This window comes from Nocardia lijiangensis NBRC 108240, from assembly GCF_001613045.1.
GTDB classification, from domain to species: domain Bacteria; phylum Actinomycetota; class Actinomycetes; order Mycobacteriales; family Mycobacteriaceae; genus Nocardia; species Nocardia lijiangensis.
On sequence record NZ_BDBP01000068.1, the window covers coordinates 1 to 57,410 of the forward strand.

Sequence of the window (57,410 nt, forward strand, 5' to 3'; positions counted from 1 at the left end):
GCGCGGACGGCCTCGCGCGCGCAGGGCCGCGGGCTGCTGCGCCTGGCCAAACAGGTATGGCCACACCATGATTGGGCCGAGTTGGCGACGCGCCCGCATCTGTCCACCGTGTTCGGCGCGGTGGGGCGCGCCTGCGCGGTGACCCCGCGCGAGACGGCCGATGTCGTCGTCTACACCACCCTCACTGGCGCCGCCACCGCCGCCCAGCGGTTGCTCGCGCTCGATCCCGCCGCCGTCGCCGCCTGCACCTTCCGGCTTGCCGAGCTCTGCGACCGCACCGCGGCCGAGGCCGCCGCCGGTCTCGCCGCGCTGTCGGACCCGCTGCAGGACGTGCTCACCGAGCGGCACCGGCATCGCGACATGCCGCTGTTCGCCAGCTGACCGACGTTGTCGAGAGAGGAGAGGCCGCATGCCACCGCACCTGATCGATGGTGAGCCGCACGATCATTCGCACGACCGGCCGAAACGGGAACGGACGCCGGGGGAGCCGCTGCGCATCGGCATCGGCGGTCCCGTCGGCTCGGGAAAGACCGCGCTCGTCGCCGCGCTGTGCAGGCAGCTGCGTGGGGAGTTGTCGCTGGCCGTGCTGACCAATGACATCTACACCACCGAGGACGCGGACTTCCTGCGCCGCCACGCGGTGCTGCCGGACGAGCGGATCACCGCCGTGCAGACCGGCGGCTGCCCGCACACCGCCATCCGCGACGACATCACCGCCAACCTGGACGCCATCGACGACCTGATCGCGGCCAACCCGCCGCTGGATCTGATCCTGGTGGAATCCGGCGGCGACAATCTCACCGCGACGTTCTCCTCCGGCCTGATCGACGTGCAGATCTTCGTCGTCGACGTGGCGGGCGGCGACAAGGTGCCGCGCAAGGGCGGTCCCGGCGTCACGTTCTCGGACCTGTTGGTGGTCAACAAGACCGATCTCGCCCCGCTGGTCGGCGCCGACCTGGGGGTGATGGAGCGCGATGCCGCCAAGGTCCGCGAGGGCAGGCCGACCGCGATGCTCTCCCTGACGGAGGACCCCGCGGCCACTCCCGTGCTGGCGTGGGTGCGTGAACAACTCGCCGCGTCGGCTCGACAGGACGCCGCGCCGGCGCACCATGCTCCGCTGGACCAGGATCGCAGCGCGGGCGGCGCGGCGGCGGTCGCGCACTGAGCCGTTGCGCACCGAGCTGAGAATTGCCGCCACGGCGGGCACACTCCCGGAGATCCACGCGTCCGGCGGCCTGGCCGCCCGCCGGACCGGTCCGCACACGGTCCACCTGATCGGCACCGCCGCCACTCCGCTGGGCGGCGACGAACTCGACATCTCGATCGTGGTCGGCCCGGGCGCCCGGCTCGCACTGCGTTCGGTCGCGGCGACCATCGCGGTTCCTGGTGCCGCGACTCGAGTATCGGTCGCGCGCTGGCGTTTCGAGATCGCCGAAGGCGGCGAACTGGACGTGGAGACCGAGCCGACCATCGTGGCGGGCGGTGCGGACCACCGCGCGGTCACCACTGTGCTGCTCGCGGACGGCGCCCGTCTGCGTCTGCGCGAACGCGTGCAGATCGGGCGTGCGGGCGAGAAGTGCGGTGCGTGGCGCGGTGACCTGATCGCCGACCTGCCGGATCTTCCACTACTGCGCCATCGCCTGGAGCTGGGCGCGCACACCGCCACCGACGACGCGCTCTCGGCCCCGCGTGCCCTCGACAGCGAACTCGTCTACCCCGACGATCGGCCCGTCGAGACCTTCGGGCTGACCGCGGCACGACTGCCGCTCGCCGCGGGCGGGAGTCTGTTCACCGCCGTGGGGCCGCGGCTGAGCGCGACGGCGAGCCCGCGAACACTCGGCGGCACAGCGGTTTCGGTATCGGCCGGTGTTCAGCCGCCCGGCTGAGGGGCGGCGGCCACGACTTCCTGTCGACGCCGAAAGGGCGGGGTTTCGACAGGAGTGTCGAAACCCCGCCCCGCTCTCTGCCTTCCGGCGCACCCTTTCCAGCCGGAGGTGCGTACCGCGCGTTCAGTCGCCGAGAACCCGTGCGGGGGCGATGAAGCCGCTGGCCGCGCCGACTGCCGCACCGGCGGCCGCACCCACGATGGCCGCGGGGACGGTGACCGCCGCGGCGGCTACCGCGGCGCCGAGCACCGGTCCAGCGACGAGGCCGATCGGCGCGAAGACCAGACCGGTCAGCAGACCGACCGTCGCGCCCATCATCCCCGCGGTGATCGCGATCGGCACCGCCGTGGCGGCGCCCGACACGGCACCCATGGCGGCGGTGCCGAGGGTCTGCGCGGCGATGCGGTCGGACCGGCTGCGCTCCATACCGACCGAGTCGAGGAACGTCGCGAGATTCGCCTCGGCCACGGCGGCATTGTCGTTGATCTGGACCGCCTGTTCATGGGTGATCCAGTCCGGAGTGGGCACCGTGACGTCACCGAAGCGGAACTGGCCCGGCGGCGGCGCGATCGGCGGTACCGGGACCACCGGGACCGGCGAGTGCAGGACACCGACCGGCGCGAGGTAGCTCTGGTCCGGCGCGGGTCGCGCCCACTGCAGCGAGCTGTGGACGTTGTCCGGAATGTCGAGGCCCTCGTACGGAATAACGTTGGGCGCGTCGGCCGCAGGCCACTGCTTCGCTTCCTCGACCGAATTCGACTGCGCGGGCTCGGCATTGGCGACCCCGGTGCCGACGAGCGCCAACACCAGCGGAACCGCGCCCGCCGCGACCATCGAGCCCACCTTCTGCCGCTGCGGGTTGGGAGCTCTGTGCTTGCCTGTGCCCATACTCACCTTTCGTCGTGGATGAGATTGCTCGACGTCCCACATTCGGACCCGAGCGCCATGCGGATTGGTGGAAATCCGCAGCACGACAAGTGAGTCGCGGCCGGTTGACTCGGCCGAAGCGCGCGAAAGCTCGCCACCCGGCGGAACCGGGTGGCGAGGAAAGGCGATCGGAGAGTTAGGAGACCGCGCGGTCGGTCACTGTTTTTCCTGGCGCGCGGCCGTTGCTCGCGGGCGGTGCGCCGAGGGCGGCCGCGAGTTCGTCGGCCTCCTCCTGATCCTCGTTGACCTGTTCCAAGGCGAGCCGCGCGAACACCCACTGCTCGGTGGCGGCCATCTGACCGCGCGTGCGTCCGAGGAACGTGACGAACCACTGGATCACCGTGATGATCCGGCTGCGGTAGCCGACCAGGTAGTACAGGTGCAGCCCCAGCCAGGCCAGCCAGGCGATGAAGCCGCCGAACTCCAGCTTGCCGACCTGGCAGACGGCGCTGAACCGCGACACGGTGGCCATGCTGCCTTTGTTGAAGTACTTGAACGGCTTTCGGTCCGCGGACGGCTGTCCTTTGAGCCCGGCCTTGATCTGCTTGGCGGCGTAGGTGGCGCCCTGGATCGCGCCCTGTGCCTGGCCGGGGACGCCCGGCACGGCCATCAGGTCGCCGACGACGAAGACGTTGGGGTGGCCCTTGATGGTGAGGTCGGGCTCCACGATGACGCGCCCGGCCCGGTCCACCTCGGTGCCCTCGGAGCGCTCGGCGAGCATCGTGCCCAGCGGGCTCGCCTGCACGCCCGCCGACCAGACCTTGCACGAGGACTCGATCCGGCGAATCGTGCCGTCGGAGTCCTTCACCGTGACGCCGTGCGCGTCGATGTCGGTGACCATGGCGTTGAGCTGGATCTCCACGCCCATCTTCTCGAGCCTGCGCTGCGCCTTGCCGCCCAGCTTGGGACCCATCGGGCCGAGCACCGCGCCCGCGCCCTCGATCAGGATGACCCGGGCGTCGCGCGGATCGATGTTGTGGAAGGTGCCCTCGAGCGTGCGGTCGGAGAGTTCGGCGATCTGCCCGGCCAATTCGACGCCCGTCGGGCCGGCGCCGATCACGACGAAGGTGAGCAGCCGGTCGCGCAGTTCCTGGGTGGTCGCCAGCTCCGCGCCCTCGAACGCGCCGAGGATGCGGCCGCGCAGTTCCAGTGCGTCGTCGATGGTCTTCATGCCGGGGGCGTAGGTGGCGAACTGGTCGTTGCCGAAGTACGACTGCTGGGCGCCGGTGGCGACGATCAGGCTGTCGAACGGGGTGACCGTGTCCTGGTTGAGCAGCCGCGAGGTGACGGTCTTGTTCTCTAGGTCGATGTCGTCGACATCGCCTAGGAGCACCTGGCAGTTGCGCTGCTTGCGCAGCACCAGCCGGGTGGCGGGCGCGATCTCGCCGACCGAGAGGATGCCGGTGGCGACCTGGTAGAGCAGCGGCTGGAACAGATGGGTCGAGGTCTTGGAGATCAGGGTGATGTCCACGTCGGCGCGCTTGAGGTGCTTGGCGCCGAACAGGCCGCCGAAGCCCGAGCCGATCACCACCACCCTGTGACGACGGTTCTCCACAGACTGAGTGCTCATCGTCCTGCTCCTCGACAGTCGGGGGGCTCGTTCCCCGCGAACGGTTACCGACAAGCCTCAACCGTAGTCGGCCCGCCCTGGGCCGTCACGACGAGATCCCTGTTCCGGGTGCGCGGTGGTGCGAAGCCTCACCGTCGCCGCGACGGAGAAGTGAAGCCGCCGCCACCGATCCTGCTGAACGATTGCGAAGAAGAGAATACGATGAATCCTGTCGTTCAGGGAGGTGTGCGATGGTCGCCGAAGACCGGGTCGCCGTCCGAAAGCGCAGCGTGCGCGCCGTGTCGGAGAACGCGGATCTCATCGACATTCCCGAGACGAGCATCGTCGATCGAATGCTGCGCAGGCTGCCCGAACGCCAGCGCGTGCTGGCCGCTCCGCCGCGCGGCAGCACGACCATCCCGGTGCGCGGCGATATCGGGCTGCCCTATCTGGGGCGCGCCCTCCACTACATGCGCTGGGGCCCGGCCGAGATGATGGAGCGCCACCGCCGCTACGGACCGGTGTCACTGAACTCCTCGCTGGGCGTCGACCGGGTGCTGGTGTCCGGACCGGAGGCGATCGACGAGGTGCTCGGCAAGCGACGCCGGGATTTCGGCCAGGGCTGGGACTATTTCATCGGCCCGTTCTTCCGTCGCGGGCTGCTGCTGCTCGAATTCGACGAGCACATGTTCCACCGCAGGATCATGCAGCAGGCCTTCACCAGGGACCGCCTCGCGGCGCACCTGGCGGTGCTGACGCCGGTGGCCCGGACCGCGGTCGCCCGCTGGGTGCCGCCGGGGCAGGACCGTGCCACCGTTCGGCTGTATCCGACTGTCAAGGAGCTGACACTCGAGATCGCCGGGGAAACGTTCATGGCGGTCGACGTCGGCGCGCGGCGGCGCGAGCTCGTCGACGCGTTCGTCGACTGCACGCACGCGGGCCTGTCGATCGTGCGGCACCCGGTGCCGGGCGGGCACTGGCGCGCAGGCCTGCGCGGCAGACGGGTACTGGAGCAGTACTTCACCGAGATGCTGCCCGCCAAGCGCCGCTCGCAGGAGCACGACTTCTTCTCCGGGCTGTGCCACGCCCGCAGCGAGGACGGCGCGGTGTTCTCCGACGCCGACGTGGTGAACCACATGATCTTCCTGATCATGGCCGCCCACGACACCACCACGACCACCGCCACCGCGGTCGCCTACTACCTGGGCAAACATCCGGAATGGCAGCGCAGGGTGCGCGACGAGGTGCTGGCGGTGGATGCCGAAACCGGCGACGCCGCAACGAGCATCGCGGACCTGGACCGCCTCGGCGACTTGGACCTGGTGGTCAAGGAGTCGCTGCGGCTGATGCCGCCGGTGCCGGGTCTGGTGCGCCGCGCCGTGCGCGACACGGAGATCCTCGGTCACTACATTCCGGCGGGCACCGCTGTCGACCTGGCCTACCAGGTCAATCACCTGCTGCCCGAGCTGTGGACGCGACCCGAGGTGTTCGACCCGCTCCGATTCGCCGAGCCGCGCCGCGAGGACCACTCGCACCGGCTCGCGTGGCTGCCCTTCGGCGCGGGGGCGCACAAGTGCATCGGCATGCACTTCGGCACCTTCGAGGTGAAGACCCTGATCGCGGCGATGGTGCGCGATTACGAGTGGGAGATCCCCGACGACTATCGAATGCCGTGGGGATTCACCACGATTCCGTTCCCGCGCGACGGCGCCCCCATGACGCTGCGCCGTCGGCGGTAAGGCCAGGTCAGCGACCGGCGAGCAGCATCTCCGCGACCTTGGTGTCGGTGTCGGCGCCCTCGGTGTAACCACCGGCGTCGCCCAGCGAGCTCATGATCGCCAGGGTGTACCGCTCGTTCGGGCCCGCGAAGCCGACCGAGTTGACCACCCAGCCGCCCTGCTCGGCCGACCAGCCGTTCTTGAGTCCCGGCCGCATGCGGGCGCCCGCGCCCCAGACGCCCCAGTGCTGGTTGTAGTCGACCGAACGCATTCGGTCGAGCAGGTAGTTGCGGTCGTCGGGGTGCATCACGGTGAGCACGTGATCCATCAGCCGGTCCAGGTCGGCGGCGGTGCACTTCTGGAACGACCAGTCGGGGAAGAGCGCGGTGCTGGTGGGCTGGGGGACGAGCGAGACCATGCCGTTGGCGCGGAAGGCGTTGTTGTAGGCCATCCGGTCGGCGCCCGCATACTTGTTCCAGAGCAGATCGGCGGCCGCGTCGTTGGAGGTGGCGAGCATCGCCTCGAGCAGGCCGCGGTCTTCCGGCGGGAGCCCGATGGCGCCGACGCGGGCCCGGTTCAGCAGGTCGGCGGCGATCGCCAGCTTGATGGTGGACGCGGTCCACACGGAGTTCTCGGCGTGCTCGTTCGCGTACACCCCGCCGGTCACCCGGTCGCGGATGACGTAACCCGTGACGCCGGGCCGCGTCTTCAGGTAGGCGTCGACCGCGGAGATCCGACTGCTCATATCGCAATCGAAGCCGGCGAGGCACGCGGCGGAGGCGCGCGGCGCAACAGCGTCGGGAAGGAGGGCGGGCGCGGTCGGGATCAGGATCGCCGCTGCGGCCAGGACACAGGCGGATGCGGCCACGCGGGGAACTGTCCGGGTGGGGGCCATGGGGTAACGCACGAGGGATCACGATCGCACATCCGCGCCGCGTACGCACGTCTTGAGCTCGGCAGTCAGGTGTGTTACAGCGGCAGCGCGCTTGTACCGCAGCGGGTTTCGCCGAACCGCGAGTCAGCGGAAGGCGGCGCGCAGATCCTCGACGGTGCGGCCGTTGAGCCGGTAGCAGTGCTCGAACGCTTCGGTGTGGCGGTCGCGAGGCCAGGCGTGCAGGACGACGGTGCGGCCGTAATGGCGCGAGTTGACCAATTCCCATCGTTCACCGACGCGGCGGACCGTGAACCCGCCTCTCGGCAGCAGGGGAATCACCATCGCATCCATGAATGCGAACCAGCCTTTCGATGCAGCTCTCCCGTTCCTCCCCGGATGAGAACTGTTGCACACCGGTCCGACCGATTCGACGTGACCCGTCCGAGGATTGCGTTCCCGTGTGGCTCAATTCACTTGCGCCAGGGCGGGGCGGCGCGGTTGCGCGCCGGTCGCTGGCGTATAAACGTGCAATGCCGCTGCACATCCACCGGGCCGAGCGCGCCGACGCCCTGGCGGACGCGCTCGCCGAGTTGTTGGCGACCCCGCAGCCGGACCCGTTCGCGGCGGAGATCGTCGCGGTGCCCGCCAAGGGCGTGGAGCGCTGGCTGACCCAGCGGTTGTCCGCGGTGCTCGGCGTCTCGGCGGGTGGCCGGGACGGTGTCGCGGCGAACATCCGATTCCCCTCTCCGGCGGCGCTGGTCGCCGAGGTGCTCGCGGCGAGCACCGGGATAGCGCAGGACGACGATCCGTGGTCGCCGCAGCGCACCGTGTGGACGTTGCTGCGGGTGATCGACGCCGCGCTCGGTGAGCCGTGGTGCGCGGTGCTGGCCCGCCACCTCGGTGGCGTCGACCAGTCCGGCCGCGAGCACCGGATCGGCAGGCGCTACGCCACCGCGTCGCACCTGATCGGACTGTTCGACGGGTACGGCGCCCAGCGCCCCGCCCTGATCACCGAGTGGGCGGCGGGCGCCGACACCGACGGCGCGGGCCGTCGGGTGCCGGACGATCTGCTGTGGCAGCCGACGCTGTGGCGGCGGCTGCGCGCCGAAATCGGCACACCGAGCCCCGCCGAACGGCTGGACGCGGCGTGCGCGCTGCTGCGCGCCGAACCAGGAATCATCGAACTGCCGCAACGAATTTCGCTGTTCGGAGCGACCCGATTGCCCGCCGATCAGCTGGCCGTCCTCGCGGCGTTGGGGCACTCGAGGGACGTGCACCTGTGGCTCGCGCACCCGAGCCCGGCCATGTGGTCGGAGATTGCGCGACTGCCACCCGCGGCGTCGCGCGCCGCCGACGGATCGGGGCGGGTGGTGCGTCATCCGCTGCTCGCCGGTCTGGGGCGCGACGTGCGCGAGCTGCAACAACGGTTGACAGGGAGCGGATCGGATACGCATCTTCCCGGAGCGGCGCGGGACGCATCCGAGTCGCATCGGCGGGTGTCCGAGTCCTCCTCGGCGACGCGGACCGGATCGGAAGCCGAATCGTCTGTCGAGGCGAACGATGTTGCGCCGGTGCGTAGTTCGGGTTCCGTCCCGTGGGAGCGCGGTGTGCGGGAAGCAGCGCCTCGTTCGCTGCTCGCCGCGGTGCAGGCGGGCATCCGCGACGACGTGTGGCCGCCGACCGAGCTCGTCCCGGCCGACGACAGCGTGCGGGTGCACGCCTGCCACGGACCTGCCAGGCAGGTGGAGGTGCTGCGTGAATGTCTGCTCGGCTTGTTCGCGGCCGATCCCACGCTGGAACCGCGCGACGTGCTGATCATGTGCCCCGAGGTCGAGGCGTACGCGCCGCTGGTGCGCGCCGCGTTCGGCTCGCGTGCGGGCACGGGGGAAACCGCGCCGGACGCGACCCATCCCGCGCACCTGCTGCGGGTGCGGCTGGCCGACCGCGGCCGCGGCGTCACCAATCCGATGCTCGCGGTGATCGAGGTGCTGCTGGAACTCGCCGACGGGCGCGTCACCGTCACCCAGGTGCTCGATCTCGCCGCCTCCGAAACCGTCCGTCGCCGTTGCGGATTCGACGACGACGCGATCGAACGGCTGCGCGGGTGGGCGGCCGAATCGGGCGCGCGCTGGGGGATCGGGCAGCGGCAGCGCCAAGCGTTCGGGCTGGCCGATTTCGCGCAGAACACGCTGAACGGCGCGGTCGACCGGATCCTGCTCGGGGTCACCGCCGACGAATCCGCCGACGACTGGCTGGATCTCGCGCTGCCGCTGGACGACGTGGACAGCAACGACGTCGACCTGGCAGGCCGGTTCGCGGAGTTCGTCGATCGCCTCGCGGTGTGCCTGCGCGATCTGCGCGGTCCGCGTCCGGCGCGCGAATGGGCCGTCGTGCTCGGCCGTGCACTCGATCTGCTCACCGATGTCCCCGACAGCCAGGCCTGGGTGCGCACCGAGGCGCGCAGGGAGATCGCCGCGGCCACCGACCACGCGGGCGAGGTGCCGCTGCGGCTGGCCGACGTGGCGGTGCTGCTGTCGAGCAGGCTGGCCGCCCAGCCCACCCGCGCCAACTTCCGCACCGGCGAACTCACCGTCTGCACCATGGTCCCGATGCGGTCGGTGCCGCACCGCGTCGTGGTGCTGCTCGGCCTCGACGACGACGTGTTCCCGCGCGCGGGCGGAGTCGACGGCGACGACGTGCTCGCCCGCAATCCCCTGCTCGGCGAACGGGATCCGCGCAGCGAGGATCGGCAGCTGCTGCTGGACGCCGTGTTGGCGGCGCGCGAGAAGCTGCTGCTGTTCCACACCGGCGCCGACCCGGTCAGCGGCGCGCACCGCCCGCCCGCGATTCCGGTCGCCGAACTGCTCGACGCACTGCGCGCCCACGTCGGCGCGGCGGGAATGGACGCGGTGCTCGTCCGCCACCCGCTGCAAGGCTTCGACCGCCGCAACTTCCACGCCGAGCGCCCGTTCAGCTTCGACACGGTCGCGCTGGCGGGCGCGCTGGCCGCGGGCCGTCCGCCCGTGCCGCACCCGGTCTTCCTGCCGGAACCGCTGCCCGCGCCGGAACCGTCGGACGTGGCGCTGGCCGATCTGATGTCCTTCGCCGAACACCCGGTGCGCGCCTTCCTGTGGCAGCGGCTCGGATTGCGGGTCCCCGAACACGAGGAGGACATCGCCGACCGGCTGCCCATCGAACTCGACGGCCTCGCCAAATGGGAACTGGGCGAACGGATGCTCACCGCCCGCCTCACCGGCGTGGACGCGAACGGGCTGCGCGCCGCGGAATGGCGGCGCGGCACACTGCCGCCGTTCGGGCTCGGCGGCGCGGTGCTCGACGAGATCGAGCACACCGTCGACAAACTGGTGCGCGCCTCGCTGCCGGACTACGAGGGACAGGCCAGGGCCGTCGACGTGGCCATCGATCTCGGCAACGGCCGCAGGCTCACCGGCACGGTGCCCGAGGTGCGCGGAGAAACCCTGGTGCGTACCACCTTTTCGCGCTTGGCCCCCAAGCACCGCATCGCCGCGTGGGTCGCGCTGCTCGCGCTGGCGGCCACCGAGGACCGCTCCTGGCGCGCGGTGACCACCGGCCGCGGTCAATTCGGCCGTCCCGCATGGCGATCCGTGCTCACCGCGCCGGATGCGCCTGCCGCCGTGGCGATCCTGCGCGAACTGGTGCGACTGCGCGACGCGGGCATGTCCGAACCGCTCCCGATCGCTCCGGCCGCGACCGCGGCCTACGCCGAGCGACGTTTCCGCGGCGCCACCGCGGAGGAGGCCTTCGCGGCCGCCGAACGCGAATTCAACGGCGGACCCAACGGCCCCGGCGCGTTCGGTGATCACACCGACCGCCACCTGCGCTACGTGTGGGGCGCGGCGCCACGGCTCGAGCACCTGATGGACGCGCCCGCCCCGGCGGGGGAGCCGGGGGAGACCACCCGGTTCGGCGCGGTGGCGCGTCGTCTGTGGGTGCCGCTGCTCGGCGCGGAAAGTCAGGGGCAGCCGTGATCCCCGTGTCGTTCCCTGGATTTCGCGCGCGTCCCGGCGTGTCTGCGAACCTTCCCGCGCGGGCGTGGTCCGATTTCTCCGGGCGACCATGCGACGCCCGTATTCGCGATCCGCGGGTGCAGGACGAAAGGCGGTGCGTGGCATGACAGTTCAAGACACCATCCTCACCCCGGCGGTGGACCCGGTCGCGCCGTTCGACCCGTACGGCCCACTGCCCACCGGCACCACGGTGCTGGAGGCCAGCGCGGGCACCGGCAAGACCCACGCCATCGTCGGGCTCGCGGTGCGCTATGTGGCCGAGGCGGGGGTCGACATCGCCCGGCTGCTGCTGGTGACCTTCAGCCGGGCCGCGACGCAAGAACTCCGCGAACGAGCCCGCGATCGTTTCGTGGCGGTGGCGGCCGCGCTGGCCGATCCCGTGGCGGCGCGGGCGCACGCGGACGACCTGGTCCGGCATCTGGCGGACGCCGACGCCGCGGAGGTCGGGCGCAGGCGGGCCAGGCTGCTCGTCGCGCTCTCGGATTTCGACGCGGGCACCATCGCCACCACGCACAGCTTCTGCCAGCGCATGCTCGACGAACTCGGGTTGGCGGGCGAACACGATCCGGGCGCCCGCCTCGTCGAATCGGTCGACGAGCTGGTCGGCACCGTCGCCGACGATCTCTACCTGCACCGCTACGCGCGCGACACGCCGCCGTTCTCGCTGAAGGACGCGCACAACCTCGCGCTGGCGGCGGTCCGCGACCGGCACGCCCGCCTGGTTCCCCGCGCCGAAGGTCTCGCGGGCGAGCGGGTGGCCTTCGCCGAGGCCGCGCGGATCGAGACCGAGCGGCGCAAACGCCTTGCGGGACTGCGTGATTTCGACGATCTGCTGGTGTTGCTGCACGACGTGCTCGCCGATCCCGAGCACGGTCCCCTGGCCTGCCAGCGCATACGCGAGCGCTACCGGGTCGCGCTCGTCGACGAGTTCCAGGACACCGACCCGCTGCAATGGGACATTCTGCGCCGCTCCTTCCACGGCGAGACGACCCTCGTCCTGGTCGGGGATCCCAAGCAAGCCATCTACGCCTTCCGCGGCGCCGAGGTGCTCAGCTACCTGGACGCGGTCGGGCACGCCGACCGCCGCAGCGAGCTCACCACGAACTGGCGCAGCGACGCCGGACTGCTGGCCGCGCTGGAGCGCGTCCAGGGCGGGGCGGCGCTCGGGCACCCCGAGATCACCGTCTACCCGGTCGCCGCGACGCGCCCGTGGTCGCGACTGGCCGGGCCCGCCGAACTCGTCACCCCGATGCGGGTGCGGTGCCTGCCGCGCACCGGCGCGGGCCCGCTGAACAAGTCGGGCTTTCCGTCCGTGGGCCGCCAGCGGGCGAAGGTCGCCGACGACCTCGCCGCCGATATCGTGCGGTTGCTCGAATCCGGTGTGCGGGTGACCGTTCGGGCACCGAAGGTGCGCGCGGAATCGGAACCGCAGCCGCGGGACGAGGCGCCGGACGCCGACAGCGACGGCGTCGTCCGTCGTCCGGTCGGGCCCGGCGATATCGCCGTGCTCGTCCGCACGCGATCCCAGATCGACGTGGTGCGCGCGGCGCTGGACCGGGTGGGCGTCGCCTCCGTGCTGGCGGGCGGCACCAGTGTCTTCGGCACGCCGAGCGCCACCGACTGGTTGTGGGTGCTGCGCGCGCTGGAACAGCCGCACCGCTCGGACCGCGTCCGCTTGGCCGCGTGCACGCCGATCCTCGGCTGCACCGCCGCCGACATCGACAGCGGCGGAGCCGATCTCGTCGGACGGGTCAGCGCTCAGCTGCGCGAAGCGGCTCGGTTGTTCGCCCGCGCCGGATTCGCCGCGGTCTTCGAAAAGCTCTCCGCCGAGGCGGGTCTCGCGCCGCGGCTGCTCTCGATCGAGAACGGCGAACGCCGGCTCACCGATCTGCGGCACATCGCCCAGCTCCTGGACCAGGTCGCATTGTCCGAGGGGCTCGGCCTGACCGCGCTGACCCGCTGGCTGGCCGACCAGGTGCGCGACCCCGCGGCGGGCGCCGTCGCCGACCGCTCCCGCAGGCTGGACCGCGACGCGGCGGCCGTGCAGATCGCCACCGTGCACGCCAGCAAGGGCCTCGAATTCCCCATCGTGTACCTGCCTTTCGCGTGGGACAGCGCCAAGAATCCGTACCCGGCCACGCTGCTGTTCCACGACGACGACGACGGCGCGCGCGTGCTCGACGTGGGCGGGCAGGACGCCGGGGGATACGCCGAGCGCAAGCTGCGCAGCGAAGCCGAGGAGGCGGGCGAGGAACTGCGGCTGCTCTACGTCGCGCTGACGCGCGCCATGTGCCAGATCGTGGCGTGGTGGGCACCCGCCATCACCACCGCGGCCGCGCCGCTGCACCGCATGATTCTCGGTCGGCCCGACAGCGGCGAGACGGTGCCGGGACGGGCCGCGGTGCCTGCCGATCAGCAGGTGGTGCCGATGCTCGCGGCGTGGGCGGCCGCTGCGCCCGAGGCGATTTCGGTGTCAGCGGTCGAACCTGCCGAGGAGGTCGAACCGCGCCGGGCGCGCACCGAACCGGTCACCGGCGATCTCGCGGCGGCCCGCTTCGACCGCGCCATGGATCAGCACTGGCGGCGCACCTCCTACTCCGCGCTCACCGCGGGCGCGCACGAGAGCGCGGTGGAGGCCGAGCCGGAGGACGACCACGGGCCCGAGGACGAGCCGTCCGCGCCGCCGCCCGCCGCCGCCGAACCGGCCACCGCGGCCGCGCCGTCGCTGATGAATGCCCTGCCCTACGGCGCGGAGTTCGGCACCCTGGTGCACGGCGTGCTCGAGCAGATCGACACCGACGCGGCGGATCTCGACACCGAGGTGCACGCGCGGTGCCGTGCTGCGGTCGAGGAGCTGATGGCGGAGATCGATCCCGCCGTGCTCGGCACGGCGTTGCTCGCCGTGTTGCGCACCCCGCTCGGATTCGGTTGCCTGGCAGGCATATCCCGTCGCGATCAGCTCGCCGAGCTGGAGTTCGAGCTGCCGCTGGCCGGTGGCGACACGCCTGGCGCGCGGGCGGCGACACTGCGCGGCATCGCGGATCTGCTGCGCGAGCACCTGCCGCTGGACGACGACCTGGCGCTTTATGCCGATCTGCTGGCGGGCTTGGACGATATCGAGCTGCGGGGCTACCTCACCGGCAGCATCGACGCCGTGCTGCGCGTTGCCGATTCCTCCAGCGCACCGCGTTTCGTCGTCGTCGATTACAAGACCAACCGCCTGGGCACCGGCGACCTGACCGTCGATCACTACACCAGGGAGCGCATGGCCGCCGAGATGCTGCGCTCGCACTACCCGCTCCAGGCACTGCTGTATTCCGTTGCCCTGCATCGGTATCTGCGCTGGCGGTTGTCCGGCTACGACCCCTCGCGTCACCTCGGCGGCTGCCGCTACCTGTTCGTTCGCGGCATGGTTGGGCCCGAAACACCGTCCGGCCGGGGGGTTTTCGACTGGACGCCGCCGGTCGCGCTGATCATCGCCCTGTCGGATCTGCTGGCAGGTGAGGCCCGATGAGGTCGGTCCCGTTGGCCGCGCCGGCGTCCACACCGGCCGCGCAAGATGAGCGCGGCAGCGCAGGTGTCGCGGCGCGGGGTGGTCCGATGATGTCGGTTCGGTTGGCGCAGGCTGGGTGTCGCGGCGCGGGGGAGGTTCGATGACGTCGATTCAGTTGGCGCAGCGCGGCACCGGGCTGCTGCGCATCTTCAACGAGGCCGGGGTGCTGTCGGCGGCCGACGTGCACGTGGCGGTGCGGCTCGGGCGGCTCGGGCGCGAGGACTCGGAGCAGGTGCTCTTCGCGGCGGCCCTCGCCGTGCGGGCGGTGCGCTCGGGCTCGGTGTGCCTCGAGCTGAACCGGATGCGCGAGATCGGCGTCGACGCGGACGAGGACTGGGACGCGGGCGCGGGCGTCGACCCGGCGACCTTGCCGTGGCCGGACCTCGACGCGGTGACGGCCGCGCTGAAGGTCAGCCCGCTGGTGTGCGGCGGACCGGCGGGACCGCTGCGCCCGCTGCGGCTCGTGCCGCCCGAGCGCGGCGACGACTCCGGCCCCTTGCTCTACCTCGACCGCTACTACCAGCAGGAACAGACCATCCGGCGGGTGCTCACCGAACGCGCGGCCACCCACCCCAAGGTCGACGTCGCGGTCGTGCGCCGGGAACTGGACCGGCTCTTCGACAGCCCGCTCGGCGCGGGACCGGACCGCCAGCGCCTCGCCGCGGCGCTGGCGGCCACGCACTGGACCACCGTGGTCGCCGGTGGTCCCGGCACCGGAAAGACCCACACCATCGCTCGCGTTCTCGCGCTGCTCGAGGCGCATCGCAGGGCCGATCCCAAGGCCGCCGCGCTGCGCATCGCGCTCGCCGCGCCGACCGGCAAGGCGGCCGCGCGACTGCAGGAGGCCGTCCGCGAACAGGCGGGCGATCTCGGCCTGCCCGAGCTGACGGCCGCCACCCTGCACCGCCTGCTCGGCTGGCAGCGCGGCCGCCGCACCCGGTTCAAGTACCACGAGTTCAACCGCCTGCCCTACGACGTGATCGTGGTCGACGAGACCTCCATGGTCTCGCTCACCATGATGAGCAGCTTGCTGGCCGCCCTGCGCCACGACACGCGCCTGGTCCTGGTGGGCGACCCCGACCAGCTCGCCTCGGTGGACGCGGGCGCCGTGCTCGCCGATCTGGTCGCCGGACCCGTTGTCGGCGTGCCGAATCCGGTGCTCGACGAGGTCATCGGCACGGGTTCGTCTGCGCAGGACCGGGATTCGGAGTCGCTCACGCCCTTGGAGCGAAAGAGGCTGCGCGGCGGCATCGTCCGGCTCACCAGGGGACGCCGTTTCGGCGGACGGATCGCCGACCTGGCCGTCGCGGTGCGCGCGGGGGACGCCGACGCGGCCCTGGATCTGCTGCGCGCGGGCGGTACGGAGCTGTCGTTGTGCGCACCGGAGGACACGGCCTCGGTCCGCGCCGACGTGGTGCGCGCGGCGCGCGCGGTCACCGATGCCGCGGTCGGCGGCGATGCGGCCGGTGCGCTGCTCGCGTTGGAATCGCACCGGCTGCTGTGCGCGCACCGGCAGGGTCCGTTCGGTGTGGAGCGCTGGGATCGGATGGCCGCGGACTGGGCGGCAGCCGCGGGCGCGGGGCCCGACACCCACTACGCGGCCTGGTATCCGGGGCAGCCGCTGCTGGTCACCGCCAACGACCACGAGGCCCGCATCTACAACGGCGACACCGGCGTCATCGTCCGGTTGCCGGACGGATCGCTGCGCGCCGTGCTACAGCGCGGCAGCGAACCGTATCTGGTGCATCCCACCCAATTCCCCGCCGTGGTCACGGTTTTCGCCATGACCATCCACCGCAGCCAGGGCAGTCAGTACGACACCGTGTCCGTGGTGCTGCCCGAACCCGAATCCACGCTGCTCACCAGGGAATTGCTCTACACCGCCATCACCAGGGCGCGCAAGCACGTGCGCATCATCGGCACCGACGAGGCCATCCGCGCGGCCGTGGCCCGCCGGGTGCTGCGGGCCAGCGGGCTCTCCCGGCGAGAGACTCGCTGACCGGATCAGCCGAGCTCGAAGAGTTCGGCGGCGTTGCGGTAGCAGACTTGCCGCAGCCAGTCGTCGCCCAGCTCCAGGCGCTCCAAGGCATGGATGGCGTGGCCGTAGCTGTAGGGGATGTTCGGGAAATCGCTGCCGAACAGGATGCGCTCGCCGAATTCGCGCAGGCGGTCGTGCTCGGCGACGGGGAACGGCGCGTCGGCTTCGCTGAAATCGGTCCACACCATGGTGGTGTCGAGGTAGACGCCCGCGTACCGCTGCGCCAGGTCGAGGAACTCCGAGTACTCCGGGGTGCCCATGTGGGCGACGATCAGCCGCAGGCGCGGAAAGCGGTGCAGGAGTTCGGCGATCGGCTCGGGACCGGTGAACCGGCCCGGAGCGGGACCGGAGCCACAGTGGACGAGCGCGGGAACCCCGGCGTCCTCGAGCAGTCCCCAGACCGGGGCCAGCAGCGGGTCGCCGGGCGAGAAATCGCCGACCTGGATGTGCACCTTGAAGACTCGCGCGCCGCGGTCGAGCGCGGTCGCGACGTAGCCTGCCGCGCCGGATTCGGGGTAGAAGGTGGCGGTGTGCAGGCAGTCTGGGGTGCGCGCGGCGAACTCGGCGGTCCAGTCGTTCAACCACGCGGCCATCTCCGGCTTGTGCGGGTACACCAGCGAGGTGAACGCGCGGACGCCGAAGTCGCGCAACGTCTTCAGTCGCACCTGCTCGTCCTCGCGGTACGCGATCGGCCAGCTCCGCCCGGTCATCGGGCCCACCGAATCGAAGTACGACCACACCTTGCTCAGCACGCGTTCCGGCATGAAATGGGTGTGCACGTCGATGATTCCGGGCAAGTCGAGGCGCGCGCGGAAGTCGGCGAGGTAGGCGTTGTCGTCGTCGATCACCAAGAGTCCTTCGTCAGCCGGGGCGCAACGGGAAGAGCGTGCCTCATGCGCGGCTCGCCCCGGGGGGATAGAGGTCTCGCGCGAAATCGCCGACACGAGCGATGAGCCGTTCGAAGAACAGCTCAGGGTCGGTGTCGACGACGATGTCCGCGTTGGGTTCCCGCCCCCACATGCCCGCCCAGTCGGCCACCGTCGTCGCGCGGGTCAGCGTGCCGGTCAGCTCGACGTCGACCGTCGCGGGCCTGGTCCGGGCCAAGGACGGGTCGAGGGCGACCGCCGCGGCGAAGGGGTCGTGCATGTGGGCGAGATAGCCCTGATCGTAGGCGCGGTGGAATTCGAAGTAGAACCGCACGGCGTCCGACACATGGCGCACAACGGGATTCGCGGCCGCGGACCTGGATCCCGGAGAGTCGTCCTCGGACACCGTCTCGGCGGGGTGGCTGAGCGCGCGCTCGGCCAGCAGCGCCAGGTGTTTCGGATGCATCTCGATGGACTCGGTGATGTCGAGCGCGCACACCAGCGGGCGGCGATCCGGCGGGGCCGCGGAGAAGGCGTCGAACACCTCTTTGGCGGCCTCGGGATCGACGTGCACATTCCACTCGTTGGTCGGCGTGGTGTTGCCGGGATGGTTGAACGCACCGCCCATGATCACCACTCGGCGCAGCAGGCGCGGCAGTTCGGGTTCGATGCGCAGCGCCAGCGCGAGGTTGGTGAGCGGACCGGTGCACAGGCCCACGATCTCCCCGGGATGCTCGCGCGCCAGCGCCACCCACATCTGCGCGGCCGTCCGGTCGGAACACCTGCGCCGGGTCTCGGGCAGCTCGGCGTACCCGATGCCCTGCGGACCGTGCGTGTCCTCGGTGGTGCGCAACGGGATGGCGAGCGGTTCGGCCGCGCCGAGGGCGACCTCGATCTCCGGCGCCCGGCACACATCCAGCCACGCGAGATTGTTGACGGCGACCTGGGCCGCGGGGACGTTGCCCGCGGTGGCGGCGATCCCCAAGATCTGGGCCTCGGGGGAGGCGAGCAGGTACAGCAGAGCCAGCGAATCGTCGATTCCGGTGTCGACGTCCACGATCATCTTCTGCCGCACGATTCGACAGTAATCCACGGTGCGGGGCGCTCCGTGCGGAGCCCCCGCACACCCCAGCGAAGGCGGAGCTACGCCCGAGATGTCGTTAGAACACATGTCTTGGACATTCGTCTGAGACGTGCGGTAGCCTGCCTCGCATGGGAAACCGTGAAGACCTCCTGGCCGGAGCCCGCAAGGCGATCATGGAGCGCGGCGTCGCCAAGACCACCGCGCGCGACATCGCGAACGCGGCCGGGGTCAGCCTGGCCGCCATCGGCTACCACTTCGGTTCGAAGGACAGGCTGGTCACCGAGGCGCTGGCCGAAGCGCTCGGCACCGGCATCGGCGACAGCATGGCCGAGCTGATCGAGGCGACCGAGGGGCGTCCGATGACGGAAGCGTTCGCGTCGATGATCGATGGCCTGCCCGCGGTGTTCGCCGCCAATCGCGAAGGCATGCTGGCCAGCTTGGAGAACCTGCTGCGGATGGCCCGCTCGCCGGAATCGCAGCAGTTCATGTCCGAAAGCCTCCCGCAGGTGAACGCCGACCTCGCCGCCACTCTCCGCGAAACCCACCCGCACCTGACCCAGCGGCAGGCCGAAGCGATCGGCGAACTCTACTTCGCGCTCACCCAGGGCCTGTCGGTGCTCTGGATGATGAGCCCCGACGCCGCGCTGCCGGACGGCGCCACCCTGTCGACCGCCTGCGCAGCGCTGAACGATTCGCCCGAAACCACCGGGTGACTACACGCCGTGGCTCTGAGCCCGGCCCATGCTCGAGGGGTTCGCCGAGTACCTGCCATTGCCCGCGGAAGATTTTCTCGCGCCGCATGTGTGCACGCTGGGCAAGAATGTCGCGCACGCGGTATTCATCCGCCAAGGCAACTCGACCAACTGGTTGGCCCAGGTGGTGTTTCGGCGTCGATGCGCGCTGTCAGTCCTCGTGGGTCAGCGGGCCCGCGGGAATATCGCGCAGCTTGCGGATCGAGACCACCGCGATGGCCAGAGAGGCGACACCGGCGATGCCCGCGGTGATGTGCACCCCGTGCAGGAATGCCTCGCGTGCCGCCGCGAGCACGGATTCGCCGAGAGCCGCGGGCACCTGCGTCGACACCTGCACCGCCGCGCCCAAGGTGTCGCGGACGGAACCGGCGTCGGCCTCGGAGAGCCCGGCGGGCAGTGCGGACGACAGATCGCCGCGGTAGATCGCGATGCTGATGCTGCCGAGGATCGAGATGCCCAGTGCGCCGCCGAATTCCGCGCCGGTTTCCGAGACGCCCGAGGCGGCGCCCGCCTGTTCGGGTGGCGCGGCGCCGACGATGAGTTCGGTGGTGATCCCGAAGACCGGGGCCAATCCCAGCGCGGAGATCACCGAAGCGGCGAGCGCCAGACCGTAGCCGCCCGAAGCGCTGAGCTGAGTCATCATGAGCAGCCCGACACCGGCCAGCGCGAGTCCGCCGCCGATCAGGTAGGCGGGCCGCATTAGTTGGACCAGCCGGGGCGCCAGCTGCGATCCGACGATGAACCCGAGGCCGGAGGGCACCATCACCAGACCGGCATGCAGCGGCGACATCCCGAGCACCAGCTGGAAGTACTGCGCGACGAACAGGAAATAGCCGAAGGCGACGAAGATGCCGACGATGTTGACCAACAGGGCGACACGGAAGCGGCTCAACCGGAACAGCCGCAGGTCGAGCATCGGATCGGCGCTGGTGAGCTGACGCCGCACGAACAGCACGCCGAGCGCCGCGCCGCCGAACAGACCCGAGAGCGCCGCCGCGCCGACACCGTCCTGGGCGATCTTCTTCATGCCGAACACCACGGCGATCATGGTCCCCACGCAGAGCACGGCGCTGATCGGATCGAGCCGCCCCGCCTCCGGATCGCGGAACTCGGGAAGCACCTTCGGGCCGAGCGCGAGCAGCAGCACCATCACCGGCACCGCGAGCAGGAACACCGAACCCCACCAGAAGTTCTCCAGCAGTACGCCACCGAAGATCGGCCCGACCGCGCCGCCCGCCGAGAACGCGCCGACCCACACGCCCACCGCCACCGAACGTTGCCGGGGATCGCGGAACATATTGAAGATCAACGACAGCGTGGACGGCGCCAGCGTGGCGCCCGCGATGCCGAGCAGTGCGCGGCAGACGATCAGCGCCTCCGCGGTGGGCGCGAACGCCGCGACCACCGAGACCACCGTGAATAGTGCCGCGCCGATCATGAGCATGCGGCGCCTGCCGATCCGGTCGCCGAGGGTGCCCATGGTGATCAGCAGCCCGGCCACCATGAAGCCGTAGACGTCGATGATCCAGAGCAGCTGCGAGCTGGTCGGATGCAGGTCGGCGCTGATCATCGGCACCGCCAGGTGCAGGACCGTGAGGTCCATCGCGTAGACCAGGCAGGCGAGCGCCAGCACCAGAAGACCCACCCACTCGGTACGTCCGGCGAGCGTAGCGACGTCCTTGTGCACGCTCTGGTCGACGGTGTCCACGGTGCGAGTTCCTTCCGCCGTGCCGATGTCGATTGCTGTCATGTGTGTGCAGACGATCTGCCAACTCACATTTCATCGCTCGCGCCCGGTCCAGCGCAAAGGATTTTCCGGCGGCTCACCGCCGCCGGTAATTCGGTGGCGCCCGCCACGAATCCTGACGCGTCCGGCTACCGGGTACGCACCGGCCAGGCAGGCGCCCCTGCCCCGTACTGCGGCGCGGGCCAGGCGTAATCCGGGTATTCGACCAGGGCGGGGGCAGCCGTCACGAGGCCGCCGTGGCTCACGGTCATTTCCGGGTTGGGGGCCGTGGCGGGGCCGCGCTGCATGCCGCGGTCGGGGTTGGTCAGGAGCCAGGAAGCCGTGCGCGCCAAGGAGACTCGCACGTCGCGGCCGACGCCGTCGTAGGTGCGCGCGGCGAGGGCATCGATCACACCCGCGGCGAGCAGGTAGCCGGAGGCGTGGTCGAGGGCCTGGGCGGGCAGCGCGCCGGGCACCGACGGCGCGCCTTCCAGGATGGAGATACCGGTGGCGGCCTGCACGATGCTGTCGAAGCCCCGGCGGCCGCCCCACGGACCGGACTCGCCCCAGGCGCTGACCCGGCCGTGCACCAGGCCGGGGCGCACGGCGGTGGTGAGCCCAGCGTGCTCCAGCGAGCCGGGACGATACCCGCTGACGAGCACGTCGGCCGAGGAGAGCAGGTCGTGGAAGAAGCCCGAGTGGGCGCGCAGATCGACCATCGCGGAATGCTTGCCCTGGCAGGTGTCGGCGTACTGCCACGGGATCTCGGGCAGCCACGGTGGATCGACCCGCAGCACTTCCGCGCCGAGCAACGCCAGCGTCCTTGTCGCGACCGGGCCTGCGATCACCCGCGTCATGTCGAGCACTCGCACCCCGCGCAACGGCTGGAACGGGGTTGCTTCGGAACGGAATTGGCCGCCGGCGCGGTCCTGGCGCGGTTCCATGGCGACCACCGGGCCGGACGCGGCGTCCGCCGCCTGCGGGGTGGCGGCCCACTCCTCCTCGGTGCGTACCTGGACCGCGATCGCGCCCGCCATGGCGGCGTTGTCCTCGATATCGGACGCACGGCTCATCGCGATGTGGGCGACCGCCAGATCGAGGGGCGCGTCCTCCGGTAGGCCGAGCGCGGCGAGTAGGCGGGTCCGGTGGTGCGGATAGTTGGCGTGGGTGCGCACCCACCCGTCGAAGGTGGGGAAGAATCCGGAGAGATCGGCGAACATCGACACCTGACGTCCGTCCGCGCGCAGCAGGCGGTCGCTCGAGAACGCGGCTGTGATCCGCTCCGGGTCGATCCGGTGCGGCACCGGAGCGAGTCCGTGCGCGTCGCGCAACCGGTTCGCCGCGGCCGTCACGGCGGCCACCGAGCCCGCGGCCAGCGCCCAGACCGGCAGGGTCGCAGCGAGATTGCTGCCAGGATCGGGGGAGTGCGTAATGACAGAACCGGGTACACCGATTCCGGCTTCGTAATCGTGGACCAGCCGTGCGTGCGCGTTCACCAGATCGAGACTAGCGGCACCGGACGAGTAAGGAGATGGACGTGCACAAGGCGATCACCGCCACCGACTGGCTGCGGGTACTGCGTACCGACCCGGCGCCGCGCCACTACCTGGTGTGTTTCCCGCCCGGCGGTGGTTCGGCGACGGCCTACCGAGATCTCGCGCTCGAATGCGGCTCCGGCGTGGCGGTACTGGCCGTGCAGTATCCGGGCCGGCAGGATCGGCTCGCCGAATCGGCGGTCCCGGATCTGCACGAGCTCGCCGAGCTGATCGCCGGAGAATTGCTGGGGCAAGGCCCGCTGTCCGGTCTCGCGCTGTTCGGGCACAGCATGGGCGCCACCCTGGCCTATGAGACGGCGCGCAGGCTCGAGGACGGCGGGCAAGAACTCACCACCCTGTTCGTATCGGGCCGTCCCGCACCGTCGTTCGCCGAAACCGGCCGCCTGCACCTCGCGTCCGACGAGGAGCTCATCACGGATCTGGAGCGTCTCGCCGCCGACCCCGCGCCGATCGCACTGCTGCGCACCGAACCCGGCCTCGCCGATCTGGTGCTGCCCGCGGTGCGCAGCGACTACCGGGCCGTGGAAACCTACGCGCACCGGCACGGCCTGCCACTCGCGTGCGATCTCGCCGCACTGGTCAGCACCGGCGACCCGACCACCACACCCCAGCAGGCCGACGAATGGCGGGCCTTCACCTCGGGCTCGTTCGCGCGCGCGACCTTCCCTGGAGGCCATTTCTACGTCGACGAACACGTCGGCGCGGTAGCGGATTTCGTCGTTCGGCACCTGGACGATCCCGCCCGTCGCAACGAATAGCCTGCGCTGCCGGACCGCTCGGATCGCCGCACCTCGCCGACGATCCAGGGTCAGCCCAGGTACTCCGATTCGAGGACGAGATCGTGCAGCAGGGATTGATATTCGACGTGCGTGCGATGCTCCACCGTGCGCCAGGTCGTGCCCTCGTGCGCACGCATGTAGCGCAGATAGCGTGGTGCTCCCGGGATCCGCACGTTGTCGGCGACCACGATGGCGCCGGGACGCAGCCAGTTCACGGTGAGCAGGGTGAGCAGGTCGGGCAGATACGCGGTCTTCAGGTGATCCAGGAAGACGAAATCGACCGCGCCCGCGGCGAATCCGTGGTCCACGGCGAGCCTGCGCATGGTCACCCCGCCGTCGCCGATCTTGCCGGCCACCACCACGACCCGATCGGACAGTCCGGCGTGCGCGATCACCTCGGTCGCGATCGCCGCGTTGGCGATGCTGGACTCCACCGACACCAGCCGTCCCCGCGGCGGCAGCAGCCGTCCCGTTCGTACCGCGCTGTACCCGCAGTAGGCGCCCAGCTCCAGCGCGAGCAGCGGATTCGCGCGCCGGACCGCGGCGTCCAGCAACAGACCCTTCTCGTCGCCGACGTTCATCAGGATGCTGCGGGTGCGCGCGAAATCATCGATCGCGGCGAGCACACTGTCCGGATCGCCCGCCGTCGCGGTGTTCAGCACGTGCCGCCGCACGGCCTCCTCGCGGCCGTCGCCCACCTGCCCGGTGCGCAGCACGGTGCGGCCGCCGAGTGCGAAACGGATCGTCGACCAGCGCAGAAACGGCGCCTTGTCGCGCAGCAGCGCGCCGAGTCCGGCCCGGTGCGATCCCGTCCCTTCCGCCATGCGCCCTCCGAGTCGTGGTAGTGGTGTCACCACGATTCTGCTCGCCCGACCCGGCGCGGCGGCGCAGACTCACCAGGGCGAGGGTTGATAGTCCTTCAGGAAGCAGCCGTAGAGGTCGGTGCCGTCCTCGCCCTGCACGATCGGGTCGTAGACGCGGGCGGCGCCGTCCACCAGATCGAGCGGGGCGTGGAAGCCTTCCTCGGCGAGGCGGATCTTGGTGTAGTGCGGGCGCTCGTCGGTGATCCAGCCGGTGTCCACGGCGGTCATCAGGATCGAGTCGCTCTCGTACATCTCCTTGGCGCTGGTGCGGGTCAGCATGTTCAGCGCGGCCTTGGCCATGTTGGTGTGCGGGTGCCCGGGGCCCTTGTATCCGCGGGCGAACTGGCCCTCCATGGCGGAGACGTTCACGATGTACTTGCGGCGCGCGGGGGCGGCGGCCATGGCCGGGCGCAGCCGCGACACCAGGATGAACGGCGCCACCGAATTGCACAGCTGGACTTCGAGCAGTTCGGTCGGATCGACCTCGGCGACGGTCTGCACCCAGCTGTTGGTGTGCGCGAGATCGGGCACCAGGCCGCCCGCGTCGATCGCCACGCCGCGCGAAATCCGTTCGGGGGTAGCCGATCCCGCGACCAACGCGAGCTCGGCGACATCCGCGGCGGTGAGCGTCGGCGCCAGCGAGGCGGTGAGCGCGGTCGGATGCGCCTGCATGGTCTTGCCGAAGGTCACCACGTCGGGCAGCGCGCCCGCGGGTAGCGGTCCGGACTCGGCCTCCACCAGCGCGCTGTACGCGCCGGGGGAGCGGCGCACGGTCTGGGCCGCGTTGTTGATCAGGATGTCCAGCGGGCCCTGCGCGGCGATATCGTCGGCGAGGGCCACCACCTGCGCCGGATCGCGCAGGTCGATGCCGACGATGCGCAGCCGGTGCAGCCAGTCGGCGCTGTCGTCCATGGCGGCGAAGCGGCGGATGGCGTCGTTGGGGAAACGGGTGGTGATGGTGGTGTGCGCGCCGTCGCGCAGCAGCCGCAGCGCGATGTACATGCCGATCTTGGCGCGGCCGCCGGTGAGCAGCGCGCGGCGGCCGGACAGATCGGTGCGCGCGTCGCGCTTGGCGTGGCTGCTGGCGGCGCACTCCGGGCACAGCTGGTGGTAGAAGGCGTCGACGCGGGTGTAGCGCTGCTTGCAGATGTAACAGGGCCGCGCGCGGAGCAGGGTGCCCGCGCTGGCGCCCTTGGTCGTCGAGGTCAGCGGAATGCCCGCGGTCTCGTCGTCGATGCGATTCGGCGAGCCCGTGGCGGTGGACGCGACCACCGCGCGGTCCGCGGTGGAGATCTTGTCGCGTGCCTCGACGCGGCGGCGCTGCTTGAGCTTCTTGAACATGTGCCCGACCGCGCGCTGCACGGTCAGCGAGTCGGGGTCGTCCTTGTCCAGCTGTCCGGCTTGGTCGAGTACCCGAAGACAGGTCGCGAGCTCGTCGGGATCGATACTGCTGTCGGCCATCGGGTCTGCGGGGGTCCTTCGTGAGCTGGGCAATCGAAGTCACCATTGTCGCAAACCCTCGTGTCCGGTCGCGGTCCGGCCGTGCCGAGCGGGGGTCTGTTCGTCTCGGTCGCCCATGGCCGCGGCGACCTCGACGTTCGGCCGGGCGCTGTTTGCGTGTGGGGACAGCGGGTAGTTTGCCGCTGTGTAACCGACTGATCGTGCAGGTCCGCGGTGTCCTGCTGATTGTTCGCTCGGCTGGTCGCCGCGGTCGCCCCTGGGTAAGGATCGAGGAGGAGACCATGAGTAATCTGCTGGATTCGGTACTCGGCAGCACCGTGTACGACCGTGACGGGGACAGGGTCGGCAAGGTCAAGAAGATCTACGTGGACAACGCCAGCGGCTTCCCGACCTGGGTGGCCGTCTCCACGGGGTTGTTCGGCCGCGATGCGCTGGTGCCGCTGGCCGGCGCCGAACATCGGCGCGACCGCGCAGCGCTGCAAGTGCGGGTCGGCAAGAACCAGGTCAAGTCCGCGCCGTACGTCGTCGACGACGGCAACATCAGTCAGCGCAGCGAGCGAGAGCTGCTCGAGCACTACGACATCGACCCCGCCTTGTCCGCGTGGAAGACCTACGGCAGGCCTTACGGCGAGGTTCCGGTGCGCACGCGAGGCACGAGCCTCGACAGGACCGCCGAAGGCGACGGCCGGAACGACGCCGAGCTGCGCTTCGACCCTTCCCCGGACCGCCAGTGAGGCTTTCGCCCCGCGGGTTCACCGTCATCCGCGGGGCGAGGAGCAGTCGGCCGCGGTGAGGCTGCGCGGCCAGGGCATCGTCGCCGACCCGGACACGCCGATCTTCACCACTCTGGCCGCCGTGGCGTCCGCACGCACCACGGGCTGACCCGACCGGCTTTCGATCGCCAGGGACGAACCCGGCCGCAAGTTGTTGACAATATGCCAATAGTGCTGGAATCTGATGACGATGGACCGGCATCGGGGCCGGTCCGAGGTGGAGCAAAGGATCGGGATCATGGCACGGGCCGCGTGGAGTGACGACGAGGTGGAGGCCGTACGCGACCTCGCACGGACGTTCTTCGAGAAGGAAGTCGTCCCGCACGAGGAGAAGTTCGTCGCGCAGGGCCACCCCGACCGCAATCTGTACAACCGGGCGGGCGAACTCGGTCTGCTGTGCGCCGCGATCCCGGCCGAATACGGCGGTGGCGGCGGCACATTCGCACACGAAGCGGCGATCATCGAGGAGCAGGCCTTCGCGGGCGACGGCTCGCTCGGCATGGCGGTGCACAGCTCGATCATCGCGCCATACCTCCTGGAATTCGGTTCCGGGGAACTCAAGCGGCGGGTGCTGCCCAAGGCGGCCAGCGGCGAGATGGTGCTGTCCATCGGCATGACCGAACCGAGCACCGGTTCGGACCTGCAGAACATCAAGACCCGCGCGGTGCGCGAAGGCGACGAGTACGTCATCACCGGCTCGAAGATCTTCATCACCAACGGCTGGCTCTGCGACGGCATCATCATCGCCGCGAAGACCGATCCGTCGAAGGGCGCGGCGGGAGTCTCGTTGATCTTCGCCGAGGTCGGCGACGACGCACCCGGCTTCACCCGCGGCCGCATCCTGAACAAGATCGGCGGCAAGGCCCAGGACACCGCCGAACTGTTCTTCGACGGACTCCGGGTGCCCGCGTCCAACCTGCTCGGTGAGGCCGAGGGCCAGGGCTTCTATCAGATGATGCAGCTGCTGGCCCAGGAACGACTGGTCACCGCCATCCTCGCGACCGCCATGATGGAGAAGGCCGTCGAACTGACCGTCGACTACACCAAGGGACGCGAGGCGTTCGGCAAGCCGCTGTTCGCGATGCAGAACACCAAGTTCGAACTGGCCGAGTGCGCGACGCTGGCCCGGGTCTGCCGCACCTTCCTCGACGACGCGATCGTCAAGCATCTGCGCGGCGAACTCGACATCCCGACCGCGGCGATGTCGAAGTATTGGATCACCGACCAACTCGGTATCGTGGTCGATCGCTGCCTGCAACTGTTCGGCGGCTACGGCTACATGACGGAGTATCCGATTTCCCAGCTCTACACCGGCGCCCGCGTTCTGCGCATCCTGGCGGGTAGCAACGAAGTGATGAAGGATCTCATTGCGCGGTCTCTCTGAAACCCGAAGCGACGGGTCGCCGCGCCGGCGCAGGCTCGAACCCGACGAGCGGCGCGCGCAGATCCTCGCCTGTGCGATCGACATGTTCGGTGAGCGGCCGTACGCCGCGGTGTCCACCGCGGAGCTGGCGCAGCGCGCCGGGGTGGCCCGAGGGCTGATCAACCACTACTTCGGCAACAAGCGGGACCTCTATCTCGCCGTGGTGCGCCGGATGGTGACCCTGCCCAAGCTGGACGCGATGGTCGCGCCCGTGGGGACCGATCGTGAGCGCGTCGACGCCAGTGTGCACTGGCTGCTGGACACCATCGGCGAGCACGGCAGCACCTGGGTCAAGGTCACCAGCCACGAAGGCGTCGGCGACGACCCCGAGGTGCAGCAGATCCTCGACGAGGCCGACGACGCCGCCGCCGAGCGCACGCTGGTGATGGTCGGGCTGGCCGATTCGGCGCACAGCGCGGAACTGCGCGCGATGGTGCGGGCCTACGGCGGCCTGGTGAAGGTCGCGGGCCGCGAGTGGATCACCCGCGGCAACCTGACCCGCGAACAGGTGCACGAATTGCTCGCCGATCTGTTGCTGACCCTGGTCACCGAGACGATGCCGAAGGTCGACAAACGGCGCTGATCCCGGAACGTTCCGGTCTGGGCAATGCCTGATTTGCCTGAATTTTTCGTTCGGACCGGGCATTTGGCCGGAGAAGATTGCTTGCATATTTCCCTGCACCTATTTTCTCTTTTGGTAGCCGGAAGTAAGCTGTCCTGGACGCCTTTCCTGCGGTGATCGAGGGTGGGCAATCGTCGCGCACCGCCGCGACGTTCCACTCGTTTGCTCGACTCTGCGGATCGCTGTTACCTGATGATCAGGCACCGGCCAGTTGCCGGTCGGCGTGCCGATCCGCCTGGCGTCGACTCATCTCTCCGCCACCGGCAGATCCGGGCTACCAGGGCCGTGATAGACCACGACCTTGCGAATCCTCGGCGTGCGCTCACGGGGAAATCCTCCGGCGACCGGCAGATCACGCCCGCCCACCAGGGTCGGCACGGCAGCCCGCCAGCAGAACTGCACCGGGTTACCAGCGAGGCGCCCACGGCCCGTTACGGCCGTACGGGCGTTTGTGAACTACTCGATCGAATCAAGGGATTGCACAATGTCTACCAAAATCATCAAAACCGCCGCTGCGACCGCACTAGCCCTTCCGCTGTGTTTCCTCGCGGCTCCCGCGGCTTCGGCGAATCCGGCTCCCGCGCAAGCAACCCCGGTTTCCACCTCCGCCGCCACGCCCGCCGGTGGGTCTGTCGCGCTCTGCTTCCCCCTCGGCAGCGTTGTGTGGTGCATCTGAGAATTGCCGAACTCGCCGCGTGCCACGCGGGGCGCCGGAGCCGGCCACCGTCGGCTCGGGCGTCGGGCGTGTGCGCGACGCCGTAGCGCACCGGGCGAATGCCGCCCGGTGTCGCCGCGACCCCGGTGCGCACAGCACGATGCCGGGCACGTTGTAGTTATCGCCGAGCAGATCACCGGCTTGGGCGTGCCATGACCGATTGTGGGTCCCTCCTGAGTGCGTTCGCGCATTGTCAGCGATGTCACCGCTATTCAGCATGAGCCTCGGACGCCGCAACGGCGAGCGTTGTGCCGAGTGCGCTATTGCGTAAATCGATCGGACAATTCGGTCTTATTGCGCCATTTCGTCCGTATTCTGTCTGCGTATCGGGCGGGGCCGGACAGCCCGGATTCCTGCGCGAGAGTTGGATGCGAGAGGGATCTGGATGGCACGCACGCAACAGTGGCAGGAGCGCGAGCGCTGGCCGGAGGCTTGGCCGGACGAGCGGGACCCGGAGGATCCGTTTCCGTCCGAGCCGCGGCCGATCGTCAATCCCTACGCGATCATCGCGCTGGTGGCCGCACTGCTCGCCTTGTTCCCCATCGCGATCGTCTTCGGGTTCATCGCCTTCAGTCATCCGCGCGGGCGCGTGATGGCCTGTGTCGCGCTCTTGCTCGGCGCCGCCGAGGTGGCGGCGGTGGCGGCGTTCTTCGTGCTGGCCGGAAACGTGTTGCCCGACACCATGTCCCGCGCCAATCAAGCGACCGCGAGCACCACCGCCCAGGTGACGACGGTCGCCACCACCTCGGCGCCGACCCCGGTCGCCCCGCCGCCGACCGCGCCACCCGCGACCACCACCCAGCCCGCGGCGCACAAGGGCGGCACCTGCACCGAAACGCAAGCCGGTCTGATCGGCGCCGCGGCCGACGGCGGAACGCTGCTGTGCCTGGCCAACGCCGCCGCCGACAGCGGCTACCAGTGGTCGGGCCCGTACAACGTCGGCACCGGTGTCTTCGAAGCGGGCACGAAGTGCGACCCCTCGGTCGCCAAGACCGGTCGCACCTCCGACGGCCGCGCCCTGGTGTGCGAGACCCAGGGGCGCAGCGCAGCCTGGGTGCTCTGGACGGAATAGCCGGGCCTCAGTCCGCCTTCTTCGCCCGGCTGGGCTGCACGCGGGGCGGCTCGTTGGGCATCTTCGGATACTGGGGCGGCCACGGCGCGTCCATCAGACCCGCGGCCATGTCGCGGTCGGACATCTCGAGCAGCGGCTCGATGGACTGCGGCGCTCGATCCGCCCAGGGGTCGCCGCATTCGGCGAGCCGGGCCGGGACGGTCGCGATGGTCAGCTCGTCCGGCACGACGGTGCTCAGATCGTCCCAGGAGATCGGCGTCGACACCTGTGCGCCCACCTTCGGCCGCACGCACCAGGCGCCGAATACCGTTTTGTGCGGAGCGTTCTGGTTGAAGTCGATGAACACCCGGTGGCCGCGTTCTTCCTTCCACCACTGCGCGGTGATCAGCTCGGGGTGCCTGCGCTCGAGCTCCCTGGCCAGCGCGACCGCGGCCGCGCGCACCTGGTAGCCGTCCCATTTCTCCTGCAGCGCGGCATAGATGTGCAGGCCGCGTGAGCCGGAGGTCTTGATCCGGCATTCGATGCCGAGTTCGGCGAACAGGTCCCTGGTGAGCACGGCGGCATGCCGCAGGTCGTCGAAGGTGATGCCGGGGGAGGGATCGAGATCGATGCGCAGTTCGTCGGCGATGCGTAGATCGGCGACGTGGTTGGGCCAGACGTGGAAGCCGAGGCAGCCCTGGTTGACCGCCCACAGAATGTGCGCGAGGTCGTGGGCCACCAGCGCGTCGCTGGTGGTGCCGTTGGGAGTGGACACCTCCACGGTGTGCAGCCAGTCGGGCGCGGATTTGGGTACCCGCTTCTGGAACCACGACTTGCCCGACGCCCCGTCCGGATAGCGTTCCAGCAGCAGCGGCCGGTCCCGCACCACGCCGAGGAACGGCTCGGCCACCGCTTGGTAATAACGCACCAGGTCCAGCTTGGTCTCGCCGCGCTTGGTGAAGTAGACCTTGTCGGGATTGCTGATCGTGACGGTTCTGCCGTCGGTCTCGATGTCCACCGATGCGTTCATCGGGACGCCTCCGCCTCGGCGAAGATGGCGCTCAGCTCGGCGGGCGCCACCTCGTCCAGCTGGGCATAGGTACACGAATCCGGTGTGCGATCGGACCGGAAGCGCACCAGCCTGCCGCCGTGGCGCAGCCGGCCGGACTGCACGTGCTCGTAGCGGACCTCGGCCACCAGCTCCGGCCGCAGCGCCTCCCAGGACAGGTCCTTGCCCCCGGTCCAGCGGCTCACCCCGCCGGGCATCTTGCCGTCCGCCTTGGCCTGTGCGGCGGCGTCGGCCCAGTCCCGCCACGGATGGTTCGCCAGCGCGTTCTCCCGCAACGGTTTCAGCTCCTCGACCAGCGCTTTGCGCTTGGCCGCTGTGAAACTGCTCGCCACCCCGACGTGGTGCAGTTGGCCCTCGTCGTCGAACAGCCCGAGCAGCAGCGAGCCGACGCCCTCGCCGTCCTTGTGCCAGCGGAACCCCGCGACGACGCAGTCGGCGGTGCGTTCGTGTTTGACCTTCAGCATCACCCGCTTGTCCTGCTGATAGGGCTGGGCGTCTGCCTTGACCATGACCCCGTCGAAACCGGCGCCCTCGAACCGGGTGAACCAGTCCTCGGCGACGTCCGGATCGCGGGTGAGCGGAGTCAGGTGAACGCGGGCGAGCGCCGTGTCCAGGATCGTCTCCAGCAGCCGCCTGCGTTCGGCGAACGGTTCGCCGGTGAGATCCTTGTCGTCGAGGGCGAGCAGGTCGAAGGCGACGAAACTGGCCGGGGTCTCCACGGCCAGTTTGTTCACCCGGGACGCGGCGGGATGCAGCCGATTCTGCAGGGTGTCGAAATCCAGGCCGTGCTCGGTGACCACGACGATCTCGCCGTCCACCACGCATTTGCCGGGCAGCGCCTGTTTCAGCAGTTCGGCGACCTCGGGAAAATACCGGGTCAGCGGACGGTCGTTGCGGGAGCCGAGCTCGACCTCGTCGCCGTCGCGGAACACCACGCAACGGAAACCGTCCCATTTGGGCTCGTAGCTCAGGCCCGGCTCGCGCGGCACGGACGGCGCGGTCTTGGCCAGCATCGGCCGGACGGGTGGCATCACCGGTAGGTCCACACGTTCCTCCTCGGGTCTGGTCCTCACCCGTGTCGACGTCGTGGCCGACGCGAATTCATCGGTGCGGAGCGGGTCGTCCTGGTCGATCGTAAAGGCCGGGTACGACACGGAGGCGGACTTCGGGGTCCGGGCGCGCGCTGTTCACCAGCAATTCTTCGGCGGGGACCGTCAGCTGGGAATCGTCGGCGCGGAGGGGAGTGTGGCTACTGCCGGGCGGCGGGTCAGTCCAGCCAACCGTGCTGATCCGCGAAGGCGGTGAGGCGGTCGCGGATGGTGAGGATCTCGCCCGCGGTCAGCGCGGGGCTGGCGTCCAGCAGCAGTTCGGTGATCAGGCGCTTGTGCTCGGTGGCGGTGAGCTGGCCGGTCGACGATCTGTCCTTCTTGTGGCGGGGCGCGGCGGCGGCCTGCCCGCCCACCGCGCTGAGATTGATCGCCTTGGGACCCCTGTCGCCCTCGGTGACATCGAATTCGAAGACCCGCCCCTGGCGCAGTTCGTCCTCGTCCAGCCCGATGTCGTTCACGTGCACGAACACATCGGGCCCGCCGTCCTCCGGTCGAATGAACCCGAACCCCCGAGAGCTGTCGAACGACACCAATTTCCCGATGGACACCAACACCCGCTCCTCGCCGCCGTCGCTACCCGGCCACTTTAGCTCCCATTATCCGCTTCGTTGTTCGAAAGCGCCTTTTGCAGAGAGTTGAACACGGTGAGGCCTTGGCCGACCATTCCATTGACCAATTCGCCGACGCCGTCCGGTCCGTTGAGGACGGTGAGATTGGCGTTGGCCAGACCATGGGAGGCCTGTTTGACGATTTCCGGCAGCTGTTCGATGAGCAGCTGGTCGAGTGCGATCCGGTTGTTCGAGGCCGCCGCCTCGGCCTGGATCCTGGTGCGGTCGGCCTCCGCCTCGGCCAGAATGCGCACCCGATCCGCCTCGGCCTGAGCGGGTTTCACCACTTCGGTCTGCAACTGCTGCTCGCGCAGGTGTGCCTCCTTGCGCGCCTGTTCGGCCTGTGCGGTGAGCACCTCCTGCAGTGCGATGGCCTCGGCCAGCGGGCCCGCCTGCGCCGCCTCGGCATTGGCCTTGTCGATGTCGCGCTGGTATTGGGCCTTCAGGACGGCGGTCTCGCGCTGGTATTCGGCTTGCCTGCGCAGCGATTCCTGTTCGGCTTCCGCGGCCCGCTGCGCGGCCTGCGCCTGGGCGATCTGCGCGTCGCGCTGCACCGCGGCATTGTGCGGCGCGGCGAGGGCATTGATGTAGCCCAGATTGCCGTCGTCGATGGACTGGATCTGGAAGGAATCGACCCAGAGCCCGATATTGCTCATCTCCACTTTCGAGGCGACCAGCACCTCGTCGGCCAGCTTCTGGCGCTCCCGGATGATCTCCTCGACCGTCATGGAACCGACGATCGAGCGCAGGTGGCCGGAGAAGATCCGGCCGGTGAGCACCGACATCTCCCTTTCCTGCTCGGAAAGGAAGCGCTGCGCGGCGTTCACGATCGATTGGGTGTCGTTGGCGACCTTGAACGCGATCACCGCCCGCACATCCAGTTGGATGGCCTGCTTGGTGACGCAGCGTTCCTTGATCTCGGACTCGAACATGGCCAGCGACAAATAACTGACCTTCCGGAACAACGGAATCACCCAGGCCCCGCGGCCGATGATCACCTTGAACGGCGCGTTGTCCTTGCTCTTGGCGCCGCTGACCAGCATCGCCTCGTCCGGATCCGGCACATGGTAGCCCAGCACGTCTGTCTCCCTTGTTCTTTCATCTCTGTTCCGGCTGCTCGGATACCAGCGGGATCCAGGGAACGACGTCGACGATGCGTCCGGGATGCGCCTCGACGATCAGCACGGTGGCGCCCGTCCCGATCGGCTCGGCGGCCCGCGCGATATACAACTCCGTCCCCCCGCGTATCGCGACCAGCACCTCTCCCAATGTCCCGGCGCCGCGGATCGGCGTGGTGATCGTTCCCGTCAGTCCCTGCACGGGATCGGTCATGCCTCGCACTCCTGCCCTCGACACCAGAACACGTCAGCCTACGTGCGCCCGGCCACTTTTCGGTATCGGCTTTCGGAACGTCGCGTGCTGAAAACGACGCCGGGAATAGTTCGCTGGAACAGCCTTGTGATGAATACAGGTCTGTTCGACAATGGAGTATGGCCATGAGCAGCCGGCGATATCGCTCCACGCTGCGCCAGGCAAAGGCCGACGAGACCCGGGCGGCGGTGCTCGCCGCGGCCGCCGAACTGTTCGTCGCGCGCGGCTGGGCGGGTACGTCGATGCGCGACATCGCCACTCGCGCGGGCTGCGCGGTCGAAACGGTGTACAGCAGCGTCGGCAACAAGCGCGAGATTCTGAAAGTGGTGCTCGACGTGGCCGTCGTCGGGGACGACGAGCCGGTGCCCCTGCTCGAGCGGCCGGAATTCCATGCCATCGCGGCGGGTGTCGTTCGCGAGCGCGCCGCCAAACTGGCGAGCCTGCTCGAGACCGTGAACCGGAGGTCGGCGGCACTGCACCGGGTGCTGGTGCAGGCCGCGTCCGCCGATGCGGAATTGGCGGCGCTCGCGGCCCGCGACCGCACCGATCGCTGGACGTCGATGCGGGCGGGGCTCGAGGCGGTGACGGGGCGGCCCGTCACCGACGCCGAGGCCGATTCGCTGCGCGCCGTCCTCGGGGGCGAGGTCTACCTCGCGCTCACCGAGGAGTCGGAGTGGACGCCTGCCAAATACCGAAACTGGGCGGCCGACACCGTGATTCGGCTGCTCGACCTCGCCGAGGAGTAACCGATATGACTGCCTCTGCCGACCTCGAACGGCCCGCCGATACCCGCGTGATGGGTATCGTGCACACGGCGATGCGCCGCGACCTGCGCCGGGCCAGGAACGCGCTCAACGCTTGGCCCTACCCGTTCGACGAGCAACGCGTCGCGATCGCCGAGCATCTGCTCTGGATCATGCATTTCCTGCGCCATCACCTCGAGTCCGAAGACGAGCATCTCTACCCGATGGTCCGCGACCACAACCCGGCGGCGGCGGAGCTGCTCGACCGGATGAACGCCGACCACCGTGCCACCGCACCCGCGATGGATCGGCTGGTCGACGCCGCGGTGGCCTACCGGGCCGACGCCGCGGCGCGCACCGAGGTTCTGGCGGCCCTCGATGAGCTGGAGTCCGTGCTGTTACCCCATTTCGAACGCGAAGAGCGCGAGACGATGCCGGTGGTCTCGGCCGCCATCACCGAAGGGGAATGGCGGCACTGGGCCGACGAGTACAACATCAAACCGCTCGGGCCCCTCGAGTCGTTCGACGAGGGATTGTTCATCGTGGACGGCGCCTCGCCCGACGACACCGCCGCGGTCGGCGAGATGGTTCCGGCTGTGCCGCGCTGGCTGATGCTGCACGTCATGATCAAGCGGTATCGCAAGGCCGCGTTCCGGCGCTGGCACACCGCCGAATTCTCACCACTGCGTGTGCCTTTGGGCGGGAGGCACTCGGTGTTCTGTGCCGAGTCGCCGGACGCGGTGTGGGCGGTGCTCGCCGATGTCACCCGGGTCGGCGAATGGAGTCACGAATGCCGGGGCGCTCGCTGGCTCGGCGACAGCACCCGCGCCGAGATCGGCGCCCGCTTCCGCGGCAGCAACAAGTCGGGTCTCTGGCGCTGGCGGCGCCTCTGCACCTGTACGGTCGCCGACAAGCCGCGGGAACTGGTCTGGGTCACCGACGGCGGCGTCTTTCACGACAACTCAGAATGGCGCTTCCGGCTACGTCCCACACCCGACGGGACCTGGATCGAGCAGACGTTCCGGGTGCTCTCCCTTCCGGTCTGGCTCGACCGAGTGATCTACCGCTTCGTCCCCGCGCACCGCGATCGGTCCCGCGCGCTCGAGGGCGATCTCGACCGGCTCGCTCAGCTCGTCGAGCGCGAGTCGTCCTGACCGGTCAGGCCTGCGCACCGCCCGGCTGCTCCTCGACCGTAGGGCTGGCAAACGACTTGTGAGCGGCATCGCAGTGCGGACGGTGCTGCTCGCCGGGGCCGTGGCCGGACCGACGAGCAGCAGGCGCGCGCGAGAGTTACGGGTTCATCCGGTACGCGCCCGCGTGGCTCAGCACTTCCGCGTACACGCGGTCGGCCCGCGCGTCGTCGGCGATCGGCTTGCGCAATGAGCCGAGAGCCCATTCCTGTTGCGCCGCAGTGGACGACGACTTGCCGAACACCCCGAGGGCGTAGGCCGAGAAGTCGCGGACGAACAGCTCGAAGATGGCGTCCACGAGGTCGTCGGGGGTGTCCGCGATCGTCGCCTGCTCCAGAATCAGCTGGCCGTAGGGCAGCAGGGTGAACTGCTCGCCGACGGCCAGCTGGTAGTCCAGATCCGTCAGCTGCGCGTCGGTCGCGGGGGCCTGCACCGGGAATTGGACGAATCGCTCCGCCTGTTCCAGGAACAGCGCGACATTCGGCAGGTGGCGATAGCCGGCGAACGCCGCCCGCCAGTCGGCGAAGCGCACCTTGCCGAGCCCGGCCGCGCCGGGCTGGCGGAACAGCGCCTCGTCGTCGCCCGCGTCGCGGCGCACCGGCACCGGCGGCAGGTCGGCGGCGTTGTAGAGGAAGCTCGGCATGAATTTCAGTGTGAGCGCCATGTTCACGTGCGCGGTGCCTTCGAGGCGCGGCATGGAGTCGATGGTGCCGCGCGCCACCGCAAAGTAGGTGTCCTTCTCGAAACCCTTGGCGGAGATGACATCCGAGAGCTCACGGAAGACGCGCTCGCCCTCGCGGGTCACCTTCATCTTGCCGATCGAGTTGAACATGACGAAACGCCGGTCCTCCGGGGTCGATTCGCGCATGTAGTCGATGGCTCGCTCGTGGTAGAGCTTCATGGCGGTGATGCGAATGTAGTTGTCGGACAGAATCTGTCGCACCTGATCGAAATCGGTGACCGGGTGTCCGAACAGGATCTTGTTCGCGGCCTGATCGACGGTCTCGTAGAAACAGTGCTGCACGATGCCGAGGGTGACCATGCCGATGTTGAACTTGCCGCAGTTGATCGCGGCCAGCGCGACGTCGAAGGCCTTGCGGCCGGTGTGCAGCACGTCGTCGGCGGCGACCGGGTAGTCGGTCAGATCGTAGGCGCTCACGTAGTTCTGGCCGTGGATGACGTTCTTGACCAGCGCGTAGCGAGGGTGGTTGCTGTCGGCGAGGAACCAGACGTAGGCGTCGGGGCCCTCGATGTCGGTGCGGCGCCCGATGGTCGGCACCAGCCGCGCGACATTGCCGTTGCCGATGTAGTACTTGCTCCCGCTAGCGGTGAAACCGCCCGCGCCGTCGGGGGTGAGCAGCATGTCGGTGGAGTAGATGTCGGCGCCGTGATCCTTTTCGGACAGGCCGAAGGCGACGATGCCGCCGCGGTCCAGTTCCTCGGCGGCGCGGGCGTGCGCCTTGTCGTTGGCGCTCTGCCAGATGGTGGCCAGGCCGAGGGTCGACACGCCCCACGCGTACCAGTACTGGGCGCCGTAGAACCCGGTGATCTCGTTGAACTTGGAGATGAAGGCGGTGTCCCAGCGCTTGTCCGGATCGCCGCCCGCGTGCGCCTTCGGGGTGGCCATGTAGGCGAGAATCCTCGACTCCTTCAGGAACGCCATCCAGTCGTCGTACCACTCGCCGCGGTGCGCGTCGGCGGTGAGCGCTTCTTTGCCCTTGCTCTCGAAGAACTCGACGAGTGAGGTCAGCAGCCGCCGGGTCGTCGGGTCGAACTCCGCGAAGGTGTCGGTCGTCGGATTGAACAAGGGCATGGCTTCAGCGCCTTTCATCTGAGGGCAGATGCCATCAATTTAGAAGTGATGGCACCTGCCGTCAAATGTCGGCCACGAGTGGCCGGGCCGCGGACGACAAAAGGCCCGCGCGCCTCGGGGAGGCGGCGGGCCGTGGGAAACGCGGGATCAGGAGGCGTATATCGAGCGGTACGCCGTGAGGGTGGCGACGCAGTGCTCCACGATCTGCTCGCGGGTCGCGCGCAGCGAACCGTTCAGCCACGCGGAGAACATGCCCGCATTGCCGCTGGCCATGCTGACCGCGGCCAGCCGACGCCGGACCGGGTCGGTGATGTGGCCGAACAGGTGGTCCTGGATCAGCCGGGTGAAGGCGGGCATCACGGCGATGGTGGTCTGGCCGAGGCCGGTACTGGAGTACGGCTCGACCAGGAACAGGCGCGACTTGCGGGGATCTTCCAGCACCTTGTCGACGAGGACCTCCGATAGCGCCCGGTCTCGCGACGGGTCGTCGGCCGCGGCGAACGCGGTCATCGGTTCCAGGAACTCGTCGGCGATCTGCCGGTACAGCACGTCGAGCAGTTCGTCGCGGCTGCTGAAACTCTCGTAGAAGTACCGGTCGGTGAGATTGGCGCGGCGGCACACCGCGCGCATCGTGACGCCCGCGGCCCCCGCCTCGCCGATCAGATCCAGGGCGGCCTCCAGCAGCGCTGAGCGCCGCGCCTCCCGGCGCTCGGTGAGCGTCGTGCCACCCCAGATGCGGGGACCGGCGTCCTCTGATTCCTGGCCTGTCTGCACCGATTCACAGTAATGCCTGCCGGGCATCGGCCGTTCAGGCCCCGCTTTCCAGCGCCATCCCGGCGTCGCGCCAGGACACGATGCCGCCGTCCAGGCTCGCCGCGTCGTATCCGGCGTGTCGCGCGAGCGCGGCGAAGCGCAGCGATATCTCACCGACCGGGCACACGAACACCACCGGGCGCGAACGCGGGAACGGGACGCCGTGGGTGAGCATGTCGTCCAGCTGATCGTCGCGGATGTTCACCGCACCGGGCACGTGGCCGATCCGGTAGGCCATCGCGCCCCGGGTGTCGACGATGGTGGGCCGCCCGGTCCGGTCCAGCTCCGCGAGCTCGGTCGGCGTCAGCCGGGGCGTGGCGGCGAGTTCGGCGGCGGTCGGCTCCCTCCGGCGGTCCGGCCTGCCGAACAACTCGGGCCTGCGCTTCTTCAGGTACGACAGATAGGGCTCGAGCCGATCGCAGACGATGATCACCGCGACCACCGGATCGCTCGCGTCGCGCGCCGAAAGATCCAGCGCGCCCAGGGTTTCCAGCGCGGCCGCGTAAGCCGCGCCACTGGTGGGCCCGGCCAGCACGCCGTATCCGGTGGCCAGGCGCAGCGTCGCGTCGACGGCGTCGCCGGACGCGACGGTGACGATGCGGTCGTAGAAATCGGGCTGGAACAGCCCCACGTCCCACATCTCCGTCTCCGAGCGGATTCCCGGGATGAAATCTGATCGCTCGGAAACCACGGCGACCGTGCGCAATTCGGGATTGTGCTTGCGCAGATAGGTCGCGGCTCCGCGGGTGGAGCCGGTGGTGCCGAGCCCGCCGACGAGGTAGTCGACTCGGTCGATGCCGTCGGCCGCCAGGTCCTCGTGGATCTCCCGCCCGGTCCCGAGACAGTGCGCCTCGACGTTCTTCTCGTTGGTGTACTGCGAGGGATGGTGGTAGACGCCGGGCTCTTTCGCCATGGTCGACTCGATCACGGAGTACACGTCGTTCGGCGTGGTCGGGTCAGGGCACTCGGAAAGCCCGGGGAGCTCGACGATGTCGGCGCCGAGCAGCTGCAGCAGATCACGCACCTCGGCCACCTTGATCCGGTTGGTCACCGCCCGCAGCCCGACTCCCTCGAGCGCCCCGAGCACCCGCAGCGCCTTGGCGGTGTTGCCGCTGGACGCCTCGATCAAGGTCTGTCCCGCGGCGGTGATCGCGCCGAGCTCGTCCCGGATCATCCCCCAGGCGACGCGGTCCTTGACCGAGCCGAAGGGGTTGTGCGACTCCAGTTTCGCGTACAGCTCGACGCGCTCGAGTCCGTGGACCGCGGGATCGAGGCGCAGCAGCGGCGTGTTGCCGATCAGTTCGGTGATGTGGTCGTAGCGCATCAGGGCGCCTCGGTTTCGCGCGGCACCGGCGTCCGTCGCGATGCGCGGGGCGGGGTCCGGTGCACGGGCGGCAGGCCCACCGGACTGTGCGGTTCGTAGTCGGTATCGCGGCACACCTGGAAACTGCCCGCGCGATGGGCCACGGCCAGCTTCGCGGGCGGCGGGTGCATCGAGGCCGAGGCTGCCGACAGGTCCATGTGGTAGGCAGCGGTGTTCGGGAAGACGACCAGATCCCCGGACCTGGGGCGCTGCGGCAGCCAGACCTTGTGATTGGTGACGAGATCGCGTTCGAGGCACAGTCGTCCGGCGAAATACACGCCGACCGGCCCGGTTTCGCGCACCGGTCGCAGCGCGGGGGCGGTGTCGGCCGCCGAACGCAACGGGGTGATCGCGCCGTCGTCGTACCGCTCGTCCTTGTCGTGCGCCGCGCTCGGCAGGACGATCGGGTCGACCATCACCTCCTGGTCGGCGGGGGTCACCGCGTCGCGGCTGAGGTCGACGTGCACCAGGAGGGTCCCGTCGCCGAGTTCCTTGACGAACTCGACCCGCGCCACCGTCACACCGGCATGGTCGAGGAGGGCCTTGCCCGGCTCCAGCCAGAGGTCGAGCAGATTGTCCGCGGCGACCTGGGCTACGGTGCGCCCGCCGTGCCGTTCCAGGGGCGCGGTCAGCAGGTCGGCGAGCATCCGGGTGGCCGGAATCGTATTGGCGTACTTGTGGAACACCGGCGTGCCGTGCACCGCTCCGTCGTCGACGTGGTACCCGAAAGTGTTGGCGCCCCAGCTCATCGGCTCGCCGCGGCCGAGCAGCGCGTCGCGCAACGCGCGGACGTAGCCGTCGAACCGGTCGGCGTCGGCGGTGAAGACCTGGCGCAGCCCGCCGCCGAGATCGAGTACGCGAGGGGAGAGCCCGTGCGCGTAAGCCCGTTCGACCAGCGTCAGGCAGGCCTCGACGGCGCGCACCCGTTCGGCGTTCTCACCGGAGTCGATGTGAAAGGCGAAGCCGAGGAACGAAATCCGGCCACGATGGGCGCTGAGCAGGTCCAATGCGCGGTCGACGTGCTCGAGCGGCACCCCGAAGCGGCTCAGCGGCGACCCAGGGAAGCCGGAAACCCGCAGCAGCACCGGTACGGTGGCGCGATCACCGGCCAGCTCGGCGATCCGGCGCAGCTCCCAGAGGTTGTCCACGTTGATCGTCGCGCCGCACTCGATGAGCGTGCGCAGGAACGCCTCGCCCTTCGGTCCGGTCACTTCGATGCGCATCGGCCCGAACCCGGCGCCGATCGCGCTGGCCAGCTCCTGCGGCGAGGCCACATCGATGGCGATGCCTGCGTGTTCGGCGGTGCGGACGAAGGCTCGGGACTGATTGGCCTTGTGCGCGTAGCAGATTCGATACGTCGGCAGCTCCCGGTCCAAGACCGTGCGCAGCTGTTTCAGGTTCTCCGCGAAGACCTGGGGGAAGACCAGGTGCACGGGCAAGCCGAACCGGATCAGGGTCTCGTCCAAGGCGTCGCGGGTATCGAGGAAGGCGCGAACCAGCGGATGGATCTTCGCGGGTAGCGCCGGTAGCGGCGCCGTCATACCGCGGATTCCGAAGGCTGGACGCCGATTTCGACGGGGTCGGGTCGCTGGGCGACGGGGTTGTACCCGCCGTCTCGGATCGCCTCGAATGCCCGCTCCCGGTTGCGCGGGCTGCGAAACTCGGCGACCACCCGTTTGGTGACGAGGTCGATCTCGGCGACCGCGAGCCCCATCGATTCCAGAGTGCCGGTGATGGTGCGGACGCAGTGCTTGCAGTTCATGTCCGGCACGTAGAAGACCCGGTCCTCGGCCATCGCCGGATCGTCGGCGGTGCGCTCGTCCAGCGCCGCGGCGACCTCGACCGGGCGGCAGCCCGCCACGATGCCGGTGAACACCGCGACGAAACGGTCGACCACCACGGCGAGCAGGCTGTAGTGCGCGCCGTCGAGCTGATGCGGCATCGCGGCAAGGCAGGCCGGACGGGTGCCGGGTGGCAGCAGCGCGTACTGGCGGGAGATGAGGTCGAGATCCTCGTGGTATTTGGCGATGGCGTCCGCGACACTCAGGCCCTCGACCGTGGTCGCGCGCCGCATCACCGTGTGCGCGTCGGCGATGGTGGCGTCCTTCATGGCGCGCAGCGTGGCCACCGATTCGGCGGTGTAGCGGACGGTGCCGTCGGGCTGGGTGGCCAGGGTCACCGGGATCATCCCGCGCCGGTAGGTGGAGGCCTGCAACTCCCAGAACCAGCGCGTCGCGATCGCCGCGAAGAGCCCGGAATCCCGCATGCCCCTGGCGAATTCGATCGCGTCGCGATAGGGAGTCTGGCGGGCGAGCAGGGCGTGCTGAGCCAGCGCGCGGCCGGTCGCCTCGATACCGACGCGGAAGATCTCGAGCGGTTCGTGGTCGGTGGTGGTGCCCTCCAGCACGGCGCGGTCGCGGGGGTCGACGCACTCGGCGCGGCGCACCAGCGCGGTATCGGCGCGCAGCGCGTGCCACAGCGCCAGGACGGTCTCGCGCACCGCGATCGGCACCACGGGACCGAGGCCGTCGGAGCGGAAGTGCCCGGTGTTGGGAATTCCGTCGCTGTCGGTCCACGCGATGCGGTGGGTCGCGGTGGTCACCTGGTGCGTGCGGCACGGCCGCATGAATCGCTCCAGATACAGCCGCTGCGAGTAGGTCAGATGGCTGTTCTCCTCGGGAACCACTGCAGCACAGGTGAATTCGATGCGACGGAAATCGGTGGGCACGGGCACCTCGCCGAACAGCCCTGGCTGGGCGAGTCCGGCCAGGACCCGGGACGCCGCCCTGCGGTCGTAGCGCGGGGTGTCGGTATTCACGTGAGCTCCTCGGCAATCGTCGTGACGCAGGCGGTGAACCGGTCGATCTCGTCGAGGGTGTTGTAGACGTGCATGCTGACGCGCACCGAGTCCAGGTCGTCGGCGCCGGGGCCGTCGGCGGGTGTGCAGTGCAGGCCGGTGCGTACCAGGAAGCCCAGCTCGCCCAGCACGAAACCCATGTCGGCCGCGGTGATTCCGGCGATGCGGAACGAGACGATGCCGTAGCCGACCGCGCACCGCGCGTAGGCGGGACCGGGGAGGAATTCCAGCCCGGGTACCGCGCGCAGCCCGTCGACGAGCCGCAGGGTGAGTGCGCGGTTGTGCGCGGCGATGGCCTCGATCCCGAGGGATTCGAGCACGTCGAGCGCGCTGCCGAGCGCGAGGATGCCCGGGATGTTGGGGGTGCCGCCCTCGAGCAGATCCGGCATCCCGGTGCCGGACAGCCCCGATTCGGTGAGCCGCACTCCCGAATTGCCGCCGGGCAGGAAGGGGAGTAGCCGATCGTGAATCCGTCGGTGGCAGTACAGAATTCCGGTGCCCGGCGCGCCGAGCATCTTGTGCGCGGCGAACACCGCGAAGTCGGCGCCGAGCTCGGTCACGTCGACCGGGAGGTGCCCGCCGCTCTGACTGCAGTCGAAGCACAGCAGGACCGACGGATCGATGCGCCCGCGCAGTTCCTCCAGCGTGGTCACCGCGCCGAAGACGTGGTGCAGGTGGCTGGTCACGATCAGCCGGGTGCGCGGGGTGAGCTTGGCGAGGATGTCGGCGGTGTCGGCCTCGCCGAGTTCGGTGGTCCGGTAGGGGATCAGCTCCACGCGGCGGCCGAATCGGGCCAGCAGCCCGCGCAGGTGGTGCCACGGGTGCACGGCGGAGGCGTGATCGCGCGGGTTGTAGAGGATCTCGTCGCCGTCGGCGAGCTCGGCCAACCCCCAGGACAGTGCGATCGCGTTGAGCGCGGCGGTGGCGCCGCCGGTGAAGACGATTTCGTCGGGGTGTTCGGCGCCGAGGAACGCCGCCGTGCGGGCGCGCACCTCCGCTATGCGCGCGGTCAGTTCGGTCGCCCACGGATAGGTGCCGCGACCGGCGTTGGCGGTGCGCGAGGAGTGGTAGCGGTGGATGGTCTCGATGACGGGCAGCGGTTTCTGCGCGGTGGCCGCGCTGTCCAGATAGACCTCGCTCGATTCGGTCAGCGCGGGGAACAGCGCGCGCACGGTGTCGGAGAGGGGCGGTGTCGAAGCGGGGAACCGGTGGCCGGGGGAGTGTCCGCGCGCGGCCGGGGAGCGGGTGAAATACGAGCCTGGCGCCGGTGACCGCAACGTGACGCTCCCTTCACGCCGATGCCATGGACACCACTCAACGATACGCTAAACACTTTTCGTCAGATGATCGAAGATTTCAGCTGGGCAACGTGTTTCACGCGCTAGCCTGGAGCGCATGCCATTGAGCCAGGATGAGCGTCAAGAGTTTCTCGCGCAGCCGCACATCGCGGCGTTGGCCGTCGCGGCGGGTCGGGATCGCGGCCCGCTCAACGTGCCGATCTGGTACCAGTATTCGCCCGGCGCCGAGGTGTGGGTGCTGACCGGCCCGGAGTCGGAGAAGATGCGGTACATCAGGCAGACCGGCCGCTTCAGCCTGATGGTGCAGCGCCTCGAGCCCACGGTGCGCTACGTCAGCGTGGAGGGGCCGGTCACCCGGATCACGCCGATGACCGAGGAGCTGCACCGGGAGATGGTCGCCCGCTACCTGCCGCCGGACAAGGTCGACGCGTACCTCCGGGCCGCCGAGGCGTACGGCGAACAGGTCGTGGTGTCCATGCGACCCGAGCACTGGCTGTCCGCCGACCTCGGCGACCTCACCGCCCTGTAGCGCCGCCCGGTCAGTACCGGCCCTGGAGATAGTCCACCAGGTGCTGGCGTTCGGTCGCGAGCTCCGAGATCGCGCTCTTGACCACGTCGCCGATGCTGACGATGCCGATCAGCTTGCCGTCCCGCACCACCGGCAGATGCCGGATCCGGTGGTCGGTCATGATCCGGCGCAGGCTGTCGACATGGTCGTCGGGGACGCAGGTGCGGACCTCGACGGTCATGATGTCCGCGACATGCGTGTCCAGCAGGTCCGCGCCGAGCTCGTGCAGGCGGCGCACCACATCGCGCTCGGAGACGATGCCCGCGATCCGCATGCCGTCCGGGGACACCACGACCGCGCCGATGTTGTGCTCGGCCAGGGTGCCCAGCAGGCTCCGCACCGTCGTCTCGGGCGTGACCGTGGCGACGTCACTACCTTTCCTGCGCAAGATCTCCGCGATTCGCATACTTTTCACCATCCAGACTCACGGGGTTCCAGGATCGCAAGTTCGGAAGCATGTGACCAGCACGAATCCGCATCGTTGCGCGGTCGCGCCTTATGTCCGCTAGAGGCGTCTGTCCGCTAGAGGCGTCGCGCCACGCTGCGGTCGAGATCTCGGGCCAGCAGGGCGATGGCCGCCTGCGAGATGCCCGCCGAGGTGGCCAGGTCGATGGTGGTCAGCTGCGCGATGCGGCGCAGCCGATAGTCGACGGTGTTCGGGTGCACATACAGCTGACGCGCGGTGAGCTGCCGGTTCATGTCGTTGCCCAGGTAGGCGCGCATCGTGTCGAACAGTTCGGGGTGCGCGTCGAGCGGGTCCAGGATGGTGGCGATGCGCTGTGCAGCGGGTCCGCCGCGGGTGAGCTGGTACTCCACCGCCAGATCGGCCATGTGATACAGCCCGGCGGGGCGGCCGCCCACCCGGACCAGATTCAGCAGCTCGTGGGCCTGCTCGGCGGAATCCGGGATCTGATCGGTGTCGCCGACGACGACGGTGGCGGTGAGCGGGACCTCGGCCCCGGTGGAGAGGGTGTCGAGGAGTTCTGGGGTGAGCGCGGGGGTGTCTTCGCCCAGTGGAATGAGCAGCGTGCCGCCCTTGGTGGAGAGCAGAGCCAGCGCGCGCGAGGGGAAGACGGTGGCCAGCTCGGACTGTAGTCGGCGTAGTTTGCGGCGCGCGGCCACCTGCGCGTCGACCCGCGGATCGCGCTCGTCCGGATGCTCCGGCACCGAGAGCGCCACCACCTGGTACGACTCCGCGATCGGGATGCCCGCCTGCCTGGCAAGCGCGGAGCTGCCGCGCCCGCTGAGCAGCGCGGAGGCCAGCGTCTGCGCCGCGGTCTGGTGCTCGCGGGCGACCAGGTACTGCTCGTCGACGTAGGCGTCGGAGACCGCGGCCGTGATGACCTCGAGCAACTCCAGCACCAGATCGGTCGCGACGATCACCCCGTCCACGTCGTCGGCCTTGGCGCCCTCGGTGACAAGGCCGAACGCGATGCGCAGGCCTTCGTGATAGGCGCGCAGGATGGTGCCGAGCGGCACCGCCTCGCGCGCCCACTGCGCGGCGGCCTCCCTGACCTCGCCGAGCTGGTCGTCGTCGGGCACGGTCCTGCGATCGAACATCTCGGCCGCCAGCGCCAGGCAGAAGCGCGTCACCTTGGTGACATCGCCGCGCATCTGCTCACCGGGCAGCGTGCGGCACGGGGCGACGCAGGTGGCGAAGTAGCCGACCATGCGGGAGGCCACCCCGTCGGTGTTCTGCAGCGGTACCGACGCCGGCTGGCCGCCGATTTCGAGCGCCGTGGCGGACGTGTCGGCGGACAGATCCAGGGCGGTGAAGGTCATAGGTAGTGCTCCAGTGCCACCTCGGACGTAATGGAAATGCGCCCGAATCGTTGCATCACTATACGAAACGGATATGGGCAGGTCGAGGGTTCGATGAGATCCATTGCACCGCAGCATCGTTGTGCGCCGCTCCGAATGCAGGACACGGCGCGGCGGGCGGCTACGGCGCCGAGTGGGGCGTGGCCGGCGGTGCCTCCGCGCGGCCGAGTTGCGCGCGGAGTGTCCGGGACGGTCGGAGGCGAGCGGCGCGCGATGGGGTTCGCCGCTGGAGCGCGGTCGGGTTGCTGTCGACGCCGGTGCTGGTCTTCGGCCGATGCGACGGGTGGGGTCCGGGGCCTCGGGGCGCTGACCCGTGCGAGCAGTAGGTCGAGGCCGTACGGTGCGCCGTGGGCTGCGAGCCGGTCGGGCAACCGAGTCGCCCGCACCGCCCCGCGCCGCGTGAATCGCGGCCTAGTCCGCCCCGTCTTCCGTTGCGCCGCTGCGTATCTCGCGTTCGATCGCGACCGCGGCGTAGTGCTGCCCGCAGGCGCGCAGCTGGGCGATGCGGCGGTGCAGTGCTTCGGTGCCGTAGACGGCGGCGATATCGGCGACGCCGAGCCGGCGGGAGCGATGTAGCGGCTGATCCATGCGAAAAGACCTTCGACTGTTGCGAGGAGTCTCGTGGCAACGCTGGCACGGCTCGGTGAAGCTCCTCTGATGGTGGGGCCGAGTGTAGGACCGTGTTCGATGCAGATGCAAGTGCAGATGCGCGAACATCGCTGTGTGATAACGGTTTTGGCACAGAGTCGTGATCTTGGACGGGCAACTGTCTCGGTCGGTGGCCCGTCGCCGAAGGGGGCGGGAGGGCGCGGAATCCGATGCGAGGCGCCCGTCGCGCTCGTCGTCCGAAAGTGTCGGGTGAGCCGCCGAATCGCTTGTCTCCGAAACCGTTGTTGACCGTCCGCCACGGTGGTAGTGTCCAGACACATGTCCAGCTATCTGTCTCAACGGTTGTATCCGTGACGGGAGGTCTGGATGAACCTGCTCTCGAAATCGAGGTGTGTGATGACAGTCGGGGTGCCAGGGCCGGGTGAGGGGAGCGCGCCGTGAAGATCTCCGTCGATCTCGATCTGTGCCAGGGCCACGCCGTCTGCCAGTCCGAGGCGCCCGCCGTCTTCACCGTGCCCAAGCGCGGTCACGTGGAGATCCTCGATCCCAGCCCGGGGCAGGAACAGCGCGAGGCGGTCGCGAGCGCGATCCGCTACTGCCCGACCAGGGCGCTCTCCCTCGTCGACGACGACGCCGACCACGCCGCGAAAGGTGCACACTGATGGCGACTTACGACCGCGCCGAGCTCGACGAGATGATCCGCCGCTGGATCCTCGAGAACCAGCGCTGCGAGGAGAAGGGCGACTGGAAGCCGCTCGCCGAGATGTACACCGCGGACGCCACCTACGGCTGGAACTACGGTCCCACACAGGAATTCATGGCGGTCGGTCGCGACGAGATCCGCGATGTCGCCCTCGGTCAGGAGATGATGGGCTTGGAGGGCTGGGCCTACCCGTACCAGGAATTCGTGGTCGACGACCGCTCCGGCACGGTGATCGGATTCTGGAAGCAGGTCGCCGACGCGCACCGGCCCGACGGACGCCCGTACAGCCCGGAGGGCATCGGCGGCAGCTGGTTCCGCTACGGCGGCAACTTCCAATGGTCTTGGCAGCGCGACTTCTTCGACTTCGGCAACGTCTCGGCGCTGTTCCTGGAGATGATCACCGACAATGCGCTGACCCCCGGCATGCAGCAGCGGATCGCCCGCTCGACCTCCGGCACGCCGCTGCCCGGCTGGTACCGGGTCGGCGAAGCGCCTGCCGCGCTCTGGTGACGGCGATGAGCGCGACATCGAGCCGCTACGCACGGTTCTCCCGGCCGACGCTGGCCGCGTTGGTGCCCGAATTGCTGCTGTGCGGGCACCTCATCGACCGGTCCGGAATGGCACACTCCCTCGCCGCGTTCGGCAGGACGGGCATGGCGGAGGTGGCCATCGAGGAGTGGCAGCTGGCCAGCCCGGTGTACACGCGCAGGATGCAGCGGGCGCTCGGGTTCGCCGGCGACAGCGTGCCGACCATCTTCAAAGGATTGCAGCTCGACATCGGCGCGCCGCCGCAGTTCATGGATTTCCGCTTCCGCGTGGACGATCGCGATCACGGCGAGTTCTGGCTCGACCACTGCGGCGCGCTAGCCGATGTCGAGCCGATGGGCGAGGACTTCGTCGTGTCGATGTGCCACGACATCGAGGACCCGACCTTCGACGCCACCGCACTGGCCACGAACCCGCACGCACAGGTGCGCCCCATTCACCGGCCGCCCCGGCATCCCGCCGACCGGACGCCGGTCTGCGCCTGGCGAGTCACCATCGATCCGGCGCACGAGCCGCCGCCGACGCCGCGCAACGCCCGCCTCGTCGCCGAGTCCGCCGCCGCGCGTACGGAATTGGCGCCGATCGACCCCGCGCAGGACGGGCTGTCCGATTACGCGGGCCCGCTGCGGAGCGACCTGCGTTTCGCGGACTTCTCGCATTCGGCCCTGGTGCGCATCGCCGAGGAGGTGTGCCTGCAGCAGCATCTGCTCACCCTCGGCTTCGTGCTGGCCGTGCACGCCAGGGCCGACGCGCCGACCGCTACGGCGATCGCGCGCAAGCAGTTCACCGGCATCGCCGGACTCACCGCGGACCGCATCCGGCGCTGCCTGCGGCTCGGTGACGACGCGGACGCCCTCGCCACGGTGCTCGCTGCGCACCCGGCGCTGAATCCCCTGCCCTACACCGGAATCACCATCGATCACACAAATGCCGCTGTGCACCTGCGTATTCCGGTCTCCTCCGGTGCGCAGACCGACGGTGTGTGGCTCGCACTGCTCGACCCTGATCACCTCGCGCCCTTGGAGGCGCTCGCCCGCGCGGTGAACCCGCGCTGGTTCGCCACGGCCGTCGATGCCGGGGACGGCGTGCTGACCGTCGATTTCGAACTCGCCGACACGCCGTTCCGCGAATGCGCCGAGGTGGCGATCACGCGATTCAGCACCGGCGCCGAGTTCGCGTTCGCCGACCGTGGAAAGCCATTGCCGCTCACCGTGGTGTGACGGCCGACGGGTCACATCGTGCCGCAGGGCATTTCATCCCAGGAGATAGATATGAGCGCACCGTCGTTGCCCGCGGGTTTCGACTTCACCGATCCCGCGCTGTGGCAGAACCGCAGCCCCGTCGAGGAATTCGCGCTGCTGCGCCGCACCGAGCCGGTGTGGTGGAACGCCCAGTCCGACGACGCGTCGGGCGGCTTCCGGGACGGGGGCTACTGGGTGGTGAGCAAGCTGGAGGACGTCAAGGAGATATCCCGTCATCCGGAGCTCTACTCCTCGCAGCGCAAGGGCGCGATCATCCGCCTGCCCGGCGACATCACACCGGAGCAGCGGGAACTCACCGGCGCACTGCTGGTCAACATGGACGCGCCCAAGCATTCCAAGATCCGCCGGATCATCTCGAAGGGCTTCACCCCGCGCGCGGTCGAAAGCCTGCGCGCCGCGTTGACCGAGCGGGCCGAGCGCATCGTGCACGCCGCCAAGCGCACGGGCGGTGGCGATTTCGTGCAGCAGGTGGCCTGCGAGCTACCCCTGCAGGCGATCGCCGAACTGCTCGGCGTGCCGCAGGAGGACCGGCGCAAGGTCTTCGACTGGTCCAATCAGATGCTCAACTACGACGACCCCGAGTACGGCGATCCGACCGTGGCCTCGGCCGAAATCCTCGGCTACGCGTGGAATATGGCCGAGCAGCGCCGGGGTCGTCCGGCGCACGACATCGTCTCCGAACTGGTGCACGCCGACATCGACGGCGAAGCGCTGGCCTCCGACGAGTTCGGCTTCTTCGTCATCCTGCTCGCGGTGGCGGGCAACGAGACAACCCGCAACGCCATCACACACGGCATGAAGGCCTTCGTGGATCACCCCGAGCAGTGGGAGATCTACCGCGCGCGTCGGCCGCGCACCGCACCCGACGAGATCGTCCGGTGGGCCACTCCGGTCACCGCGTTCCAGCGCACCGCGACCGAGGATGTCGTGCTCGGCGAACAGCCGATCCGGGCCGGGCAGCGGCTCGGATTGTTCTACAGCTCGGCCAATTTCGACGAGGACGGCTTCGCCGACCCGTTCACCTTCGACATCCTGCGCGATCCGAATCCGCACGTCGGCTTCGGCGGGACGGGCGCACACTACTGCGTCGGCGCGAACCTGGCCCGGCTGGAGATCGACCTGATGTTCAACGCGATCGCGGACGCGATGCCTGCGCTGCGGGAGGTCTCGGATCCGGTGCGGTTGCGGTCGGGCTGGATCAACGGCGTCAAGAGCTGGCAGGTCCGGTACGAGTGAGACGACGCTCGGACGGCCGCGGTGTCGTGCCGCGACCGTTCCGGCCCCCGGGCATTCAGCCGTCCCGCTCGCCCGTGGTCCGCGCGCCGCGCCTGCGGTAGCGCACCCGGCATGGCTGCTGCAACTGCACCACCATCTTCGAGTGGTCGTTGCGGTAGCTGTCCGAGGGCTGGGCCATCTCGAACTCCCAGTCCCGCAGCAGGATCGAGAAGATCGCCTTGAGCTGCATGAGCGCGAACGCGGCGCCGACGCAGCGGTGCCGCCCCGCCCCGAACGGGATCCACGTCCAGCGGTTGACGATGTCTTCCTGATTCGGATCGATGTAGCGGCCGGGGTCGAAGGCGTCCGGATCGGGGAAGTCCTCGGGCAGCCGGTTGGAGATGGCGGGCGTGGCGGCCACGTGATCGCCCGCGGCGATGTGGTGACCGCAGACTTCGAAATCGCCTCTGGCGACCCGCATCAGGATGATCAGCGGCGGATGCAGCCGCAGCGTCTCCTTCAGCACCGCCTCCAAACGCGGAATCTGGCGCAGCGCACCGAAACTCACCGGCGATCCGTCGGCGTACAGGTCGTCGAGTTCCGTGACGACGCTGTCCAGCAGCTCCGGGTGGCGCAGCAGTTCGATCACGGTCCAGGCGGCGGTGCCGGAGGTGGTGTGGTGACCGGCGAACATCATCGAGATGAAGATGCCGGTGATCTCGCTGGCGCTGAACCGCGGATCGCCGTTCTCGTCGGGCACCGAGACGAGCACGTCGAGCATGTCGCGATCGCCGCGCTCGGCGGAGGGATGAGCGGCCCGCTGGTCCATGATCCCCTGGACCAGGTCGACGAGCGCGGCGCGGGCCTCGTCCCTGCGGCGGAAACTCTCGATCGGCGCGTAGGGATCCACGTAGGCCAGCGCGTCGGTACCGCGTTCGAGTTCGTGATAGAGGTGCGCGAACCTGCCGTCCAGTTCGTTGCGGAACTTCACGCCGATCAGGCAGGCGGAGGAGGTATAGATGGTCAGCTCGGCGAAGAAGTCGAGCAGATCGATCTCGCCCGCGTCGTCCCAGCGCGCCAGCATCCGCTCGACCTCGGCGGCGATCGTGGCCGCGTGCCCGCGCATGTGCTCGGCCCGCAGCGCTTGATTGTGCAGCATCTCCTTGCGACGTTCCGGACTGGCGTCGAAGACCACGCCTTCGCCGAAGATCGGCTTCATGAACGGATAGGCCGCGCCCTGGTCGAGGTCCTCGTCGCCGGCGCGGAAGAAGAATTCGTTGGCTTCGGCTCCGGAGAGCAGGATGACCCGCTTGCCCGCGAGCTCGAAGGCGCCGATGTCGCCGCACTCGGCGCGCACCCGGCGCATCAGCGCGATCGGGTCGGAGCGGAACTCCGCGAGGTGTCCGTGCTCGTGCTCGCCGCCGGAGACGCGCTGTGGTTTCACCAGAGTCATCGGAAATCCTTCCACAGATACCTGTCCATACATATGCTGGACACGTGTCTGGACAGTACTACTGTCGACCGGACGCGAGCAAGGGATTCGCGATTCGCGTGATCGCGCGCACGGCCCTGCCGAAGGGGTGAAGAGGTGGACGCACGGCGTAAATTCTGCTCAACGTGCTGGGGCTGGCCGAGACGACCCGCGCGGTCTTCGTCGAGAACGAGCAGCAGCTGGCGACGGCGGCCCGGCTACTACGACCGGGCACCGCGCTGCTGAACGAGTATCGCCCGGTCCTGCGCTGCGTGATCATGGGTGTCACCTCCCTGATGCCGCTGGCGGACGCGATCTTCGGCGGGATGCGGCCGGGGGCGGTGTTCAACACCAACTTCCTGCTGGCCTCGGAGCCGTACCGTTACCCCGAGGATCTGCCGAAGGTCAACGCGACCGGTGGTCCGGACTGTTCCGGTATCGACCAGCGCACTCCGGGTTCGCACGCGGACTATGTCGTGACCGATACCAGTGAAGGCGCGCCGTACGTGCCGTCGACCAGCGCGCGGCTGCACACGAATCCGCAGACGGTGTTCGAGATCTTCTTCGGCGGGCTGCTCGGTGTGGGGCGTCGCTGAGGATCGTCAGCCGTCGAGCAGGTGCGGAAGGCCCGCCTCTCCGCGAGATCGGCTTAGTACCGCTACTTTCCGGGCAAGGGCCAGTTACCGATCCGCATGGCGGAGCTGACCACCGCGGACCTGTTCGACGCGGCGGCGAAGTGGTGGCGCGCCGATCACGGCGACGGCGGGGGCGAGGTGGTGCGCGCGATCGGCAGCATGGTCGCGGGGTTCCGCGTGTGAGCCGGGCGGAAAGGGCTGCGCCGGAATGGTATCCGCGCGCCGCTATTCGTCGTCGAGGCCCGCGGACAAGTACGCCGCAGCGGCGAGCCACTGCCTGCACTGCGGGCCGTGCACCTCGTGGACGTGCAGGATCTCGCGGGCGCGGCGATAGGTGAGACCACCGGGTTCGGCGCCGCAATCGGCGGCGGACACTTCGGTTACGGCGCGTGGCCGCAAGGTCTCGACACCGGCGGCTCCGAAGAGCGCGTCCCGGTGGGGAGTTCGAAATGGCTGACTCATGTCGACCGCCCCTCGCGTCTGGCACTGGGGAGGCGAATTGTCTGGCGACGCCGGCGCGAACTCCCTGGACGCCTCCCGCTTACTCTGCGCCCGAGTTTAGGGCCGCGTACCTTGCAAATGCAAGTACATTTGCACGAACGACCGACAGGTATGGAAACGGCGGCCGTCGACGGCCGCCGTTGTGGCGCAGGGTCTTTCCTGGCGGGCCGAGATATTTCCTGACGTGTCAGTAATTTCACCGCGCGGCGGGAGTAATCAATGACATGTCAGGATATTTCGACGCGCCCGCCCCTTTGCCGACGCGTCGAAATTCGCGCTCCGCGTGTCAGGGTTTCCGCGCGACGGCGCCGTAAGCGGAAATGGGCCGGATCTCGCCTACCTCGGCATCCCCGGCGCGCCACTGGGTGATGGAGGTGAACCCGGGCTCGACCATCTCCAATCCGTCGAAGACGGCGCGAATCTGGGCCTGCGGCCGCGGCACGTACGGCACACCGCCGGTGCCCGTGTAGTTCTCGCAGAGGGTCACATACTCCTTGCTGTCGTCCGTGCCGTCCCACATCACCAGGTAGCTGCCCGACGGCACCGCGTCGAGCACCGTGCGCACGATGCGCAGCAGTTCGTCGTAGGTCTTCGCGTGGCCGAGCACACCCATGAACATGACGCCGATCGGCTTGGTGAAGTTGAGCACGTTCTGCGCGTCGGCGACGATCTGCTCCGTGTCGTGGAAGTCGCAGTCGACGTAGGTGGTGACACCCTCGGGGGTGGTGCTGGTCAGCAGTGCCCTGGCGTGGGTCAGCACCAGCGGATCATTGTCGACGTAAACGATTTTCGAGTCGGGCGCCACGCTCTGTGCCACCTCGTGGGTGTTCTGCATGGTCGGCAGGCCCGTGCCGATGTCGAGGAACTGGCGGATGCCGATCTCGCCTGCCAGGTAGCTGACCGCCCGGATCAGGAACTGGCGCGACTGGACGGCCATCGTGGTGATGTCGGGGTCGACCTCGATGCCCGCGTCACCGGCGACCCTGTCGATTTCGTAGTAGTCCTTACCGCCCATCCAGTAGTTCCAGATTCGCGCGGAATGGGGAATATCGGTCCGGATGAGTGGGGTCTGGTCTTCGGACATTGCGTGAGACTCCTCGAACGTACGTGCGTGGCCGGATGTCCGCCGCCCTTGACCGATGTTCGGGGCGCGCCGCGCGCGTCTGGCTCCGGGTTGTCGCAAATGGACGGTGTATCCGATGTGCTCTGTGACACTACAAGATTCGGGTGGGCCGAGCGGTCCGGATGCACCAGCTGATGACGGTCTATCGGCGACTTCCGAAACTCCGGCCTCAAAGCCGACCGGTAGGTCCGAATTATTCTGCGCCACAGGGTGAACTTCGTGCTATCGTCCGAATGTGGGTGCAAATGCAAGAACGTTTGAGAGTGCATCTGCAAGCACCTAGCGGATAGATCCCTCACACTGGCAGTAACCGAGGAGTGGGAAATGTCAGGTACAACCACACACAAGATCACCGGCGCCTGGCGCAAGAGTTCGTACAGCGGACCCAGTGGCGGCAACTGCGTCGAAGTGGCAGAGGTGTCCAACGGCCTGGTCGCCGTACGTAACTCGCGCGACCCCGAGGGCGCGGTCCTGTTCTACACGCGTCCGGAGATCGACGCTTTCGTTCGCGGCGCAAAGGCCGGAGAGTTCGACGATTTGACTAGCTGAAAGGTAACATTGCGGTCGGTGCGGTGTGTCTTGGAATGACATATATGTGACACACTGGTGGGCAACCCCGAGTATCGGAGACGAACTCCATGATCGCAGAACCCAACGACGACGGCCTCGTGCAATCGGTTGTCGCGGAGCATGGTCCGACTGTGCTGCGGATAGCCCTGGGTGGACAGTTGCGCAAGCTACGCGAGAGTTGCAACATCACTCGCGAGGCCGCGGGTGACGCGATCCGCGGTTCGCACGCCAAGATCAGTCGTCTCGAGTTGGGCCGCACCGGTTTCAAAGAACGCGACATCCGCGATCTCCTAACCCTTTACGGCGTCACCGATCTCGCGGAGCGCGAGCAGTTCCTGGTTCTGGCCAGGCAGGCGAACGAGCCCGGCTGGTGGCATCGGTACAGCGACCTGCTGCCCACGTGGTTCAGCACCTACTTGGGTCTGGAGCAGGCGGCCAACAAGATTCGCACCTACGAGGCGCATCTGGTGCCCGGTCTGCTTCAGACGCCCGAATATGCCAGGGCCGTCCTGGCTCTCGGCTACGACGACGCCGACACCGATCGACGCGTGGCCGTGCGTCAGCGCAGGCAGGAGATCCTGCACCGCACCGATCCGCCGGTCGTCTGGGCGGTGATCGACGAGGCCGCGCTGCACCGTCCGGTGGGCGGCCCGCAGGTGCACCGCGAGCAAATGGAGCACCTCATCGCGCTGGCCGGCCTGCCGAACGTGACCTTGCAGGTCTTGCCGTACTCGGCGGGCGAGCACGCCGCAGCGGGCAGCTCCTTCAGCATCCTGCGCTTCGCTCAACCCGAGCTACCCGACATCGTGTACCTGGAGCACCTGACCAGCGCCCTATACCTGGACCGTCGGCAGGATCTGGCGTTGTATCTGTCGGTGATGGACCGCCTGAGCGTGCAGGCCTTGCCGCCGCAGAAGTCGGTCGAGAAACTGGCGGAGTACGCGGCAGGATCGAGACGTTGACACGGCAGCGCTGAGGATTACCCAGCGCGACTGAGAACTACTCGGCATCGCCGAGGACTCCACGGCGTTCGCCTGCGGCTGGGCAATTCCCGCTGGGGACTGGACTGCGCCGCTGAGGATTGCGAGCGGTCTCTTTTCTGATTCTTGCCACCGTGGGCCGGGGGCCGAAAGCGATTGGCGGCGTGAGCTTCTCGACGTAACCCGAGCGCCGTCGTCGGTTCCGGAGGGCTCGAGGCATCGGCGAGACCGCGATATGTGTGTCGCACGCCCGGGCCCGGCGGACGGAGGTGGTGTCCGGCCGCGCCCTGCGCAGACGAGATTCCTTGGCGCGCAGCGTTGTTCGGCTGCCGCGCCGCGTGATGATCCGGCTACTGCCTGATGAAGGTGGACGCGATGCGCCAGAAGGTCGCCGGCTGCAACGTCTCGAGATCCCAGTCGTCCGCCATGGCGTGCGCCGTGGAGACGATCCGATCGATGTCGAAATCGTTCCGGGTGGCCGCGCCGGTGGACTCGACGGCATCGATGACGAACGCGACTGCTGTTTCTCGCGAGTACGCGGTATTTCTGTGGCCGCTGCGGGCCGACGATGTGCTCATAGTTCTACCGTTCGCTGGCTGGTCGGCCAGTGCGGCGTCGGCGAACCCGAGCCGGCCGCCGGAAAGTGGTTGGTCCATTAGAACGCCCCTGACTGTAGGCGGCAGCAAACCTCCGGCGACTTTGCCCTCGGTTTGCCCACACGGCCTCCCCTGGTTGTCCCCTATATAGCTTTGCGGATACTGAGTTTATGTCCGTGTGCCTTTCAGATGCAAGTACATCTGCACGATCGATTGTATTCGCACGAAAGGTAATTCACAGTTACCGCCGGCGCCGCCGAACGTCCCGACCGGACGGTTCCCCGGATCGGCGTCGCGGCGTCCGGATTCGC

General features: G+C 69.1%; 52 protein-coding genes. 24 read left to right on the forward strand and 28 right to left on the reverse strand.

Translation table 11 applies throughout. The features are described from left to right. The 3 genes from NL1_RS23930 to NL1_RS23940 form a co-directional block, all read left to right on the forward strand. The coding region (locus tag NL1_RS23930; RefSeq protein WP_281180852.1) for an urease accessory UreF family protein at positions 1-381 on the forward strand (381 nt) is incomplete at its 5' end. A 28-nt stretch (positions 382-409) separates the two neighbouring features. Continuing rightward, positions 410-1,165 carry an urease accessory protein UreG gene (ureG, locus tag NL1_RS23935; RefSeq protein ID WP_067843465.1) on the forward strand — a complete coding sequence of 252 codons (756 nt, stop codon included), beginning with the start codon at positions 410-412 and terminating at the stop codon, positions 1,163-1,165. Between the two features lie 4 nt (positions 1,166-1,169). Continuing rightward, positions 1,170-1,886 carry an urease accessory protein UreD gene (locus NL1_RS23940; protein WP_084510909.1) on the forward strand — a complete coding sequence of 239 codons (717 nt, stop codon included), beginning with the start codon at positions 1,170-1,172 and terminating at the stop codon, positions 1,884-1,886. 123 nt (positions 1,887-2,009) lie between these two features. On the opposite strand, the gene NL1_RS37820 is transcribed toward NL1_RS23940, so the two are convergent. Next, positions 2,010-2,774, reverse strand: a complete 765-nt coding sequence (locus NL1_RS37820; protein ID WP_067843468.1) for a hypothetical protein — start codon at positions 2,772-2,774, stop codon at positions 2,010-2,012. A 175-nt stretch (positions 2,775-2,949) separates the two neighbouring features. After that, the gene (locus NL1_RS23950; protein ID WP_067843471.1) at positions 2,950-4,383 is read right to left on the reverse strand and encodes an NAD(P)/FAD-dependent oxidoreductase; all 1,434 of its coding nucleotides are present in this window, start codon (positions 4,381-4,383) and stop codon (positions 2,950-2,952) included. A gap of 230 nt (positions 4,384-4,613) precedes the next feature. Here NL1_RS23950 and NL1_RS23955 point away from each other — a divergent pair, with 230 nt between their 5' ends. Continuing rightward, positions 4,614-6,101 carry a cytochrome P450 gene (locus NL1_RS23955; RefSeq protein WP_067843474.1) on the forward strand — a complete coding sequence of 496 codons (1,488 nt, stop codon included), beginning with the start codon at positions 4,614-4,616 and terminating at the stop codon, positions 6,099-6,101. Positions 6,102-6,108: 7 nt separating this feature from the next. Here NL1_RS23955 and NL1_RS23960 read toward each other — a convergent pair whose 3' ends face one another. Further along, positions 6,109-6,948, reverse strand: coding sequence for a serine hydrolase (locus NL1_RS23960; protein WP_245673495.1), 840 nt, complete (start codon positions 6,946-6,948; stop codon positions 6,109-6,111). Positions 6,949-7,098: 150 nt separating this feature from the next. Further along, positions 7,099-7,296 carry a hypothetical protein gene (locus NL1_RS23965; protein ID WP_245673497.1) on the reverse strand — a complete coding sequence of 66 codons (198 nt, stop codon included), beginning with the start codon at positions 7,294-7,296 and terminating at the stop codon, positions 7,099-7,101. Between the two features lie 188 nt (positions 7,297-7,484). Between NL1_RS23965 and recC the strand changes: the two genes are divergently transcribed. The 3 genes from recC to recD all read left to right on the forward strand — a co-directional run bounded on the left by recC (position 7,485) and on the right by recD (position 16,555). After that, positions 7,485-10,964, forward strand: a complete 3,480-nt coding sequence (gene recC, locus NL1_RS23970; RefSeq protein ID WP_067843483.1) for an exodeoxyribonuclease V subunit gamma — start codon at positions 7,485-7,487, stop codon at positions 10,962-10,964. Between the two features lie 142 nt (positions 10,965-11,106). Continuing rightward, complete coding sequence (locus NL1_RS23975; RefSeq protein ID WP_067843486.1) at positions 11,107-14,517, forward strand: UvrD-helicase domain-containing protein; 3,411 nt, start codon at positions 11,107-11,109, stop codon at positions 14,515-14,517. Positions 14,518-14,656: 139 nt separating this feature from the next. Continuing rightward, positions 14,657-16,555, forward strand: a complete 1,899-nt coding sequence (gene recD, locus NL1_RS23980) for an exodeoxyribonuclease V subunit alpha (protein WP_067843589.1) — start codon at positions 14,657-14,659, stop codon at positions 16,553-16,555. 5 nt (positions 16,556-16,560) lie between these two features. Here recD and NL1_RS23985 read toward each other — a convergent pair whose 3' ends face one another. Both NL1_RS23985 and NL1_RS23990 read right to left on the reverse strand, forming a co-directional pair. Continuing rightward, a complete protein-coding gene (locus NL1_RS23985) occupies positions 16,561-17,439 on the reverse strand; it encodes an amidohydrolase family protein (RefSeq protein ID WP_067843592.1) in 879 nt (292 codons plus the stop codon). A gap of 46 nt (positions 17,440-17,485) precedes the next feature. Next, entirely contained in the window at positions 17,486-18,523 is a 1,038-nt protein-coding gene (locus NL1_RS23990) for a nucleoside hydrolase (protein WP_162272764.1), read from the reverse strand. Between the two features lie 149 nt (positions 18,524-18,672). On the opposite strand from NL1_RS23990, the gene NL1_RS23995 reads away from it, so the two are divergent. Further along, complete coding sequence (locus tag NL1_RS23995) at positions 18,673-19,257, forward strand: TetR/AcrR family transcriptional regulator (protein ID WP_067843497.1); 585 nt, start codon at positions 18,673-18,675, stop codon at positions 19,255-19,257. A 190-nt stretch (positions 19,258-19,447) separates the two neighbouring features. Here NL1_RS23995 and NL1_RS24000 read toward each other — a convergent pair whose 3' ends face one another. Both NL1_RS24000 and NL1_RS24005 read right to left on the reverse strand, forming a co-directional pair. Then, positions 19,448-21,046 carry an MFS transporter gene (locus NL1_RS24000; protein ID WP_084510899.1) on the reverse strand — a complete coding sequence of 533 codons (1,599 nt, stop codon included), beginning with the start codon at positions 21,044-21,046 and terminating at the stop codon, positions 19,448-19,450. A 125-nt stretch (positions 21,047-21,171) separates the two neighbouring features. Continuing rightward, the gene (locus NL1_RS24005) at positions 21,172-22,518 is read right to left on the reverse strand and encodes a CoA transferase (RefSeq protein ID WP_067843500.1); all 1,347 of its coding nucleotides are present in this window, start codon (positions 22,516-22,518) and stop codon (positions 21,172-21,174) included. Between the two features lie 35 nt (positions 22,519-22,553). Here NL1_RS24005 and NL1_RS24010 point away from each other — a divergent pair, with 35 nt between their 5' ends. Then, positions 22,554-23,336 (forward strand): thioesterase II family protein, encoded by a 783-nt coding sequence (locus NL1_RS24010; protein WP_067843504.1) that lies wholly within the window; start codon positions 22,554-22,556, stop codon positions 23,334-23,336. Between the two features lie 50 nt (positions 23,337-23,386). Here the strand turns inward: NL1_RS24010 and NL1_RS24015 are convergent, their stop codons facing one another. Both NL1_RS24015 and NL1_RS24020 read right to left on the reverse strand, forming a co-directional pair. Further along, on the reverse strand, positions 23,387-24,181 hold the full coding sequence (locus tag NL1_RS24015; protein ID WP_067843507.1) for an O-methyltransferase: 795 nt from the start codon (positions 24,179-24,181) through the stop codon (positions 23,387-23,389). A 69-nt stretch (positions 24,182-24,250) separates the two neighbouring features. After that, positions 24,251-25,681 carry an SDR family NAD(P)-dependent oxidoreductase gene (locus NL1_RS24020; protein ID WP_067843510.1) on the reverse strand — a complete coding sequence of 477 codons (1,431 nt, stop codon included), beginning with the start codon at positions 25,679-25,681 and terminating at the stop codon, positions 24,251-24,253. Between the two features lie 281 nt (positions 25,682-25,962). On the opposite strand from NL1_RS24020, the gene NL1_RS24025 reads away from it, so the two are divergent. The 4 genes from NL1_RS24025 (at position 25,963) to NL1_RS24040 (ending at position 30,286) form a co-directional block, all read left to right on the forward strand. After that, positions 25,963-26,415, forward strand: a complete 453-nt coding sequence (locus NL1_RS24025) for a PRC-barrel domain-containing protein (protein WP_067843513.1) — start codon at positions 25,963-25,965, stop codon at positions 26,413-26,415. Between the two features lie 277 nt (positions 26,416-26,692). Then, positions 26,693-27,838, forward strand: a complete 1,146-nt coding sequence (locus tag NL1_RS24030; RefSeq protein ID WP_067843602.1) for an acyl-CoA dehydrogenase family protein — start codon at positions 26,693-26,695, stop codon at positions 27,836-27,838. Then, complete coding sequence (locus NL1_RS24035) at positions 27,822-28,460, forward strand: TetR/AcrR family transcriptional regulator (RefSeq protein ID WP_067843515.1); 639 nt, start codon at positions 27,822-27,824, stop codon at positions 28,458-28,460. The genes NL1_RS24030 and NL1_RS24035 overlap by 17 nt, the downstream gene beginning before the upstream one ends. A gap of 1,139 nt (positions 28,461-29,599) precedes the next feature. Beyond that, positions 29,600-30,286, forward strand: coding sequence for a hypothetical protein (locus tag NL1_RS24040; RefSeq protein WP_067843518.1), 687 nt, complete (start codon positions 29,600-29,602; stop codon positions 30,284-30,286). Positions 30,287-30,293: 7 nt separating this feature from the next. Here the strand turns inward: NL1_RS24040 and ligD are convergent, their stop codons facing one another. From ligD to NL1_RS24065, 5 genes are all read right to left on the reverse strand, one after another. Further along, positions 30,294-31,295: a non-homologous end-joining DNA ligase gene (gene ligD / locus NL1_RS24045; protein WP_067843521.1), complete on the reverse strand. Its 1,002-nt coding sequence runs from the start codon at positions 31,293-31,295 to the stop codon at positions 30,294-30,296. Beyond that, positions 31,292-32,380, reverse strand: coding sequence for an ATP-dependent DNA ligase (locus NL1_RS24050; protein ID WP_218024480.1), 1,089 nt, complete (start codon positions 32,378-32,380; stop codon positions 31,292-31,294). Before NL1_RS24050 ends, ligD begins: the two co-directional genes overlap by 4 nt. Before the next feature lie 221 nt (positions 32,381-32,601). Beyond that, positions 32,602-32,991: a cold-shock protein gene (locus NL1_RS24055; protein WP_373862588.1), complete on the reverse strand. Its 390-nt coding sequence runs from the start codon at positions 32,989-32,991 to the stop codon at positions 32,602-32,604. A gap of 38 nt (positions 32,992-33,029) precedes the next feature. Beyond that, positions 33,030-34,130 (reverse strand): SPFH domain-containing protein, encoded by a 1,101-nt coding sequence (locus NL1_RS24060; protein WP_067843527.1) that lies wholly within the window; start codon positions 34,128-34,130, stop codon positions 33,030-33,032. Between the two features lie 19 nt (positions 34,131-34,149). Then, positions 34,150-34,383, reverse strand: a complete 234-nt coding sequence (locus NL1_RS24065; RefSeq protein WP_067843530.1) for an NfeD C-terminal domain-containing protein — start codon at positions 34,381-34,383, stop codon at positions 34,150-34,152. Positions 34,384-34,547: 164 nt separating this feature from the next. Here NL1_RS24065 and NL1_RS24070 point away from each other — a divergent pair, with 164 nt between their 5' ends. Beyond that, on the forward strand, positions 34,548-35,168 hold the full coding sequence (locus tag NL1_RS24070; protein WP_162272763.1) for a TetR/AcrR family transcriptional regulator: 621 nt from the start codon (positions 34,548-34,550) through the stop codon (positions 35,166-35,168). A gap of 5 nt (positions 35,169-35,173) precedes the next feature. Then, positions 35,174-36,319 (forward strand): hemerythrin domain-containing protein, encoded by a 1,146-nt coding sequence (locus NL1_RS24075; RefSeq protein WP_067843533.1) that lies wholly within the window; start codon positions 35,174-35,176, stop codon positions 36,317-36,319. A 136-nt stretch (positions 36,320-36,455) separates the two neighbouring features. On the opposite strand, the gene NL1_RS24080 is transcribed toward NL1_RS24075, so the two are convergent. The 6 genes from NL1_RS24080 to NL1_RS24105 all read right to left on the reverse strand — a co-directional run bounded on the left by NL1_RS24080 (position 36,456) and on the right by NL1_RS24105 (position 44,478). Beyond that, positions 36,456-38,168 carry an acyl-CoA dehydrogenase family protein gene (locus tag NL1_RS24080; protein WP_084510902.1) on the reverse strand — a complete coding sequence of 571 codons (1,713 nt, stop codon included), beginning with the start codon at positions 38,166-38,168 and terminating at the stop codon, positions 36,456-36,458. Positions 38,169-38,315: 147 nt separating this feature from the next. Further along, positions 38,316-38,942, reverse strand: a complete 627-nt coding sequence (locus NL1_RS24085) for a TetR/AcrR family transcriptional regulator (protein ID WP_067843538.1) — start codon at positions 38,940-38,942, stop codon at positions 38,316-38,318. A 34-nt stretch (positions 38,943-38,976) separates the two neighbouring features. Next, complete coding sequence (locus NL1_RS24090) at positions 38,977-40,305, reverse strand: pyridoxal-phosphate dependent enzyme (RefSeq protein ID WP_067843541.1); 1,329 nt, start codon at positions 40,303-40,305, stop codon at positions 38,977-38,979. Continuing rightward, positions 40,305-41,885, reverse strand: coding sequence for an alanine racemase (locus tag NL1_RS24095; protein ID WP_067843544.1), 1,581 nt, complete (start codon positions 41,883-41,885; stop codon positions 40,305-40,307). Before NL1_RS24095 ends, NL1_RS24090 begins: the two co-directional genes overlap by 1 nt. Continuing rightward, a complete protein-coding gene (locus tag NL1_RS24100) occupies positions 41,882-43,162 on the reverse strand; it encodes a heavy-metal-associated domain-containing protein (protein ID WP_067843548.1) in 1,281 nt (426 codons plus the stop codon). The genes NL1_RS24095 and NL1_RS24100 overlap by 4 nt, the downstream gene beginning before the upstream one ends. Then, on the reverse strand, positions 43,159-44,478 hold the full coding sequence (locus tag NL1_RS24105) for an aminotransferase class V-fold PLP-dependent enzyme (RefSeq protein WP_084510903.1): 1,320 nt from the start codon (positions 44,476-44,478) through the stop codon (positions 43,159-43,161). The genes NL1_RS24100 and NL1_RS24105 overlap by 4 nt, the downstream gene beginning before the upstream one ends. 118 nt (positions 44,479-44,596) lie before the next feature. Between NL1_RS24105 and NL1_RS24110 the strand changes: the two genes are divergently transcribed. Beyond that, positions 44,597-45,028: a pyridoxamine 5'-phosphate oxidase family protein gene (locus NL1_RS24110; RefSeq protein WP_067843554.1), complete on the forward strand. Its 432-nt coding sequence runs from the start codon at positions 44,597-44,599 to the stop codon at positions 45,026-45,028. A gap of 10 nt (positions 45,029-45,038) precedes the next feature. Here the strand turns inward: NL1_RS24110 and NL1_RS24115 are convergent, their stop codons facing one another. The 3 genes from NL1_RS24115 to NL1_RS38650 form a co-directional block, all read right to left on the reverse strand. Beyond that, complete coding sequence (locus NL1_RS24115; RefSeq protein ID WP_067843609.1) at positions 45,039-45,473, reverse strand: CBS domain-containing protein; 435 nt, start codon at positions 45,471-45,473, stop codon at positions 45,039-45,041. Between the two features lie 116 nt (positions 45,474-45,589). Beyond that, positions 45,590-46,849 carry a PucR family transcriptional regulator gene (locus tag NL1_RS24120; protein ID WP_084510904.1) on the reverse strand — a complete coding sequence of 420 codons (1,260 nt, stop codon included), beginning with the start codon at positions 46,847-46,849 and terminating at the stop codon, positions 45,590-45,592. 450 nt (positions 46,850-47,299) lie between these two features. Then, positions 47,300-47,476: a hypothetical protein gene (locus NL1_RS38650; protein WP_169813603.1), complete on the reverse strand. Its 177-nt coding sequence runs from the start codon at positions 47,474-47,476 to the stop codon at positions 47,300-47,302. A gap of 458 nt (positions 47,477-47,934) precedes the next feature. Here NL1_RS38650 and NL1_RS24125 point away from each other — a divergent pair, with 458 nt between their 5' ends. From NL1_RS24125 to NL1_RS24140, 4 genes are read left to right on the forward strand one after another with little or no spacing between them, the layout of a single operon-like run. Beyond that, complete coding sequence (locus NL1_RS24125) at positions 47,935-48,159, forward strand: ferredoxin (protein ID WP_067843557.1); 225 nt, start codon at positions 47,935-47,937, stop codon at positions 48,157-48,159. Further along, on the forward strand, positions 48,159-48,710 hold the full coding sequence (locus tag NL1_RS24130; protein ID WP_067843560.1) for a nuclear transport factor 2-like protein: 552 nt from the start codon (positions 48,159-48,161) through the stop codon (positions 48,708-48,710). The genes NL1_RS24125 and NL1_RS24130 overlap by 1 nt, the downstream gene beginning before the upstream one ends. Before the next feature lie 5 nt (positions 48,711-48,715). After that, positions 48,716-49,966: a hypothetical protein gene (locus NL1_RS24135; protein ID WP_156095015.1), complete on the forward strand. Its 1,251-nt coding sequence runs from the start codon at positions 48,716-48,718 to the stop codon at positions 49,964-49,966. A 51-nt stretch (positions 49,967-50,017) separates the two neighbouring features. Continuing rightward, entirely contained in the window at positions 50,018-51,244 is a 1,227-nt protein-coding gene (locus tag NL1_RS24140; protein WP_067843563.1) for a cytochrome P450, read from the forward strand. A 55-nt stretch (positions 51,245-51,299) separates the two neighbouring features. Here the strand turns inward: NL1_RS24140 and cyp51 are convergent, their stop codons facing one another. Next, complete coding sequence (cyp51, locus tag NL1_RS24145; protein ID WP_067843631.1) at positions 51,300-52,676, reverse strand: lanosterol 14-alpha demethylase; 1,377 nt, start codon at positions 52,674-52,676, stop codon at positions 51,300-51,302. A gap of 164 nt (positions 52,677-52,840) precedes the next feature. Between cyp51 and NL1_RS24150 the strand changes: the two genes are divergently transcribed. Both NL1_RS24150 and NL1_RS39945 read left to right on the forward strand, forming a co-directional pair. Then, the gene (locus tag NL1_RS24150; protein ID WP_067843566.1) at positions 52,841-53,290 is read left to right on the forward strand and encodes an MCE family protein; all 450 of its coding nucleotides are present in this window, start codon (positions 52,841-52,843) and stop codon (positions 53,288-53,290) included. Positions 53,291-53,386: 96 nt separating this feature from the next. Then, positions 53,387-53,512, forward strand: a complete 126-nt coding sequence (locus NL1_RS39945; protein WP_281180854.1) for a hypothetical protein — start codon at positions 53,387-53,389, stop codon at positions 53,510-53,512. A 42-nt stretch (positions 53,513-53,554) separates the two neighbouring features. On the opposite strand, the gene NL1_RS24155 is transcribed toward NL1_RS39945, so the two are convergent. Continuing rightward, on the reverse strand, positions 53,555-53,791 hold the full coding sequence (locus NL1_RS24155) for a hypothetical protein (protein WP_067843569.1): 237 nt from the start codon (positions 53,789-53,791) through the stop codon (positions 53,555-53,557). Positions 53,792-54,116: 325 nt separating this feature from the next. Next, the gene (locus NL1_RS24160; protein ID WP_067843574.1) at positions 54,117-54,914 is read right to left on the reverse strand and encodes an SAM-dependent methyltransferase; all 798 of its coding nucleotides are present in this window, start codon (positions 54,912-54,914) and stop codon (positions 54,117-54,119) included. 363 nt (positions 54,915-55,277) lie between these two features. On the opposite strand from NL1_RS24160, the gene NL1_RS24165 reads away from it, so the two are divergent. Together NL1_RS24165 and NL1_RS24170 are read left to right on the forward strand one after the other, a co-directional pair. Then, complete coding sequence (locus tag NL1_RS24165; protein ID WP_067843577.1) at positions 55,278-55,502, forward strand: DUF397 domain-containing protein; 225 nt, start codon at positions 55,278-55,280, stop codon at positions 55,500-55,502. Between the two features lie 89 nt (positions 55,503-55,591). After that, positions 55,592-56,485 carry a Sco1979 family transcriptional regulator gene (locus tag NL1_RS24170; protein ID WP_156095016.1) on the forward strand — a complete coding sequence of 298 codons (894 nt, stop codon included), beginning with the start codon at positions 55,592-55,594 and terminating at the stop codon, positions 56,483-56,485. Between the two features lie 368 nt (positions 56,486-56,853). Here the strand turns inward: NL1_RS24170 and NL1_RS24175 are convergent, their stop codons facing one another. Continuing rightward, the gene (locus NL1_RS24175; protein ID WP_067843579.1) at positions 56,854-57,081 is read right to left on the reverse strand and encodes a hypothetical protein; all 228 of its coding nucleotides are present in this window, start codon (positions 57,079-57,081) and stop codon (positions 56,854-56,856) included. Between the last annotated feature and the right edge of the window lie 329 nt (positions 57,082-57,410).

Coding starts and splice junctions, on each gene's coding strand:
- ureG (WP_067843465.1), top strand. CDS start 410: ATGCCACCGCACCTGATCGATGGTGAGCCGCACGATCATTCGCACGAC.
- NL1_RS37820 (WP_067843468.1), bottom strand. CDS start 2,774: ATGGGCACAGGCAAGCACAGAGCTCCCAACCCGCAGCGGCAGAAGGTG.
- NL1_RS23950 (WP_067843471.1), bottom strand. CDS start 4,383: ATGAGCACTCAGTCTGTGGAGAACCGTCGTCACAGGGTGGTGGTGATC.
- NL1_RS23955 (WP_067843474.1), top strand. CDS start 4,614: ATGGTCGCCGAAGACCGGGTCGCCGTCCGAAAGCGCAGCGTGCGCGCC.
- NL1_RS23965 (WP_245673497.1), bottom strand. CDS start 7,296: ATGGTGATTCCCCTGCTGCCGAGAGGCGGGTTCACGGTCCGCCGCGTC.
- recC (WP_067843483.1), top strand. CDS start 7,485: ATGCCGCTGCACATCCACCGGGCCGAGCGCGCCGACGCCCTGGCGGAC.
- NL1_RS23975 (WP_067843486.1), top strand. CDS start 11,107: ATGACAGTTCAAGACACCATCCTCACCCCGGCGGTGGACCCGGTCGCG.
- recD (WP_067843589.1), top strand. CDS start 14,657: ATGACGTCGATTCAGTTGGCGCAGCGCGGCACCGGGCTGCTGCGCATC.
- NL1_RS23990 (WP_162272764.1), bottom strand. CDS start 18,523: ATGATCGTGGACGTCGACACCGGAATCGACGATTCGCTGGCTCTGCTG.
- NL1_RS23995 (WP_067843497.1), top strand. CDS start 18,673: ATGGGAAACCGTGAAGACCTCCTGGCCGGAGCCCGCAAGGCGATCATG.
- NL1_RS24000 (WP_084510899.1), bottom strand. CDS start 21,046: ATGACAGCAATCGACATCGGCACGGCGGAAGGAACTCGCACCGTGGAC.
- NL1_RS24010 (WP_067843504.1), top strand. CDS start 22,554: ATGGACGTGCACAAGGCGATCACCGCCACCGACTGGCTGCGGGTACTG.
- NL1_RS24015 (WP_067843507.1), bottom strand. CDS start 24,181: ATGGCGGAAGGGACGGGATCGCACCGGGCCGGACTCGGCGCGCTGCTG.
- NL1_RS24020 (WP_067843510.1), bottom strand. CDS start 25,681: ATGGCCGACAGCAGTATCGATCCCGACGAGCTCGCGACCTGTCTTCGG.
- NL1_RS24025 (WP_067843513.1), top strand. CDS start 25,963: ATGAGTAATCTGCTGGATTCGGTACTCGGCAGCACCGTGTACGACCGT.
- NL1_RS24030 (WP_067843602.1), top strand. CDS start 26,693: ATGGCACGGGCCGCGTGGAGTGACGACGAGGTGGAGGCCGTACGCGAC.
- NL1_RS24040 (WP_067843518.1), top strand. CDS start 29,600: ATGGCACGCACGCAACAGTGGCAGGAGCGCGAGCGCTGGCCGGAGGCT.
- ligD (WP_067843521.1), bottom strand. CDS start 31,295: ATGAACGCATCGGTGGACATCGAGACCGACGGCAGAACCGTCACGATC.
- NL1_RS24065 (WP_067843530.1), bottom strand. CDS start 34,383: ATGACCGATCCCGTGCAGGGACTGACGGGAACGATCACCACGCCGATC.
- NL1_RS24070 (WP_162272763.1), top strand. CDS start 34,548: ATGAGCAGCCGGCGATATCGCTCCACGCTGCGCCAGGCAAAGGCCGAC.
- NL1_RS24075 (WP_067843533.1), top strand. CDS start 35,174: ATGACTGCCTCTGCCGACCTCGAACGGCCCGCCGATACCCGCGTGATG.
- NL1_RS24080 (WP_084510902.1), bottom strand. CDS start 38,168: ATGCCCTTGTTCAATCCGACGACCGACACCTTCGCGGAGTTCGACCCG.
- NL1_RS24090 (WP_067843541.1), bottom strand. CDS start 40,305: ATGCGCTACGACCACATCACCGAACTGATCGGCAACACGCCGCTGCTG.
- NL1_RS24095 (WP_067843544.1), bottom strand. CDS start 41,885: ATGACGGCGCCGCTACCGGCGCTACCCGCGAAGATCCATCCGCTGGTT.
- NL1_RS24110 (WP_067843554.1), top strand. CDS start 44,597: ATGCCATTGAGCCAGGATGAGCGTCAAGAGTTTCTCGCGCAGCCGCAC.
- NL1_RS24115 (WP_067843609.1), bottom strand. CDS start 45,473: ATGCGAATCGCGGAGATCTTGCGCAGGAAAGGTAGTGACGTCGCCACG.
- NL1_RS24120 (WP_084510904.1), bottom strand. CDS start 46,849: ATGACCTTCACCGCCCTGGATCTGTCCGCCGACACGTCCGCCACGGCG.
- NL1_RS38650 (WP_169813603.1), bottom strand. CDS start 47,476: ATGGATCAGCCGCTACATCGCTCCCGCCGGCTCGGCGTCGCCGATATC.
- NL1_RS24130 (WP_067843560.1), top strand. CDS start 48,159: ATGGCGACTTACGACCGCGCCGAGCTCGACGAGATGATCCGCCGCTGG.
- NL1_RS24135 (WP_156095015.1), top strand. CDS start 48,716: ATGAGCGCGACATCGAGCCGCTACGCACGGTTCTCCCGGCCGACGCTG.
- NL1_RS24140 (WP_067843563.1), top strand. CDS start 50,018: ATGAGCGCACCGTCGTTGCCCGCGGGTTTCGACTTCACCGATCCCGCG.
- cyp51 (WP_067843631.1), bottom strand. CDS start 52,676: ATGACTCTGGTGAAACCACAGCGCGTCTCCGGCGGCGAGCACGAGCAC.
- NL1_RS39945 (WP_281180854.1), top strand. CDS start 53,387: ATGGCGGAGCTGACCACCGCGGACCTGTTCGACGCGGCGGCGAAGTGG.
- NL1_RS24155 (WP_067843569.1), bottom strand. CDS start 53,791: ATGAGTCAGCCATTTCGAACTCCCCACCGGGACGCGCTCTTCGGAGCC.
- NL1_RS24160 (WP_067843574.1), bottom strand. CDS start 54,914: ATGTCCGAAGACCAGACCCCACTCATCCGGACCGATATTCCCCATTCC.
- NL1_RS24165 (WP_067843577.1), top strand. CDS start 55,278: ATGTCAGGTACAACCACACACAAGATCACCGGCGCCTGGCGCAAGAGT.
- NL1_RS24170 (WP_156095016.1), top strand. CDS start 55,592: ATGATCGCAGAACCCAACGACGACGGCCTCGTGCAATCGGTTGTCGCG.
- NL1_RS24175 (WP_067843579.1), bottom strand. CDS start 57,081: ATGAGCACATCGTCGGCCCGCAGCGGCCACAGAAATACCGCGTACTCG.